The following is a 41,989-nucleotide window of genomic DNA, read 5'->3' on the forward strand; positions in this document are numbered from 1 at the left end:
TCACCGTACGTACCCTGGGTCACCACGCCAGCAAACTCAAAGCCCGTCGGAATCGTCACCAGCGCAAACTCACCACCTGCCTTCGGATCGCCATCGACCAGGCCCGACTCATTGACCGTCACAGCCTGGATCACACCACCCTCAGGACCTTGGGCCTTAGTGATCGTCACCGTCAACGTATCCGTCGCCGTATCACCATCAGCGTCCGTGATTACGAACACAAACTCTTCCGTGCCGCTCACATTGGGCTTGGCCTCATACGTGTAGCTGCCATCCACATTGATCGTCAGCGTGCCACGATCCGTGCTAATTACTGCCGGGGCTCCCTCAGTCGGTGCCGTGAAGGCTGCGCCATTCAGCGTGAAGCTCTTAGCACCACCGTCCGCATCCGCACCAAAGTCAAACGTAAAGCTGCCCGCCGCCGTCGCATCCGTGCTGTTGCCAGCCACCACCTCCAGCGCCTCGCCCACCGTCACCGTCGGGATATCGTCAACAATAGTGATTTCAATCGTACCGCTTGCAGTAGTGCCACCCACACCCGTGACTGTCACGGCAATCGGATCCTCATCCAAAGTATTCCGCTCTGCACCATCAGGGTGAGTCTGGGCTCCATTTAGCGTGTAACTATAAGTGAGTGTCGCAGTCGAGCTGTCACTACCGGGCGTGACAGCAGTAATCGTCAACGTGCCACGGCCTGTATCAACGCTTTTGCCTTGCCACTCAGACAGCGTAAACGTTTCATCATTAATCGTTATTGTCGCGATGCCGTCGGTCGAGGAGAGCGTTATGGTACCGCCAGTCGTCTCACTATGATCGCTATCGTCGCCCAAACCTTTTTCGTCGACAACACCCGTCTGGCCACCTGTATCTTGGCCAGGGATGACATCCACTTTGCTTGCATCTTCCGCACCCTGGATGCTAAAGCGCAGTGTCGCAGTCGCCTCGTCACCATCTGAGTCCGTTATCACATAATCAAACGCGAAGTCCAGCGTGTCAGCCTCCGTCAGGGCTTGCACCGCAGACAGACTGTTGTCCAGCTTGAACTCCCAGGTGCCGTCTGCCCTCAGCGCCAACGTGCCGTACTGCTCTGCCCGGGCAACCTCGGCAGCGTTGTCACCCCACGCCACCAGCGTAACCGGACCGTCAATCGCCGTATCGTTAGCCAGCACATTCCCAAACAGCCGCTCAACAGCCGCATCCTCAACCACCGTGCCGCCATCTTCATCATTGGCCACCGGATCCGTATCCGTGATCAACACACCCAGCTCGCCATCACTGGTTTGTTCCAGGGTGTCGACTGCGATGATTTCGAAGCGGTCAACGACGGATTCGTCGCCGGCCTGGTGATCTTGTGCGCCGGCGACGGTGTATTCGTAGCCGATGGCGCCGGTGTCAGGGTTGTAGCTGACCAGTTTCAGAGAGCCCTTGTCGGTACCAATGGTGACTGGGGTGGTGCCGAGGTTTTCCAGAGCCGACAGTGTGACGTCCTGACCTGCGATGACCAGTTTTTCCAAACCTGCAGGGGCGTCAACGATGAAGGTGCCGCCCACGGCGTCGGTGGCGTCTTCGGCAATAGAAACATTGCCGGGAACCACATCAGGGCCGTCATTTGTGTCGGGGATTTCGATGGAAGGCTTATCGAAGATGGACGCATCGCCCGTGGCTTCGCCATTAGAGGTCACACCGTTATTGTCGATCGCCTTCAACTGGAAGGTCTCTTCGCCTTCGTGCGTGTCATCGGCCACCGTAGGAACGCTGACGCGGATTTCGGTCACGCCGGCAGGCAGTGTCACCTTGCCATCTACGATGGTCAGGGTCTCGGTGTTGCCGCCCGCGTCAACGTAGGTGACAACGGGCTCGCCAACGTCGGCAGCGTCGGCGCTGTTGGTACCGCCGGTGAGCACGTCGAGTTGCAGCTCAACCTCTTGTGGGTCTTTGACCTCTCCAACCAGTTTGACAACAAACTCGGCGGGTTCTCCTTCGCGCACACGACCACCGCCTTCCACCACGATTTCGGGGCGGTCGTCGTCGGGCGTGTCTCCGGGGCCGCTACCATCGTCGACGATGGTGCCCGTGCCTTCACCGCGGATACCGCCTGGCAGTTCTGTGCCGTTAGCAGTCTCGCCTTCTTGGGTGACGATCAGCTTGAAGTCTTCTTCGCCTTCGAAGGTTTCGTCGTCGCCGCTCTGAACGGTGACAGTCACGCCATCAATGGTGTTGGGCGGCAGTTCGAAGCTGAAGGTGCCGTCGCCGTTATCGGTGACAGCTACCGGTACACCGCCAATTTCCACAACAGGAGGAACGCGGGAATCGACATCGTTGTCGTCGGTGTTGCCGTGTTCGATTTTGAGGGTCACCGTGGTGGCGTTGTCTACCGGTTTGTCGAAGGTAACTTCGAATGTGCCGGTGTCGCCTTCGTTGATGGTGACATCGCTGACAATGATTTTAGGTACGTCGTTATCAAGAACGGTAGTCGTAACGGAACCGCCATGCGTGGGGTTCTCGTAATTGCCGCCCTCGCTGGATTGAATGCCGATTTCTCTGGGGTCGTTGCCCTGCACCAGGTCGTCGTCGCCACGCGACTCAAACGTAACGGAACCTTCGGTTTCACCAACTGCAATGGTGATTTGCTCGCCATTGGTCAGAGTAATGACCAGTGGGGTGTCCTGAGGCGGCTGTTCAACACGCGCCGTGATGGTGATGGGCTCACCTTCAACAACAGTTTCAGGGCCTTCCAGCGTAATCTGAACAGGGTCATCGTCATCCATCACCACCGTCGTGGTCGTGCTGGATGTATCCAGGCTCTCGTAGTTACCGCCGGTCGTGTCTGCCACACCGACGGTTTCCGGAATATCGCCCTGGAGATACACATCGTCCGGGCGTGTGTCGACCACGACCGTACCGGTGGTTCCGCCAACGGGAATCGTAATGATCGCGCCGTTCGTCAGGGTGACTACCAGCGGCGACCCGGCCACGGGGTTGCTGACAACAGCGGTATACGTAATGGTGTTGCCTTCAACGACATTGGAAGCCGCGCTGATCACCAGGGTGCTGGGTGCAGTCAGACCATCAACCGGCGCTGCGGCGCCTTCACCACCCACACCACCGCCACCCAGGCGAACGTCTTCGATACCCGGCTGACTGGGGCGCGGGTATTCAAGACCCAGCGGCGTGGTGGTTTCGATAATGGCCGCAAGACGCGTGAACGAGCTGCCGCCGTCATCACCGCCACCACCGGTTGTTACCGCAGCAGTAGCATCAAGGACTTCGAAAGGATCTTCACCGGCTTGCAAGGCGGCCAACACGCGTGCGGCATCGCCATCGGGCAGCGCACCGGCTGCTGCAGCGGAAGGATCAACAGGCGCCTGCGCCATATCAGCACCCAACTGGACTTGGCGGTTTTCGCCAATGCTCACAGCCGGCATACCTTCGGGCTGCAGCTGTACGCTGGCACCGTCGGCGGTGACAATCTGTGCGTCTGCAGGCACGCTCATGCCTTCGCGCAAAGGCGTCAGAGAACCATCAGTACCACGAACCCATGCTTGACCAGTAACTTGCGTGATGAGAGAAACGGATGCCATGTTGAGCCTGCTCCAGGAAATTATCGACACACCAGCGGAATGCTGCGTGCTGTAAACGCGCAACGAAACTAATAGTCACCGATGTTACGAAAGGATGAGGGGCATCGCTATTGGCGTTGGCGACAGTATTTAGCAAGGAACTGTCAAATTTTGACAAATAACAAGAAAGGCGATGAAACAGGGCGTAGCTCTGACACCACATGGCGCCGGAACCAACCTGAAACCCAAAAGGCAAGCCCACGGCCCTGAATGGAGCCGTGGGCTTGTTGATGCCTGATTTCGACTACAGCTTACTGGTCAACGTTGATCTTGCCTTGATCGATGAGCTTGGTGATGATGTCGCTCTGGTCGCTCAGATTCGCTCCTTCAGCAAAGTCAGACAAAGCAACCCCTTTAAGGACAATCTGTTGATCACTGTTTGCCGCAACGCCGGCAAGCCCGCCCTGGGTATTGATGTTGATGATGGTGTCGCCACCCGCTTCGGACAGATGCAGGAAATTGGTGAGGTCCTGCCCTGCTTCCCCTACCAGAAGGTCAGCCAGGTCAAGCGTATCGCCATCGGTCGGGTCAGCACTACCCATCTCGAAGTCCATGACGGTATCAACCGCCCGGCCGTCTCCTACCGAGCCTTGGTCTCCGGCCACCCATTTGAAGGTGTCGTCGCCGTCACCGCCATACAGCGTGTCGTTGCCTTTACCACCGATCAAAGTGTCATTACCGCCGCCTCCAAAGAGGATGTCATTCCCGGCGCCGCCATCCAGTTCGTCACGATTATCAAGATCAGTAGAGCGATTGAAGTGTTCGTGATTGATCGTAATATAAGTCTGGACATCTTCATCCGTTACATCAGCCGCTTCCTTGGTTATCTGGGTTCCAACATATGCTTTAAGATCATTGATCGTGAAGATACCGGTATCTTGTCCAGGCAGAATAAGTGAATCCCCGAACAGAATGTCGTCTTGGTCGTCTCCGCGGATTATGTCTTGACCCATTTGAACAAGATCGATCCTGCCTAAAATAGCCTCGGCCAATTCACTCGTATCGATGCCTGTTTGTGGATTCCCATCAGAATCGTAAGGACTCAAATTAGAAAAAGTAATACCTGATCCGATTCCTATGGCTTCCACTGTAGAAACATCATCAAGAAACTCAAAAGCAGCTATCGATTGTGTTCTCTCTGTATTCCCGGTACTGCTTCCATTCCCGCCTCTTCTGGACCACTCATGCCCACCCTCTCCATTGGGTAGAACAGTATAAGTGTTACCACCAAAAACACGAGTTGTACCAATGGAATAATCATTGGCATTCCCTTGCCCTGGAAGAGTCTCCCTTTCATCATGTTGATAGTATGTGGGCATACCATCAGTAACAAAGTAAGTGAGATTTTCTCCTGTATTTGCCGCCACATCGGGAGAAAGAAACCAGTTAGCCGCGTCTTTGAAAGCTGCTTCGTAGTTGGTTCCCCCACCACTCGAAACAGTATTCATGAAGGCGTCCAGCTTACTGTCAAGCGAAGGGTCATCCAAGCTGAAAACCACTGTATTTCGTAAAGACGCGTCGAAATCAGAAATATAAATTTTTACAGTACCTGTTTCTTCCGAGGGATCGTTTTCCGCGCTAGCACGCAACGCCTGGATCACAGTGCGGATAGCTTGCTTGGCTTGGGTAACTCTGGTGGCTCCCATACTGCCAGAACTATCTACGATAAAGGCGATGTTGTAGTTTTTCCCGGGTTCAGTAACCGGGTCGGCCGGTATGTCTCCGACAATGATGGAATTGTGACCCACGCTACTGTTTATTGTGTCGCCACCAGCGGTCCCAATCTTGATTTCATAATCCTTCACCACATCAGCAACGTTAATGGTAAGTGTTGTGGAAACCAGATCTCCATCGGCATCCTTAACGGTGTACACGAAGGTATCGACTTGATCTGTGCTGATTGCATTCGCTTTCGCGACATAGGTGTAACTGCCATCCGCATTCAGCGTCAGCTTTCCATATAGCCCGTCGATCTGGGTACCGACTGTATTCGCATCATCCGTATGTACCGTTGTATTGGCTCCGGCAACCACACCCACGACACCACCATCCCCCCCATTCCAGCCATCCGCGCCAGCGTGGTCGTTGAACAATACGCCATCTTCAACAAGCACGGTCAATGTACCGCCCTCGGCTACATCCCCCGTATCTGCCGCCACCCTCGGTGCATCATCAACAATATTCACCGACAACTGCGAAGTGGCCGTCTCGCCTAAACGATTTTCAACGACCACCGCAAATGTTTCCAGGTAACCCGTACCTGTCGCATCCGGCTGGCTGTCGTTGTCCACATGCCCTGTCAGCGTGTACCGATAACTAATCGTGCCGCCATACTGGTCGCCGGTAAAGCCCATCAATGCCAACGTGCCGAACGCAGTATTAATAACCTGTGCTCCATTCAGATTAGCCAGTTGCGCCGCTGTGAACTCCAAGTCACCAATCTTTACCGTACCCGTATCGCCTAGACCATCCGGCGAAGTAAAACCGAACGACCCTATCTTCACCAGCGCACCCGGATTAGATGCGGTACCTTCTTCCAAGTTGGCCTCCAGCACCTGTTTATCGCCGCCGGTTGCACCAATATCACCCGACAGTTCTACGCCATCGTTGGTACCCGTGATCGTGATTGTCAGTGTGGACTCCGCACTGTCGCCATCCGCGTCCTGGAAACTGTACTTCAGCACAAATGGCACGCTATCGGTTGCCGCCAATTGCGCAAGCGCCAAGCTTTCAGGATTCAGCGTAAATACCCAATCACCATTGTCTTGTGGGGTGAATGTGCCGTAATCGCCTAGCGCTTCAAGCACAGCAGCATTGTCAGCATGGCTCCAGTCCACCACGCCTTCACGGCCGTCCTCGCCTTCGTCATCGTTAGCCAGTACGTTACCGTCGATAAAGCCAGCCTCATCTCCAGCGGTAATATCATCAGAATCCGCAACAGCAGTCGGCTCACTATCCGTAATATTCGCCACAAAGTCCGCAGACACGCTGCGACCTTGGTTATCCTGAACGGTAATGGTGACGGTATCAAATACCGACTCGCCATCATCGCCGTGGCGATGATCCTGGCGACCATCGGAAACATAGCGATAGCTGACTTCACCTGTTGCCGGGTCGTAGCCAGTCAGCAGCAGCAAACCACGATCCGTATCGATTTCAATGGGAGTCGCATCGGTCGCGGCTTGCAACTGAGCGAGCGTAACAACCAGCGAGGTTTCCACCGGGGCATCGCTGCCGCCGTCTGTACCCGATTCTTGGGAAAACTGGAAGGTCAGGGATTGCAGCCCACCCGGGGCCGTGAAATTGAAGGTGCCCGTGACGCCAGTTTCGGTGTCTCCTTCGAAAATCGACAAGGTCCCAGGGACGCTTTGGGGAGGTTGGCCATCGCCTCCAGGAATATCGTTACCGTCAGGGATATTGATGGTCGGGCCATCGGGAACGACCGCAGGCGGGACAACCGCCGAAACCGGGTCGCCGGCCCCGCCACTGATCCCGCCCAAACGAATATCTTCAATCCCCGGCACAACTGGACGCGGGTATTCCAGGCCCAGCGGTGTGGTGGTTTCCACAATCGCGGCAATACGCGTGAAGCTGCTGCCACCGTCGTCGCCACCTGTACCTGCCAGAACCGCAGCCGTGGGGTCGAGCGCGGCGAAGGGGTCTTCACCCGCCTGCAGGGCCGCCAGTACGCGCGCGGCTTCGGGGTCGGCGGGGACGCCGGCTACTGAAGAGGAAGGATCTGCTACCGGAGCAGCCACCGAGCTCAACTGAACATCGCGATTGCCGCCGATTGTCAGTGGCTGCATGCCGTCAGGCTGAAGCTGCACGCTGGCGCCTTCGGCGGTAACAATTGCGGCATCGGAGGGAACGCTCATGCCTTCGCGCAAAGGCGTAAGGGAACCATCTGCGCCACGGACCCATGCTTGTCCGGTGACTTGCGTGATAAGAGAACTGGTAGCCATGTTGCACCCCTTTACAGGTAGCGGGTTGGCACCTTACAGGCGGATACGTTTGCAAGGTGCAGACATACTTCCAAAAGCCTAAGGAAAGCTTACGCACCGATACAGGCGGAAACTATTGGCGTCGCCGCCAATCTTTGGAACCAGTTGTTTCAAGATTTAAATAGGGGACATCCCGTCTTGCTGGACAAATTTGTCCAATTTCCTGTTCTGACGGTATGACCTAGAGTGCTCTGATCACGGCAGATCAGACAAGCACCCACTGTCCTCTTCGCAATCCATATCCATATCAAACTATTATTAATATATCTTTTTTGATAAAATTTATATGCACGGTAAAGACGTCATCAAGAAACTCCACGCTCATGGACGTACTATGGATATTCGTTACCCGGCTTTAATCACCGAGGAGCCGGAAGGCGGTTTCTGCCTTCAATTCGTCGACCTCGACGAAGCGTTCACCGAGGGTGACACCCTGGAAGAAATATTTTTCAACGCCACCGAGGTGTTAACACTGACTCTGGAAGGCCGTCTTTCCGAAGGGTTGGCGATACCTGAGCCCAGCCAGGGGGTTAAAAAGGCGCATTACATCGCCCCGGACGCCAAAACACAGGGTGTTTTGTTATTGCGCGCAGCGCGCGGTGACCGTAGCTTGGCGGACTTGGCGCGAGCGCTGGAAACAAGCTGGCCACAGGCCAAGCGTCTGGAAGATCCGCATCATTGGCCCAGTCTGAGAACCCTCGACAAAGCCGCTCGCGTGTTAGGCAAGCGGCTAATACTCAGCATTGAGTAATGCCTTGAGGCCGGCTTACCTCGCCGTCAGCTGACGCCGTGTACCTTCAAGGCCAGCAGCAAGCGGTCGTTGACACCGAGCTTCTGGAACACCGCGGAAAGGTGGGCGCGCACGGTGCGTTCGGTAATATTCAATGCTTCGGCAATGGTCTGGTTGCTGTGACCAATCGCAGCGCGTTCGGCGACTTCGCGTTCGCGCTGGGTCAGGCCGTCGGCCCAATCGCCCTGCCGGGGCATGTTTTGATCAATCTGGCGCAGCAGGCGTGCCAGCAGGGTCGGGCCCATCCAGATACCGCCGGCATTCACTGTCTGCAGCACTGTGCCCAGGGCTTCGACGGGTGAATAGGCATGTACATAACCGCTGGCGCCGGCGGTAAGCACGCGCTTGCCTTCTTCATCGCTGGGCTGCATGGTGGCCACCACGACTTTCATGCCCTGGAACTGCGCCGCCCATGCAGGGTCGCCCCAGTCGGGCAGATGCGGCATGCCTGCGTCGAGCATGACCAGGCTGCGGCCTTGTTCGCGCCAACGGCTCAGGTCTTGCAGGCTCTTGCCGCGTGCGGGCATCCAGTCGGGCTGGGCCAGCTGGCGCCAGTGTTGCCACAGGAAGTCGTCGTGAGTAATCAACAAAACAGAAACGGCTTGCATAGCTGCTTTCTCTCTTATCAACGCTCGGTAAAGGCGTTGGATCTTGCCCGCAGAACCGGCTTGAGCAGGTACTGCATTACTGTGCGCTTGCCCGTCAGCACATGGACTTCAGCCATCATGCCGGGAAGAATGGGTAGCGCTTCGTCGCCTACGTGGGCACGTTCGGTACGTACTTTCACCACGTAGAAAGAATTGCCTTTTTCATCGGTAATGGTGTCGGCGCCAATCTGTTCAACTTCACCCGACAAGCCGCCGTATACCGCAAAGTCATACGCAGTGAATTTCACTTCGGCCTTCTGGCCGGGGTGAAGAAAGCCGATATCACGCGGGTTGATGCGCACTTCCAGCAGCAGCGTGTCGTCGGTAGGCACGATTTCCAGAATATCCTTGCCCGGTTGCACCACACCTCCAATGGTATTGGCCGACAAGGTATTGACGGTGCCGCGCACGGGGGAACGCACCTCGGCAAGTTTCACGCGGTCAACCAGCGCTGTCTGCCCTTCACGCAGCGTGGCAAGGCGGCCCCGGGTTTCAGAAAGATCGGCGCGGGCCTGATTGCGTGCGGTGAGTTCTGTTTCCTTGATTTTGATGGTGGCTTCATCAATCGACGCACGGATACGGTCGATCTGTGCCGTTGCCGCCTTCTGTTCACCACAGAATCGGGCAACATCGCGCTGCAGCCGTAACAAGTCGACTTCAGACACGGCTCCACTCTTGAGCAAAGGCCGTGTCACAGCAAGTTCGCGCGAGGTCAGGCTGCAACTGGATGCGGCCTGATCCCGATTCGCTTCGGTTTCGCGCAGCTCCTGTTGCCGCTGTTTAAGCTGCTCTTCCGCCTGCCTGACAGTGGTTTCAATTTCCAGTATGCGGTTTTCCCAGACTCGCCGCTCCATATCGATAATATGTGGAGCTTCCGCAGCAACTTCTTCTGGAGCAATAAACGGTTCGCCCGTGGCGATAGCTTCGAGCCGTGCCGCCTTGGCCAACAGAGAAAACATTTCAGCGCGATTTTCTCCCAGCGAAGAGGAGAAACGAGTCGGGTCGATGCGCAGTAAGACATCGCCCTGTTCGACCAACTGTCCGGGCCGTACCAGAATTTCCTCGACAACCCCGCCATCCAGACTTTGAATGACCTGAATCTGGCGCGACGGAACGACTTTACCGTCACCTCGCACGACTTCATCGATATACGCCAGGCTGGCCCAGACGATTAGGGAAACGATGACTAGCAGGCTTACCCAGATCAGCAAGCGAGAACCTCGTACCTCTTGCTGTTTGAGCGCCTTGATGGCGTCCTCATGGACGGCTTGAGCCTGGCTTGATGTTTCTGACTCGATAAAAGACAGTGGGCGGATGCCCGGCAAAAAGAAAATACGCGGAATCATGCGGGCCTCCGCGAACTGCCGATGCGCCCTTGCTTCAGCGCTTCGATCACTTGTTCTTTAGAGCCATCGGCCATGACGCGACCACCGTCGATAACAATCAGACGATCGACCAGATCCAGCAAGGAGGTGCGGTGGGTAATGAGTACCATCGTCTTGCTTTGGCTGGCTGCTTTCAGGCGCCGTTTGAGGGCCGCTTCGCTCTGGTTATCCATATTGCTGCTGGGTTCATCAAGCAGCAAAATTGGCGGGTTGTTAATGAGCGCACGCGCCACGGAAATAGATTGTCGCTGCCCACCAGACAGCGAGTCGCCGCGCTCGCTGATCATCATGTCGTAACCATCAGGGTGTTGGGCGACGAATTCATCAATGCCGGCAATCCGGGCGACTTCCAGCATTTGCTCATCTTCTGCAAACGGAGCGCCCATAGTGAGGTTGTATTTGAGGCTGCCGTAAAACAGCACCGGGTCTTGCGGCACATAGCCGACGGAACGGCGCAGATCAGCGGGGTCAATCTGTTTGATGTCAATGCCATCGATCAGCACCGAACCTTCGGTCGGAGCGTATAAGCCGAGAATGAGTTTTTCCAAGGTGCTCTTACCCGAGCCGATACGGCCGATGACACCCACCCGCTCGCCGGGTTGAATCTTGATGTTGATGTTGTTGAGCGCCGCTTGCCGGCTGCCGGGATAGGCAAACGAGACATTCCGAAACTCAATGCCGCCTTCCAAGCGGGGGCGCGGCACAAAGCTTTTTTGCTCAGGGCGTTCCACCGGCATCTTCATGTAAGTGTCGATAGAGCCCAAAGAACTGCGTGCGTTCTGCCATTGCATCATCAACCCGGCCACCTGTCCCAGTGGCGCCACGCAGCGCCCGGCGACCATGGAGGAGGCAATGATGCCCCCCAGGGAAAGTTCAGCCTGTTGAATCAGGAAGGTACCGATCACGATGACCGCTATCGTTACCAATTGCTGACACATCTGCACAAAAGCAATAGTCGTAGAAGAAATAAATTTGATGCGTGTGCCGAGGGTAGCCAGGAACTCGGTGGAGGCTTCCCATTTACGCTGCGCGGTACTTTGCGCATTCAACGTTTTCAGCGTTTCCAGGCCCGATAGAGATTCCACCAAGCCTGCATTACGCTGCGCACTGGCCTGAAAGGATTCCTGTACCAGACGCCCCATACGGGCCTGAGAGACAAAGGACACGGCCAAAATCAGAATAATCGCCACGAGCGGCGGTATCACCATATAGGGCGAGATCCACGCCATCACCCCCAAAAACAGCAGGACGAAGGGAAGATCAACCAGCGTTGTGAGGCTGGCCGATGCGATAAAATCGCGCACCGATTCAAAGGAACGCAAGTTGGCCGCAAACGAACCCACAGATTCAGGCCGGGCATCCATGCGCAAGTCGAGCACGCGCTCCATGATGCGGGCAGACAAGCGCATATCGACCCGCTTACTGGCCTGATCCACCACATACGCTCGTATGCTGGTGAGCACCATGTTGAACACTATGACCAGGCCAATGCCTAGTGTCATCACCCACAATGTTTCGATCGCATTATTGGGCACAACACGGTCGTACACGTTCAGGGTGTACAACGGCATGACGAGTGCAAAGATGTTGATCAGCACGGCCGCCACCAAGGCGTCCCTGTACAAGCGCCAGTTATTGAAAACGGCACTCCAGAACCAATGGCCGGCTCGATCTTTTTTGTCTTCACGAGCACGGCCTTCGAATCGGAACAGGGGCTTAATGAAATAAGCCAGGCCGGAATATTGCTGAAGCAGTTCCTTACGATCGACCTCTACAGCGCTGCTGCCGGTTTCCGGAAACAGCACTTGAAAGCCAGACTTGCTTTTGCCTAGCAACACGCAAGCACGACCATCCTTCATGATGAGAATGGCGGGCAGCACCGCAGCAGGCAAATCGTCTAATTTGCGACGCAGCAAACGCGCAGAGCAATGCGCCCGCGCTGCCGCTCGGGGCAGCAACGAAAGCGTCAGTTTGTCATCGACCAGAGGTAGGCCACTCGTGAGCGCTTGGGCAGAAACCGGGTTGCCATGCAGCTTGGAAATTTCCACCAGACAAGCCACAAGCGGGTCATCATGTGTCAGGTGGGGTGGCACATGGTCGGGGCTGTTCAACAAACCATCCATTAGAAAAGATTGTCCTCATCTTGAATCAGATCGAGTGAATCGCGTAAGCGGCGGCGAGCGCCCTTACGTCGATTCAGCTTAGCCAAGGCTTCAGGCGGAAGATCGGTCAAGCGCAAAGTGCCATTGGCAACCAAAGCGTCGATCAAGTCTTCCAGCACTCGTATGAACTCGGCGTCAAGCGCGGTAAGTTCTGACTTTTGAAGATCATCCTTTTCCAAAACTACTCCTTACGCATTGCGCTAACTGCTTACCAGCCGCTGGCCTGACCCGTTCCGGGTGTCTGTATGACTGGGGGTTGCATGCCATCGCGATATTCCATACGAACCGGCTGCAAATTGCTGGTATCGGGAGCGGGAGTCATGCAAGCGATCAGGCTTTCTTCGGGAAATTCGAGATCGGAGGCCTCATTGGGGGCTTCGTTATATGGCTGGCTAACCGTAACGGCGGGCAGAATCCGATTGGAAAGCGCCAACCACTGATATTCGGCCTTTTTGAGGTCGTAGATACCGTTGACCAAAGCGCGACGCGAATCGAAAAGCTCGTTTTCGGTGTCGAGCAAATCGAGCAGAGAACGCTCACCGATCTGGAACTGCTGCATGTAGGCGACCCTTACTCGAGAAGTTGCCATTTCGTGTTCGCGCAAGAACGGCAGTTGTTCGCGTAGCTTGACGATGTTGTTCCAGGCTACAGAGAGGTCTTGCTGCACATTGCGGCAGGTGTAGTCTCGCACATCGCGTGCGGCGTACGATTGAGCCTTGGTTTGGCGTACGCGCGCTGCATCTGAGCCGCCACGGAACAGGTTGTACGACAGCATCAGCTGCACGCTGGAATTTTGTGCATCGCGGTACGGTGTGCCGGGTTGGTCTTTGTCCTTACCTGTTTGGGCACGGAACTCAAGCGTGGGCGCGAATGCCCCTTTTGCAGAAGATACGCCGGCTTCGGCTGCCTGAACCAGGGCCTGCTTGGACAAAATAGCCGGGCTGCTGCGTAACGACGGCACAAAGTCTTCCGGGTTGGCAGGCAGGTAGGAGGCGGGATCCGGCACATCCAATAATGTGGCGGGGGGAGCCTCACCAACGATGCGGCGATAGCGCTGCGACACATCGTTAAGGTTGTTGGTTTCCGTCATGAGGTTGGCCTGGGCCAGAGCCAGACGACCATTCGCCTGCTCAAGGTCAACACCGCGCCCTACACCTGAGTTTGAGCGTTCACGAATGCGTTCCAATGTGCCTTCGTGCAAACGGTAGTTTTCCTGTGCAAGCCTTTCCATTTCACGGTAGCGCTGCACGTCCAGATAAGCATTGACGGCTTCCATCGCCAAGCTATCGACGGTCGCCAACAGCTCGTAGTAACCAGACAGTTTTTCAAACCCTAGTTGCTTAACGTTGTTAATGGTGGAAAAACCATCAAACAACAACTGCCGCAATTGCAGGCTATAGCCGTTGCGATTCCAGTTGGCAGAGCGGTAATCGCCGTCGCTGCCGCGCCACTCGCGACCGGTCCATCCTTGCAAATTGACTTCTGGCAACAGGCCCCCACGCGCCACATTCTGCCCTTCCAGAGTAGATTGAAAGTCCTGGAATCGCGCGCGGATCTCGGGGTTGGACAACACGGTTTTCTCGACTGCTTGCTCAAGCGTAGTGGCGGCCTGGGCCCACGTTGCAACAGGTACGCACGCTGCAATGACAGCGCTCGCGATTATGCTGCGATTACTTTTTGTTGTGACTTTCATCTTGATCTCCTTGAAACGTATGCACCCTCGGACCCTGAGGGCCGCAAGCTGGAGGGCTTGCTGATCGCAATCAACGGATACCGGGAAACAGGTTGAAAAGGGACAGCTGTACAGAGCAGTAGGCTGCGCACAAATAAGGCGCCACCGCCCAACGCACGCGTTAGGTGGAAAAAACTGAACTTCGGTGTAGACGGTTTGGGAATAGCCCGACCAAACAGGCCTCTGCGAGAAGCAAAGTCGACCGTCTGTTCAAAAAAACACCCCATGGCAGGAGTATCCACAATAGGCAAGGCGGAGCTATGGGTTTCTGGCCCATATTCTTGGGGCATAACCTTGCGTCGAAATCGAGCCAATATTTTTCTTAGTAAGGCTCATGAGTGAAATGTATCAAATAATTCGTTTTACATCGAGACTTTTCAGGTATCCCTTCAGTATTCTTCAACTTTATCTTGCCTGACCACTCGTTCGAAAGCCTACTTTACTTATACGCATCGTGATATAAGCAGTGGAGTACCACTCCATCAACCCGCTTCAACTTAAAACAACATGTACGAGACACCCACCCTGTATATAGATGGTGAATTTCTAAGCGGCGAAGGCCGTAAGACCGAAGAAATTATCAACCCGGCCACTCACGAAGTACTGGGCCATCTTCCCCACGCCACCCAAGCCGACCTGGATCGCGCCCTGAACGCCGCCGCCCGCGCCTTTGAAACCTGGCGCGATAGCTCTCCCATGCTGCGGTCGGAAATTCTGCGCAAGGTGGCTCAGCTGAGTCGCGATCGCGCGCAAGACATTGGCCGTTGCATGACGCTCGACCAAGGTAAGCCGCTGGCTGAAGCCGTAGGGGAAATCGTTAGCTGTGCCGACCATGCCGACTGGCACGCTGAAGAGTGCCGCCGCATTTACGGGCGCGTGATTACCCCCCGCGACCCTGCTGTTCACCAATATGTCGTGCGTGAGCCGGTAGGCGTCTGCGCCGCCTTCACTCCCTGGAATTTCCCTTACAACCAGGCAATCCGCAAAATTTGCGCAGCGATTGGCGCAGGCTGCACCATCATTCTGAAAGGCCCTGAAGACGCCCCCAGCGCCGTCATGGCTATTGCCCGCATGTTCCACGACGCGGGGCTGCCTCCAGGGGTTCTCAATATTGTGTGGGGGGTGCCGGCCGAAGTCTCTGACTACCTGATCCGCTCGCCCATCGTACGCAAGGTATCGTTCACCGGTTCGGTGCCGGTCGGCAAGCAACTGGCTGCATTGGCAGGCGCCCACATGAAACGCATCACCATGGAACTGGGCGGCCATTCGCCGGTTCTGGTGTTTGAAGATGCCGATGTTCAGAAAGCCGCCAAGCAATTGGCCAAGTTCAAGATCCGCAACGCAGGCCAGGTGTGTGTGTCGCCCACTCGCTTCTACGTACACAACAAGGTCTACGATTCCTTCCTCGAAACCTTTGTTGAAAGCCTGCGCGCCGTCAAGGTAGGCGATGGCTTGGAGGCGGACACAGAAATGGGGCCGTTGGCACACCAGCGCCGTGTTCCGGCCATGAGCCGTTTCGTGGAGGACTCCATAGCGCGTGGCGGTAAGGTGCTGCTGGGCGGCGAGCCACTCGACCGCAAGGGCAACTTCTTCCCTCCCACCGTGATCACCGAAATCCCCGAAGACGCCATGATTATGACCGAAGAGCCCTTCGGCCCGCTGGCTCCTGTCGTACCGTTCAGTGACACAGAAGAAGTGATCCGCCAAGCCAACGCCCTGCCCTTCGGCCTGTCTTCCTACGTGTTTACGACCTCTTTGCAAACCGCCAACCGCGTTTCTCGTGGGCTGGAAGCAGGCATGGTCAACATCAACCATTTCGGCAGCGCACTTCCCGAAACGCCTTTCGGCGGTGTGAAAGACAGTGGTATTGGCAGCGAAGGCGGCAGCGAGACCTTCGACGGCTATTTGGTTACGAAGTTCGTAACGTCCATCTAACGCACCTCATCCGCAATACAGGGCTATGACACAAGTCGTATGCCCTGTATCCTAGGCGGTGCATACCGCGCGCACCAATCTCTTCCGTTTCGTCCGGTCTAGATTCGCCTGGTTTAAGGCGTGGCTTGCTGCCACCCGTGCGCTGTTATGCTGCAGAAAGCTTGAGTCCGGAAAAGCTTGAAGGTGGGAACCATGGTTTTCAACCCGATTTACATTGTCGACGGCGCTAGAACACCTTTTCTGAAAGCGCGCAACACACCGGGGCCGTTTTCAGCTTCCGACCTGGCGGTACAGGCCGGGCGCGAACTCTTATTACGCCAACCTTTTCCGCCCGACGCCCTGGACGAAATGATCTTGGGATGCGTATCCCCCGCGTCTGACGAAACGAATATCGGCAGACTCGTAAGCTTGCGGCTGGGCTGCGGCCATTCCGTCCCGGGCTGGACAGTCTCGCGTAACTGCGCTTCCGGCATGCAGGCGTTGGATTCCGCCCTGCTGACGCTGCAAAGCGGTCGGGCCGACCTCGTTTTGGCAGGCGGCGTGGACGCCCTTTCACGCGCCCCGGTTCTCGTCAATGAAGAAATGGTCAGATGGCTAGGCGGGTGGGGTTCAGCTAAAAGCCTGAAGGCACGACTAGCACAGTTGGGCAAACTGCGGCCCGGCCATCTTGCGCCCGTTATTGGCCTGCTGCGCGGCCTCACCGACACTGTAGCGGGTTTGTCCATGGGGCAAACCGCCGAAAACCTCGCCCACCAGTTTGGCATCAGCCGCCGACAGATGGACGAATACGCCGCCCGCAGCCACGCCCGCACAGTGAGAGCGCAAGAAGACGGCTCTCTGGCGGAAATCATCCCGTTGGTAGACGGGCACGGCAAGCTCTACCCGCACGATGATGGGGTGCGCAACGACACTACACCTGAAAAGCTTGCGGCACTGAAACCCGTGTTTGATCGCCCGTGGGGCAACATCACAGCAGGCAATAGCTCGCAAGTCACGGATGGCGCCGCTGTGTTGCTTTTAGCCTCTGAAAAAGCGGTCGAGCGCTGGGATCTGCGGCCTTTAGGCCGGATTCTTGATGTGCAATGGGCCGGTCTTGATCCCGCATGCATGGGCCTGGGCCCGGTTCATGCCGCCACCCCCATCCTGGAACGTCACGGCATGGGTCTGAACACGCCCGATCTCTGGGAAATCAACGAAGCTTTTGCGGCTCAAGTATTGGCCTGCCTGGCCGCTTGGCAGGATGAGCACTGGTGTCGCACGCATCTGGGTCGCCCCGCCTTGGGCGTGCTGGACGAAGATCGCCTGAATGTAGACGGCGGCGCTATTGCGATCGGCCACCCTGTGGGCGCATCGGGCGCGCGTATTGTCTTGCACCTGCTGCATGCGCTGCGCACCCGCGGCTTGCAGCGCGGCATGGCCGCCATCTGCATTGGTGGCGGCCAGGGCGGCGCTATGCTGATTGAAACAACCCACGTGGCAGGAGGCACAGAATCATGAACTCGGTTCTCCAGCTCAATTTGCGCAACTTCAAAGCGGATCTCGGCGCTGATGGTCTGGTATGGCTGGGCATGGATTGCCCCGACGCTTCAGTGAACCGCCTCTCCAGCGAAGTTTTGGCTGAACTGATGACGGTGCTTGACCACTTCGAGCGCCAACCGCCTGCTGCGCTGATTATCCATTCGTTGAAACCATCGGGTTTTATCGCGGGGGCCGACATTGGGGAGTTCAAGGGGCTCGAGCATGCCGACACCATTGATAAACTGATTTCACTGGGCTGGAACACGTTTCAACGCTTGGCCGCCGCACGTTACCCCACGCTGGCGCTAGTTCGCGGCCATTGCCTGGGGGGTGGATTGGAACTGGCGCTAGCCTGCCGCTACAGGCTGGCCGTCGATCACCCTGATACCTCTTTCGCCCTGCCTGAAGTCATGCTGGGCATCTTTCCCGCCTGGGGCGGCATGAAACGCCTTCCTGCCTTGATCGGTGCCCCGGCGGCGCTCGACATGATGCTGTCCGGCCGGGCCATTGACGCACGCAAGGCACAAAGGCTGGGTCTGATAGATGCCCGGGTGCCGCTGCGCCTCGAAAAGCAGGCCGCCGCCCAGCACGTACGTTCCGGCAAACCCGCCGCGCGCGCGCGCGGTGTGGGTCGCCTGCTGAATCTCCAGCCACTGCGGCCCCTGGTCATGCGCCAGACAGCAAAGAAACTGAACGAGCGCGATCCTTACCAGCACTACTTGGCACCCCGCGCCATTCTGGAGATCTGGGGCCGCCATCAAGGCAACGCCATGGCCGCACCGGGCTGGGTGAAGGAAATTTCTCAGTCAGATACCGCCCGCAACCTGATACGCGTTTTCCATTTGCAGGAACAACTCAAGGCTTTTGGCAAACCGTCTGAAGCGGCGGCAGAAATCCGCCAAGTTCATGTTGTGGGTGCTGGCGCCATGGGCGGAGATATCGCTGCCTGGTGTGCGCTCAAGGGCTTCAAGGTCACCTTACAAGACCAGGATCGTGAACGCATAGCCGACGCTCAGGGCCGCGCACAGGCGTTGTATGCCAGGCGCTTCAAAGAAGCGCGGCTGCGCGTGGCGGCTCAGGACAGATTAATACCCGACCCTCTTGGCCATGGCGTCAGCCACGCAGATCTCGTCATAGAGGCCATCACGGAAAACCTTGAAGCCAAGCAAGCGCTTTATGCACGGATCGAACCTCGCATGAAAGCTGATGCCGTGCTCGCCACCAATACCTCCAGCCTGTCGCTGGCCTCTCTTGGCGCGCATCTACGCGACCCCAGTCGCCTGGTTGGCATCCATTTTTTCAACCCGGTTGCCAAAATGCCTTTGGTGGAAGTCGTGCGCACGGAACAACTCACCCCCACCGCACTCGCTACAGCTCTGGCGTTTGTTGGCAAGCTGGGCAAATTGCCACTACCGGTCAAAGACGCCCCCGGTTTCCTTGTTAATGCCGTACTGGCTCCCTACATGCTGGAGGCCATGCGCTGTGTCGACGAAGGCTTGTCGCCCGAAACCATTGACGAAGCCATGAAAGTGTTCGGCATGCCAATGGGGCCTTTGGAACTGGCCGATACCGTGGGGCTGGATATCGCCCACGCCGCCGGCCGGCAGCTCGCAGGTGAACAAGCGATTCCCCACTGCCTGGAAGACCACCTGTCCCGTAAGCAGCTCGGGCGTAAGACTGGCCGCGGCTTTTACGCTTGGAAGGAGGGCAAACCGGTTAAGCAGCAGCCCGGCACGCCGCCTGCCGACTTGGCGTTGCGGTTAATTTCCCCGCTGGTGAAGAGAACCCATGAACAAGTGGCGCATGGCATCGTCGCGAGCGCAGACCTAGCTGACGCCGGTGTGATTTTCGGAGCAGGCTTTGCGCCATTCTCGGGCGGGCCTTTGCACTGGGATCAGCACAAAGCACCAGAGGTGGTTCCTATTTGAATATCCCCCTGCCACCCATGACGCTTTTAACGCGGAATGCTGAAGCGGTGATACCATCAAAAAACGAATGAATAGGATGAGGGGGAGATATGGAACCCATCTGGCACCAGTACTACCCGCCGGGCGTCCCGACCGACATCAGCGACGAAGCCAAAAACTATCCGTCGCTTGTATCTCTCTTCGAGGAAAGTTGCGCCCGTTTTGTGCGCCACGACGCCTACATCAGTATGGGGGTCAAACTCAGCTATGGCGAACTTGATGAAGCGTCACGCTGTTTTGCCGCCTGGCTGCAATCCATCGGCGTAAAAAAGGGTGACCGCATCGCCCTCATGATGCCGAATCTCCTTCAGTACCCGGTATGCCTGTTCGGGGCCTGGCGCGCAGGCGCCGTGGTAGTGAATACCAACCCCCTGTATACGGCAGCCGAACTTGAACATCAGTTGGCAGATTCCGGCGCCGAAGTCATTGTCATTGCAGAGAACTTCGCCCATACGCTCGAAGATGCGTTGCCAAAAACCAAGATTGAGCACATTGTCATCACCGGGGTTGGCGACATGCTAGGCACACTGAAGGGCGCCCTGACCAACTTCGTCGCTGACAAAGTCAAAAAACTGGTCCCGCCTTATTCCTTGCCGAACGCCCGCCAATTCAACGATATTCTTGTCAGTGGCCGCCAATGCGGCTACCTGCGCCCGGCCTTGCATCCCGAAGACCTCGCCTGTCTGCAATACACTGGGGGCACGACCGGTGTGGCCAAAGGCGCCATGCTTACCCACGGCAACCTCGTGGCCAACGTCTGCCAAGCGCACGCCTGGATAAAGTCTCATGTGGTAGATGGCGAAGAATGCATCGTAACGGCTTTGCCGCTCTATCATATCTTCGCACTGATGGCGAACTGCCTCACCTTCCTGAAGCTGGGCGCCACCAACCTGCTGATTCTTAACCCTCGCGATATCCCGGCCTTTGTTAAAAACTTGGCGTCCGTAAAGTTCACCACCATCACCGGCGTCAACACCCTTTTCAACGGTCTGCTGAACAACGCGGATTTCGCCAACCTGGATTTTTCCCACCTCAAGCTCGCCCTGGGGGGCGGCATGGCGGTGCAGGAAGCTGTGGCCACGCGCTGGCTGGCAACCACGGGCACCCCGCTCACCCAGGCTTACGGCCTGACCGAAACCTCACCCGCCGTTACCATCAACCCATTGGATCGCCGTGATTTCACCGGCTCCATCGGCCTGCCAGTACCCTCGACTGAAATCGCCATTCGGGATCACACCGAAAATGATCTTGGCATTGGTGAAATTGGCGAAATCTGCGTACGCGGGCCGCAAGTCACCCCGGGCTACTGGAACCGCCCAGACGAAACCGCAAAGGTCTTTGATTCCGACGGGTTCCTACGTACAGGCGATATTGGCTTGGTCGACGACCAAGGCTACATTTTCATTAAAGACCGCAAGAAAGACATGATTGTGGTGTCGGGCTTCAATGTGTACCCCAACGAAGTCGAGGCCGTGATCGCCGAGCACCCAGACATCATCGAAACTGCTGCCATCGGCGTGCCGGATGAACATTCCGGGGAAAGCGTGAAGTTATTTGTTATTTCCCGCAATCCCGCGCTCACGGAGAACGAAGTCATCGAGTATTGCCGCAGTAAGCTGACCCGCTATAAATGCCCCAGGCATGTTGAGTTTCGTGATGACCTTCCACGTAGCAATGTCGGCAAAATTTTGCGGCGTAAGTTACGGGATGAGGCGAGGTAAACGGCTAGAGCTTGCTTGAAGTACGGCGCTTTTTAGAAGGTCCGCTATTTCCCGCGCTTGATTGTGAGGTATGCGCGCGCGCGGGGCAACGAAGCCTAGCGCCGCTTCGCCGTTGGTACCAAACCGGAAATACACTCCCACCCCTCGTATACCTTTAGCATAAATGTGGGCGAACCCCTGCATTTGTGTTTCTCTAACCCACTTATTCAGGCGCTGCAGCGTCATTCGGTTAGCTTGGTATTCAGCCTGATGGCGTAGATAGTGCTCAGTGACGGCATCCGAGTCAAAATTTGCCAGTAGCGCAAAACTAGGGATCCCCAGCCCAAGTAAACGGAGCGTGCCAACTGTTTCACCAAAATCCCGCACAGGCCGAGAGCCGATCTCCAAATGCAGGCAATGGCTGTAATCGGCCGAGCGAACCACTAGAAACAATGGCTGATCCAGCTTCCTGACCAGAGACTTCATCAGCGGCTGGTACTCCTGTACCAACGGGGGCCGCAGCAAAGAAGTCTGCCCTAATGAGAATGCTTCCGTTCCCAGACGGTAGCCTTTTGTGTTCTGTTCTCGATGAACAAGCCCCTTGTTCTCCAGAGCCTTAATCATTCTGTGCACGGTGGTGCGGTCCAGGCCTGTATTTTCAGCAAGCGCGGCGACGCTGATGCCCTCAACATGGTGAAGTGAAACCAAGGAGAGCAAATCAAGGGCTCGATCAATACTTTGTGTGCCTCGTGATTTCTGGCCGCGCAAGCGACTGTCGGCTGTTGTATTGCTCAATGACCTGGAAGACACTATGGAAAACCCTTGGTTGTGCACATTGTGAACAAAACAGAATATTCTGTTTGTACCATCTGGGCGCATCTTCTTCAATTGCAATCACTTTCCGAGTAATAGATTGCGAATGAATCATGATGCCGTTCCAGAGCCGTATTGAACCTACAAGTAAAGAGTTTCATCAGCAACGCGAGAGCATGCTGACGCTGGTTGAAGAGCTGCGGTGCCTTGAAAAACGAGCGACTGATGCTTCAGCGCAACGGGCGGCATATTTTGAAAAACGCGGTGCTTTGCTACCCCGAGAACGCCTGAACCGGCTGCTGGACCCGATGCGGCCCTTTCTTCCCATCTGCAATCTTGCTGGTTATGGAATGGGCCCAGAGCCACTCGAGGACACCATTCCAGGCGGCTCCCAATTAGCCGGAATCGGATTTATCAGTGGCGTGCGATGCATGATCGTGGTCAATGATTCCGGCATCAATGCAGGGGCTCTCACTGAAGCAGGCAACCAAAAAATCATGCGTTGCCAGGAAATAGCCCTGGAAAACCGTCTGCCTTTTGTGCAGTTGGTAGAGTCCGCCGGCTCAAACCTCCGTGAGTACCGTGTTGAGAAATTCATTCGCGGTGGAGGCATGTTCTACAACCTGGCTCGACTATCGGCAGCAGGTCTGCCCGTCATTACGGTCGTGCATGGCTCGTCTACCGCAGGCGGCGCATATATGCCTGGGCTGTCCGACTACGTTGTCATGGTGCGTAACCAAGCACAGGCTTTCCTTGCCGGCCCTCCCTTGCTGAAGGCGGCTACCGGAGAAATCGCCACAGCCGAAGAATTGGGTGGCACAAACATGCATGCAGCCGTCAGCGGGTTAGCCGAGTATGTCGCCGAAGACGATGCCCATGCGATTGCCATAGCCCGCGATATTGTTTCCACGTTGGGTTGGGTCAGCCCTCCCCATCAAGATATCGACCCTGCCCCGCCACGCTTATCGCCGGAGGAGCTGGCAGGCGTAATGGTGATGGAGCACAAAAAGCCCATCGATATGCGCGAGGTGATCGCCCGTCTGGTAGACGACTCGCGCTGGATGGATTTTAAACCCGACTACGGCCCGGCAACTGTTTGCGGCCACGGGCGCATAGCGGGCAATACGGTCGGCTTTATCAGCAACAACGGGCCGCTGGACCCAAACGGCGCTACCAAGGCCGCCCAATTCATACAGCTTTGCAACCAAAGCGCCGCACCCATTATTTTTTTACAGAACACCACGGGCTTTCTCGTGGGGCGGCAGACAGAAGAAGCAGGGATGATCAAGCACGGGGCGAAACTGATTCAAGCTCTTTCCAATTCGACCGTACCGAGAATCACTATTTATTGCGGTGCATCATTCGGCGCGGGTAACTACGGCATGTGCGGCCGCGCGTTCAAACCGCAGTTCTGCTTTTCCTGGCCCAATGCCCGTACTTCGGTAATGGGCGGAGAACAGGCCGCGGCAACCCTGGAAATTGTGGAACGCGCTAAAGCCCAGCGGCAGAACCGCCCGGTAGACGAGGCCGCCATTGCTCATCAAAAAGCTGAACTGGTGGCGCACTTCGAGAAACAGGCCAGTGCTTTTTACACCAGCGGGCACCTACTGGACGATGGAGTGATTGACCCACGCGCCACGCGCGATGTGCTGCGGTTTCTCCTAGCCACCGTGCAAGAAGCACAAAGCAGACGTCTACATCCCATCCAATTCGGCACCGCCCGTTTTTAACCCTTTCACACATCGCCTAGCAAGGAAAGCACAATGCTTTACACACCTGAGCATTTGGAACTGATCTCCAGCATACGTCGCTTTGTGACCAATGAGATAGACCCTTTCGTTGATGAATGGGAAGCCGCGGAGATATTCCCCGCCCATGAGCTATTCAAGAAAATGGGGCAACTCGGTTTTCTTGGAATTTCCAAGCCGGAAGCCTTTGGTGGACTGGGTCTGGATTTTTCCTACGCTCTGGCGGCTGCGGAAGCCATTGGGTATGCGCGGGCTCAAGGCGTCAGCATGGCGATCGGGGTTCAAACCAACATGGCAACGCCCGCCCTCGCGGCATTTGGTTCCGATGAGCTTCGTCGTGAATTTCTGGCACCCGCTATTTCTGGCGATATGGTGTGCTCCATCGGCGTCTCGGAACAGGGCGCAGGCTCTGATGTGTCGTCCATCAAAACAACGGCACGCAGAGATGGCGATGACTACGTGATCAACGGCTCGAAGATGTGGATTACCAATGGCACTCAGGCCGACTGGATTTGCCTGCTGGCAAACACATCGGACGGCACACCGCACAAGAACAAATCACTCATCATTGTTCCCCTCAAGCACGAAGGCAAGCGGGTCAAAGGGGTCGAGATACAGAAAATCAAGAAATTCGGTATGTGGTCTTCAGATACCGCACAGATATTCTTCGATGACGTCCGCGTACCCATACGCCACCGTATTGGTGAAGAAGGTATGGGTTTCATTTACCAGATGAAGCAGTTTCAGGAAGAACGACTGGACGGCGCCGCCCGCCGCCTGGCCTGCGGCGAACTGATCGAAGACACGGCCGATTACCTTCGCCAGCGTATCGCTTTCAACCGGCCGCTGTTGGACAACCAGTACATCCAATACAAGCTGGCTGAACTAAAAACCGAGCTTGAGTCACTACGCTCATTAATCTATCGGGCTGCTCAGGCTTACATCCAGGGCGAGGATGTCATAGAGCTTGCCTCAATGGCAAAACTCAAAGCCGGACGCCTTGGTCGTGAGATCGCCGACTGGTGCATGCAGTTCCAGGGAGGTATGGGATACACGTGGGAAAACCGCAGTTCCCGCGCCTATCGAGATTATCGCCTTGGTTCAATCGGCGGCGGAGCCGATGAAGTCATGCTGATGGTGATTGCCCGAAAAATGGGCTTGATGGATTTTAAATCTTGAATACAGGCCGTTTTCTGTATTGTTAGAACGAGACAACCCAATGCACAGCTACAACTTCCGGCATATTGTGGTCCGCGAGCACAACAATGTGCTATTCATCACTTTGCATATTCCTGAAACCCGTAACGCACTGGCGCCAGAAGTCGTCGCCGAGCTGACTCATGTCACAGCATTCGCTCACAACAATACGCATATTCGTGCGCTGGTGATCCGCGGCAGCCAAGGGTTTTTCTGTGCAGGCGGCAATATTGGTAGTTTCCAATCACGTCTGAATCAGCCTGCACCTCAGCAACACGTCAACCCCACAGAAGACCCAGTAGCCCGGCACAACAGACGATTCGGATATTTTCTCGAATCATTTTCCACACTGCCGATACCGGTTATTGCCGTTGTAGAAGGCGCAGCAATGGGAGGTGGCCTGGGTTTGGCCTGCTGCGCCGATGTGGTGTTGGCGACTAAGAATGCAAAGTTCGGGCTTGTCGAAACTACCCTGGGGATTATCCCGGCTCAGATCGCTCCCTTTGTACACGCTCGAATTGGCCGTCGAAATACGCTGCGCTTGGGGTTGTTTGGCGAGCGTGTCTCCGGCACACAAGCACAGGAGCTGGGCATAGTTGATGAACTGGCTGGGGACAGCGCCGGGCTGGACGCACTGTTAGCACAATGGCTGACCAGAATGAGTCGGTGCGCCCCAAATGCCAACCGGGCCTTGAAGAAACTGATCTCTACGAATAACGCTTGTCATCCAGATCACCTGAGCGCGCAACTGGATCACGCCGCCCACCTATTTTCCCACTGCATGAGCGACGAAGGCCCGGAAGGTATTTCAGCATTTCGCGAGAAACGTTCGTCATGCTGGAGCACCGCGTTCACCGCCGAACACGTCCAGGCACTGCAAGCGCCAGCACCTGCCGCCGCCTCAACTCAAAATAAAACACCATGAATGTGAACAAACAGATTCGTCCCTTTCACAGCGTGCTGATAGCCAATCGTGGAGAGATCGCTATGCGAATCATTCACACGGCACGAAAACAGGGCTATCGCACCGTCGCCATTTACTCGGAGGCCGACCGGGATAGTCTGCACGTGCAGGCTGCGGACACGGCCGTGTGGGTAGGCGGGCCTTTCCCCCAGGAAAGCTACCTCAACATTGAAGCCATTCTGCGCGCTGCACGACTTTCAGGTGCAGATGCGATTCACCCTGGCTATGGCTTCCTGGCAGAGAACGCCGATTTCGCTAACGCCGTTGACGCAGCCGGCCTCGTCTTCATCGGGCCATCCGGTGCCGCCATCGAGGCAATGGGAAATAAAGGACGAGCCAAACAGCTCATGCTTGAAGCCGGCATGCCATGCATACCCGGCTATCAGGCGCCCGATCAAACAGACCGTACTCTCACTCAAGTAGCAGAAAAGATCGGCTACCCGATCATGGTGAAAGCATCGGCGGGCGGAGGCGGGCGCGGCATGCGTCTGGTACACACACAGGAAGAGCTGCCTGCCGCACTCGCTTCGGCACGTTCCGAAGCGCAACAAGCCTTTGGCAGTGGTGAGCTGATTTTAGAAAAGGCCATCAGGAGACCTCGCCATATAGAGATACAGATTCTGGCGGACGCACATGGAAATTGTGTACACCTGGGTGAACGTGACTGCTCCATACAGCGGCGGCACCAGAAAATCATAGAAGAAGCCCCCTCTCCCGTCGTGACACCGGAGCTGCGTGAACGCATGGGGGCTGCGGCGATACGCGCCGCCCGTTCCATACAGTACATCGGCGCCGGCACCATGGAATTCCTGATCGACGAGCAGGAGCAGTTTTATTTCATGGAAATGAACACGCGACTGCAGGTGGAGCACGCCGTTACCGAAGCGATCACCGGCCTTGATCTCGTTGAATGGCAGCTACAAATCGCCGCCGGGAATCCCTTGCCGAGAAAGCAAGACGAAATAGATTTTCAAGGCCATGCCATTGAAGCCCGACTGACAGCAGAAGACACGGCAGCGGGTTTCTTGCCCCAAACCGGGACTATCGACTACTGGAGAGCCCCCGACAACCACCAAGAAACGAACGCCGGCGGCTCATTCTCGTCCTTGGGAGTCCGGGTGGATCACGCATTGTGTAGCGGGCAGCACATCAGCCCTTATTACGATTCGCTGCTTGCCAAAGTTGTCGCTCATGGAACCACTCGGGAAGAGGCACGCCGAAAACTGATCCTGGCGCTGGAGCGCTGCGTAGCGCTAGGCATATCGACCAACCAACATTTTCTGACGGAATGCCTCAAACACCCGGAATTCGTTGAAGGCCGAAATGTCCACACCGGATTCTTGCAAGATTATATGAACACCGTTTCTCAAGAATCCCTGAAGCCTTCAAAGCGGACGATTGCTCTGGCTGCTTTCAGCTTGCTGCGCCAGACTGCGACGTGTGACGCCGAACGAGTACCAAGCAGCCGCATACAGCAGGGGGTATCCGTAATCGAGCTTTCATACGATTCACAACACTGGTCCGTGCGCGTATGGCCGCAAGACGGTAGCTGGAATGTCACCGTTCAGGAAATGCCCGAACCCACTGAGAACACGAGCCCGTCCCACTTCCAGCTACGTGACTTTCGCAGGCAGAGCAAGGCCGACATGGCGTTCACGGTGGAGTGCAATGGAATGATGGAGACGATTTTCACCGCCCATCACGACCGCAATATTCACGTGTTTCACGATGGGCAGAGCTGGTCATTTGAAATCGCCAGCAGCCATAAATCCGGGCAAGCGCCACAAGGCGGAGGCCTGATCAGCGCGCCCCTCACCGGCCGGGTCGTAGATGTCGCCGTCAAAGAAGGAGATGTCGTCTCCTATAACCAGCCTTTGGTCGTTCTGGAATCTATGAAGATGGAACACACGCTGCATGCTGAGTTATCGGGCCGTGTGCTGGCCGTGCATGTTGCACCAGGTACTCAGGCCGCTAAAGGAGCGCTCTTGCTGCAAATTGAGGAGCAACTCTGATGTCAAAGGCGATCGATCCATTAAAAGAGAATTGCACTGTACGAATTGGCGGCGCCAGTGGTTTCTGGGGAGACTCCAGCATCGCCACCCCCCAGCTCCTGAAAGTGCCGGGCCTGCAATATCTGGTGTACGACTATCTGGCCGAAACCACGATGGCGATTCTGGCGCGCGCACGTACAAAGAACCCCGGCCTGGGTTATGCCACAGACTTTGTCACCAGCGCAATGGCGCCTCATCTAGCCGTCATTCAAGCTAAAGGCGTGCGGGTCGTATCCAATGCCGGCGGGCTGAACCCCCAGGCCTGCGCCGAGGCTCTGATGCAAGAAGCTGACGAGCAAGGGTTGGAGATAAAAGTTGCAGTCGTGACCGGAGACGATGTCAGCGACCTCTTCCCTGAGCTACGAGAAGCGGGTCTGAAAGACATGTACAGCGGCGATACACCGCCGGCGACGCTGAGCTCTGCCAACGCTTACACCGGCGCTCAAGGAATCGCTCGCGCTTTGGATATGGGCGCAGACATCGTCATCACGGGCCGTTGTGTAGACAGTGCCGTGGTTTTGGGTGTCCTGGCTCACGAGTTCCAGTGGTCATGGAACGACTGGGATCGTCTCGCCGCGGGAACGCTGGCCGGTCATGTCATAGAGTGCGGCGCTCAAGCCACCGGTGGTCTGTTTACTGATTGGCACCTTGTACCTGACTGGGCCAACATGGGGTATCCGGTCATCGACTGTGAAGCATCAGGGGCTTTTACCCTGAGCAAGCCGGAACATACCGGGGGGTTGATCCACCCCGGTGCAGTCGCGGAACAGATTCTCTATGAGGTAGGTGACCCGAGCCGTTATCTGATGCCGGATGTTTGTTGCGATTTTCGTTACATCACCGTCGAACGTGTCGGTGCAGAGAAAGTTCGCGTCAGTGGTGCCCGTGGGACACCTCCCTCCGATAGCTACAAAGCTAATGGAACCTATATTGAAGGCTTCCAGATCCAAACCATGATGGCTATACGCGGTATTAACGCAAAAGCCAAGGCGCAGAAAACCGCCGAGGCCCTGTTAGCGCGGACGAGAACACAGCTGCGAGAAAACGGCTTTGCAGATTACTCAGAAGTCTGTATCGAACTGCTTGGCACTGAATCACTGTATGGCCCCAACGCTCAGGAGCTTCCCACCCGCGAAGTCATTCTGCGAATTGCGGCAAGGCACCCTCACGCCAAAGGTTTGTCATTTCTTAGGCGAGAATGCGCATCGGCAGGCACCTCCATGGGGCCGGGGACGCGCACATCGTTTACCGGGCGCGCCGATATTCAACCGGTATTCAGAGTGTTTTCATTCCTGGTCCCTAAAAACAGAGTGACTCTCCGTATTTCTCTGAATGAAGAGAATCTGGAGATTGCGCCGGCTGCTGTCATTCCAAATATTGAGTGTCCGCCCCCTAGCGAAGAGATTGAAGCAGCAGCTCTTCTTCCAAGCACAACATCAAAAAACACTGTCACGGTTCCTTTAATCAGACTGGCATGGGCGCGTAGCGGGGATAAAGGAGACAACGAGAATATTGGTGTGATAGCCCGTCGGCCGGAGTTTTACCCCGTCATTCTCAAACAACTGACTGCACAGCGGGTCCACAAGTACTTCTCACACCTCGTTCTGGGCGACGTATACCGCTACGAAGTACCCGGCCTCAATGCCGTCAACTTCCTCCTGCTTAATGCGCTGGATGGAGGAGGGGTCTGCAGTCTACGTTCCGACCCATTAGGGAAGTCGTTTGCACAAATGCTGCTTGATCTTCAAATCGAAGTACCTCCAGAAACACTGGAGCTCTGATTCCTTAGCCACCAACTGAGTATTTCAAACCAAGGAGACAATCATGACGACACGACACACCGCGCACACCCCGACGCAGATATCTATTACGAGCACACTGCGACGTTGGTTCTACCGCCACCCTATGCATCGCTGGGCAACGCATGCTCTGTTAGCAGTCGGAGTGCTTGGCAGCGCACCGGCGGCGGCTCAAGATAATTATCCTGATCGACCCATTCGGGTTGTCGTACCGTACACGCCTGGTGGGGTTTCTGATACGGTCACACGCCTGATTACAAAGGGTTTGGCGGACAACCTGAAGACACCTGTTGTGGTTGAGAATCTGCCCGGCGCAAACGGCCGAATCGGATCCCAAGCAGTCGTGCGTTCGGCAGCAGACGGCTACAACTTCTTGGTCGTTGTGGCAGGCCACGTAGTGAATCCCAGTCTGCATAAAGACATGACTTTTTCGCCGCTTGAAGACTTGAAGGGGGTCAGCTTATTTGGACACATCCCCCTTCTCATGGTTTCCAGCGCACAACTGCCTCCCACCAACCTGGCCCAGTACATAGAATGGGCGAAAAGCAATCCCAACAATGCCACTTTCGCTTCCAGCGGCATCGGCTCCGGTGCCCATTTGGTCGCAGAGCAATTTGGTAAGACCGCAAACCTGAATCTCACCCACGTACCGTACAAAGGAATGGCTCCTGCGCTAATTGATTTGTTCTCGGGGCAGGTTTCGATGGCTTTCGATTCGGTGCAAACGATGATGCCGCAAGTCGACGCCGGCAAACTTCGTGCGTTGGCCATAACAAGCGCCCAACGCTGGCCCAGTAGCCCGGATGTCCCGACCATGGCTGAACTGGGCTACCCGACCATGACCGGAGGAAGCTGGATAGGCTTACTTGCTCCAGCCGGCGTACCCGCAGACCGCCTGGAAAAAATTTCTAACGCGGTACAGGCCACAATCGATTCGCCTGAAGTGCATGCCCGGTTGATCGAGTACGGCATTGATCCGGTCGGCGGGACGCCGGAAAAATTTGATCTATTCATGCGCTCTGAATCAGACCGCTGGGCTCAGGTAATTCAACAAGCCAAGATCAGTCTGGAGTGAGTTCAATGAGTGGCATACTGCATGGCGTCAAAGTACTGGATCTCACCCGTGTGATAGCGGGCCCCTTATGTACGCAACACTTAGCTGATATGGGCGCGACCGTCATTAAAATCGAGAAGCCAGGAGAAGGCGACGATACACGACGTATGGGCCCGTTTTTGAAGAATGCGTCCACCCAGAGCGACAGTAATGATTCAGCGCTTTACCTCGCGTACAACCGGGGCAAGCAGTCTGTCACCATTGATTTCACGAAACCCGCCGGAGCCAAACTGATACAAGAGCTCGCCAGACAATGTGACGTCGTTGTAGAGAATTTCAAAACGGGTAGCCTGAAAAAATATGGTCTGGATTACGACAGCTTGAGACAACTCAAGCCCGATCTCATCTACTGCTCGGTTACGGGGTTCGGGCAGTCAGGCCCAAAAGCAGGCTTACCCGCTTACGACTTTATTCTGCAAGGCATGGCGGGAGTCATGAGTACGTGCGGGGTGCCCGATGCCAACCCGGGAGGCGGCCCCATGCGTACCGCCATCCCCATTACCGACGTTGTTACTGGCCTGAATGGCGCAATCGCTATCATGGGTGCACTTTTTCACCATTCTCGTACAGGTGAAGGGCAATTCATCGATTGCGCTATGTTGGATTCTGCCGTGGCTTTAAACGGCCATCTGGCCATCGGCTACCTGATGTCCGGCAAGGTTCCGCAACGAGTGGGGAATACCAACCCAATTGCCGCTCCATCTGAGGTATTCGACTGCAGCGATGGCAGCATCATCATTGCAGCCGGGAATAACAGGCAATTTGAAGCGTGCTGTGGTGTTCTGGGCCTGGCTGACCTCCCTGCCCGCGCCGAGTTCGCCACCAATGTCCAACGAGTAGCGAATCGGAATGCACTACGGGAAATCATGCAGAGCAAAGCGGCGGGAATCAGCCGTGCAACATTGCTGGCGGATCTGGAAGCCGCTGGCGTACCATGCGGGCCCATTAATAACATGGCGGATGTGTTCGGCGACCCTCAAGTGCAACACCGGGAGCTCGCTTTTTCCCTGCCCCATCAGCGCGGTATGTCGGCTCCGACTTTGCGTAGTCCATTAAGCTTTTCTGAAACACCTGTGCGTTACCAAAGCCCGCCGCAACTGGGACAGCACACGCAAGACGTGTTGAGGAATCTGCTCAAAATGGAAGAACCCATGATCGAATCACTGAAACGAGAACAAGTGATCTAAATTACAGTAGCGCATCCATAAAAAAATCCGAAGCCTCTTTTGAAGAGCTTCGGATTTTTTTTAGCCGGTACGAGCGGGACGAAAAAATTCGGCCCGCCCAAAGGCTTTAGATGACGCGTGCTGCTTCCAGCAGGCGCACGACTGTCCAGGACTTGTCGCGGGAGATCGGACGACCTTCTGCGATTTCCACGAGGTCGCCCTCGTTGTACTGGTTGGTTTCGTCGTGGGCCTTGTACTTGGCGGAACGCACAACGATCTTGCCAAGCATGGGGTGCTTGACGCGACGTTCTACGTTCACAACCACGGTCTTGTCCATCTTGTTGCTGACGACACGACCGATCAGGGTACGCTGGCGCTTGGCCGGTGCAGTAGTTTGGGTTTCGCTCATTTTACTTTCCTGCCTTCTCAGCCATGACGGTACGAACGCGCGCGATGTCGCGACGCACTTTGCCAATCTGGCTGGTATTGGAAAGCTGCTGGGTCGCACGCTGCATGCGCAGGTTGAATTGTGCCTTCAGCAGGCTTTCGAGCTCTTTGGAGAGTTCGGTGGCATCTTTGGAACGGAGTTCACTGGCTTTCATGATATCTCCTTAAGCACCGGGTTGGCGTGACACGAAGGTCGTGCGCAGCGGCAGCTTAGCGGCGGCCAGGCGGAACGCTTCGCGAGCCACTTCTTCGCTGACGCCCTCCATTTCATAGATCACCTTGCCGGGTTGGATTTCGGCGACCCAGAATTCGGGGCTACCCTTACCACTACCCATCCGGACTTCAGCCGGTTTCTGGGAAATTGGCTTATCGGGGAACACACGGATCCAAATACGGCCACCGCGCTTGATGTGGCGGTTGATTGCACGACGGGCGGCTTCGATCTGACGAGCGGTCAGGCGGCCACGATCCGTAGCCTTGAGACCGTACTCGCCGAAAGATACTTGCGCGCCGCGAGTCGCCAGACCGGTATTCCGGCCTTTATGCTCTTTGCGGTATTTTCTGCGTGATGGTTGCAGCATGATTATTCTCCTTCAGGCGCCGGAGCAGCCTCGGACCGGCGTCCACCACGGCCACGGCCACCTGGGCGACGGCTGTCAGGACGATCGCCACGAGGACCACGACGCGAACGACGCTCTTCATCGCGGGGAGCTGCTGCCTCAGGCGGCATTTCGCCGTTAGGCAGCATGTCGCCCTTGTAGACCCACACCTTGATACCGATGATCCCGTATGTGGTGTGCGCTTCAGCAGTGCCGTAGTCGATATTGGCACGCAGGGTGTGCAGGGGCACACGGCCTTCGCGATACCATTCGGTACGGGCGATCTCGATGCCGTTCAGACGGCCGGAGCTCATGATCTTGATGCCCTGGGCGCCCAGACGCATGGCGTTCTGCATGGCGCGCTTCATGGCACGACGGAACATGATCCGCTTTTCGAGCTGTTGCGCGATGGAATCGGCAACGAGCTGAGCGTCAGTTTCAGGTTTGCGAATTTCTTCGATGTTGACGTGCACAGGCACGCCCAACAGGCGCTGCAGATCAGCCTTGAGGTTTTCGATGTCCTCGCCGCGCTTGCCGATCACCACGCCCGGACGAGCCGAGTAAATAGTGATGCGTGCGTTCTTGGCAGGACGCTCGATGACCACACGGCCCACCGAAGCGTTCTTCAGCTTCTTCTTGAGATATTCGCGAACGCGGATATCTTCACCAAGCATGCCACCGAAAGCCTTGTCGTCCGCATACCAGCGCGAACTCCAGTTACGGTTGACCGCGAGGCGGAAGCCAATTGGATGAATTTTCTGTCCCATTGTGACTCCTTAAGCCCCGACCTTGACCACGATGTGGCAGGTCTGCTTCTCGATACGGTTACCGCGACCCTTGGCTCGGGCGGAAAAGCGCTTCAGCGATTGACCCTTGTCGACATAGATTGTCTTGACACGGAGTTCATCGATGTCTGCGCCATCGTTGTGCTCGGCGTTGGCGATGGCAGACTCAAGTGCTTTCTTGATAATGCTGGCCGCCTTCTTGGGCGAGAAGTTCAGGATGTTCAAAGCGTGCTCAACGCTCTTGCCGCGGATGAGATCCGCTACCAGACGCGCTTTCTGAGCCGAGATGCGAACACCACGGATAGTTGCTGTAGTTTCCATCTCTTACCTCCGGGCCTTCTTGTCCGCAGCGTGGCCCTTGAACGTACGGGTCAGTGCGAACTCGCCCAGCTTGTGGCCAACCATGTTCTCGTTGATGTAAACGGGAATGTGCTGGCGACCGTTGTGGACGGCGATGGTCAACCCGATAAACTCGGGCAGGATGGTGGAACGGCGCGACCAGGTTTTGATCGGCCTTTTGTCTTTGCCCGCGACAGCTGCATCGACCTTTTTGATCAGATGCGCGTCGACGAATGGGCCTTTCTTGATCGAACGTGACATATGTTCGCCCCTTACTTGCGCTTGCGACGCGAAACAATCATATTGTTCGTGCGCTTGTTTCGACGTGTGCGGTAACCCTTGGTAGGTGTACCCCACGGGCTGACAGGCTCACGGCCTTCGCCAGTACGGCCTTCACCACCACCGTGCGGGTGATCCACCGGGTTCATGGCAACGCCACGAACGGTTGGACGAACACCGCGCCAGCGCATTGCACCGGCTTTACCGATTTGACGCAGGCTGTGTTCTTCGTTACCGACTTCACCAATGGTGGCACGGCAATCGATATGTACACGGCGGACTTCACCGGAGCGCAGACGAACCTGGGCGTAAGTGCCTTCGCGTGCCAGCAGCACAGCGGAAGCGCCTGCGGAACGGGCCATTTGCGCGCCCTTGCCGGGCTGCATTTCGATGCAGTGGATGGTGGCGCCAACCGGGATGTTGCGAATCGGCAGCGTGTTGCCTGCGCGAATCGGAGCATCCTGACCGGACATCAGCGTAGCGCCGACTTCCAGACCACGAGGAGCGATGATGTAACGACGCTCACCGTCGGCGTAGCACAGCAAAGCAATGTGCGCGGTACGGTTAGGGTCGTATTCAAGGCGCTCGACCTTGGCGGGAATGCCGTCCTTGTTGCGACGGAAATCCACGATACGATACTGTTGCTTGTGACCACCGCCACGATGGCGCACAGTGATGTGGCCGTTGTGGTTACGGCCGGAGCCACGAGTCTTCTTTTCAAGAAGCGGTGCGTATGGGTCGCCCTTGTGCAGATTGGTGGCAACCACCTTGATCATGCCACGGCGGCCGGACGACGTTGGTTTGACTTTTACGAGTGCCATTAGTTCACCTCAGTAAAGTCGAGTTCCTGACCGTTTTTGAGCGTGACATATGCCTTACGCTCGTTACGGCGGCGACCAATGAATCGGCCAAAACGCTTTTCCTTGCCCTTGCGGTTCAGGACCTGTACGGACTCAACCTCAACCTTGAAAAGGAGCTCGACAGCGGCCTTGATTTCAGGCTTGGTGGCGTCGGGTGCGACGCGGAAAGCGATTTGCTGGTTGTTTTCGGCGACAAGTGTGGCCTTTTCGGTCACGACGGGCGCCAGGATGACTTGCATCAAACGTTCGGCGTTCATCCCAACATCTCCTCGAGTTGAGCGATAGCCGGCTTGGTGATCAGCACTTTTTTGTAGTGGATCAGCGAAAGCGGATCGGCGTAGCGCGGTTCGACCACAGCAACGTGCGGCAGGTTGCGAGTGGCGAGGTAAACGTTCTCGTCGAGCGCATCGGTGATGATCAGCACGGACTCCATGCCCATATCCTTAAGCTTGGCAGCTGCCAGCTTGGTCTTGGGGGCTTCGAGCGTGAAGGAATCAACCACAGCGATACGGTCTTCGCGAGCCAACTGGGAGAAAATCGCACGAAGACCAGCACGATACATCTTCTTGTTGATCTTCTGTGTGAAGTTTTCGTCGGGCGAGCTCGGGAAAGCGCGACCACCCCCACGCCACAACGGCGAGGAAGTCATACCAGCGCGAGCACGGCCTGTGCCCTTCTGGCGCCACGGCTTCTTGGTAGAGTGCTTGACAGTGCCACGGCTCTTTTGAGCGCGGTTGCCGCCACGGGCGTTGGCCTGGAAAGCGACCACGATCTGATGCACCAGCGCTTCGTTGAATTCGCGGCCGAATACGGTATCGGGAGCAGCAACGGTAGAAGCGGCTTGACCTTGATCGTTCAGGAGCTTGAGTTCCATGATTTAGGCTCCTTTCTTGATAGGTGTTTTGACAGCGGGACGAACAACGATGCTGCCGTTTTTGTGGCCGGGGACTGCGCCCTTGACCAACAGCAGACCGCGCTCGGCGTCGACGCGCACGATATCCAGATTCTGGGTGGTACGGGTAACGTCACCCATGTGACCAGCCATCTTCTTGCCCGGGAATACGCGACCCGGATCCTGCGCCATACCGGTGGAACCGGGTGCGCGGTGCGAGATCGAGTTACCGTGGGAGTTGCGCTGGCCGGAAAAGTGGTGGCGCTTGATGGTGCCGGCGTAGCCTTTACCGATCGTGGTGCCAGTCACGTCAACCTTCTGACCTGCTTCAAACACGCTATCGACGGCCAATACTGCACCAGCCGTGAATTCGGCGGCTTTGGCGGGGTCGAGGCGGAATTCTTTCAGGATGCTGCCGGCTTCAGTACCAGCTTTAGCAAAGTGGCCAGCCTGCGGCTTAGTAACGCGCGATGCGCGACGTGTGCCGTAGGTGACTTGCACTGCTGCGTAACCATCAACTTCTGGCGACTTGACCTGGGTGATGCGGTTGTTCGACACGTCCAGCACAGTCACGGGGATGGATTCACCATCTTCCGTGAAAATGCGGGTCATGCCGACCTTACGCCCCACAAGCCCAAGCCGGTAAGCGGCAGGCGTAGGTGTCGAGTTCGACATTGTTTTCTCCATTCCCGACTACGATTGGTCGGGGCTAACAGATTTGCGTTTCTCCGCCCAAAAATTTATAGGGCGAAGCCCGGTACTGTAGCATGACCCTGGCCCATAGCGCAAGCGGTTGATTTGATCAAGTCCATAGGGCGTGAAATACCCAAGGGAATACCCCTAAACCCGCCGCACGAGAAAACGCTGCACGTATTCGTTGGCCGGGTGCAGTCTGATTTCTTCAGGGCCGCCCGCCTGCTCAACCTTGCCTTCACGCAATATGATGATGTGCTGGCCCAACCGCAGGGCTTCTTCAATATCATGGGTAATGAACACGATGGTTTTATTCAAACGCTGCTGCAGTTCTAGCAGTTGATCCTGCATGTCGTAGCGAATGAGGGGGTCGAGCGCCGAAAAGGCTTCGTCCATGAGTAGCACGTCGGCGTCGGTCGCCAGGGCGCGTGCCAGTCCGACACGCTGGCGCATGCCGCCTGATAATTCATCGGGGTAATTGTGTTCGTACTCGGTAAGGCCAACGCGTTCCAACCATAGCCTGGCAGTTTCACTGGCACGGGCTCTCGGCTCGCCTCGTACGCGCAGACCAAACGCCACGTTTTCCACCACATTGATATGTGGCAACAACCCGAAACTCTGAAACACCATGCTGACGCGGTGGCGGCGCAACTGGCGCAATTGCGCCATGCTGAGTTGCAAAATGTCTTCGCCATCGAAAAGAATGCGGCCTGCGGAAGGGTCGATGAGACGGTTGAGGTGGCGCACCAAGGTGGACTTGCCCGACCCGGACAATCCCATGATGCAGGTGATGACTCCTGTCGGTATATCGGCGTCCACGCCTGCCAACCCCACGTTGGTTCCGGTGGCCTGTTGCACTTCAGATTTGTCAGCACCTTCATGCAACAAGCGCAGGGCTTCAGCCTCGCGGCGTCCAAAAACCTTGTAAACGCCGCGTATCTGTATTTTCACAGCGGCACGGCCGCCTGAAAGCTGCAAACTGTCTTGTTTCATGGCACGTCCGTCCGGTTGATGGGTTTACGTTTGCGCACCGGTTCGCCATACGCCTGAGTGATGCGGTCGATCACAATGGCGAGGATGACGATGGCCACCCCGGCCTGCAGCCCCCTGCCAATATCTAGTGTCTGGATACCGGCCAGGACATCCTCCCCCAGACCACGTGCGCCAATCATGGATGCCACCACCACCATAGAAAGCGCCATCATGGTGGTCTGATTGATGCCCGCCATGATGCTGGGGCGCGCCAAAGGCAGAGTCACCTTCAACAACATTTGTCCGCGCGTCACGCCAAATGATTGCGCGGCCTCCTTGGCTGCGGGGTCCACCTGCAACAAGCCTAGAACGGTGAGCCGGATGAGAGGCGGCACCGCGTAGATGACGGTTGCAAACAGTGCGGGCACCTTGCCTAGGCCAAACAGCATCAGCACGGGAATCAAGTACACGAAACTTGGCAAGGTCTGCATGACATCCATCACCGGAACCAGTACCCGCCGTAGCCAGCGGCTGCCAGCTGCCAGAATGCCGGTTGGAATGCCGATGACGATGGAAAACAAGGTGGATACCAGCACCAGGGAAAAGGTCTGCATGAGTTTGTCCCACAAACCCACCACGCCAATGAGATAAAGGCCCACTACATAGAAGACAGTGGCAATGGGCTTGCGTGTGGCATGCCAGGACAGCAGAGCGACAAAAGCCAGCAAAGCCCAGGCGGGTATCGCCAGCAGCGCGGTTTCAACTGGCAACAGCACCATCACAAGCAGAAAGTCGCCCGCCTGCCGGAAACTGTCACCCCAAGCCTTAACTGCCTGGGCAAGATGCCGGTTCACGAATTCGGCGCCCGACCAGTGAAAGAAGATGTCGCGGCGCGCCGTCGGGGCTTCTGCTTTCAGGGATGCTTCCAGTTCCGAGGCCTGGGCGGCATCCAGCCACGCCTGCCATGTCTGAGGGTGTTCTTTCAAGAAGCGCTCAGCCATGACCTGGCCCGGAATGCGCTGTTCCGTCATTTCCAGTATGGCCTGATTCAGTTGTGCAGGCTGAAAGTTCACACGACTCAGAAATGCAGTGATAGGCGGGTTCGCCTGAGCAAAGGGCGTGGAAACCGCCACCGCTAGCCGCGCTTTGAGGAAGTCGGTGGGGCAAGGCTGACCTTCGCCGCTTACGATGGTATCCCAACATGCCTGGTTGAATGGCGGCAACTCAATGCGATGAAACCGGTACTTGGCCATCAGCCCGGCCGGTTGCCAGTAATAGAACAGCAGCGGTTCGCCCCGTTCATGGGCGGCACTGATCTCGGCATCCAGCGCAGCACCCGTTCCTGCTCGAAAATTCGTGTAGTGTTCGTCCAACCCATACAGAGATAGCAGGCGTGAATTGGTGCCTTCGCACACCCAGCCAGTGGGACAGTTCAGAAAGCGGCCTTTTGCCGGCTGCTCAGGGTCGCGGAACAAATCCTTGTAACGGGGAAGGTCCTGCCAAGACTGTAGCCCAGGCGCCATAGGCTCAATGCCTCGCTTGGCATCACCGTTAACAACGAACTCCGGCACATACCAGCCCTGTTCTGCGCCGCCCTCCAGCGTATCGCCCACCACCCTGACCTGATCGGCATTGATGGCATTTTCTATGATGGCAGAGCGGCCGGACCAGATTTCAGCGATGATCTGTAAATCGTCATTAGCCAACGCGGCTTCCGCCGCTGCCGGCGTACCGGGCACAATTTCGGTGTCGCAGCCAAAAGCATCTTCAAGAATGCGAGCCAATAGATGCGTGGTAAATGCTGCGCTCTCCCAGTTCTGGTCGGCAAGCCGAACTTTCTGGCCGTTGTTGCAGGTCGTACTTGTCTGAGCCTGCGCCTGCTCTGCGAGCCACGTCGTCAGCATGACGCACACTATAAACAGCCCCAACAGACGATAAATGGGGCGAACGTGCTTCCGCCGCATAGCCAAAGACTCAAGTGACATTGGTATCTGCTCCCGTTCCATGCGGCAGGGCTTGCCAATGTCTACACCTTAATCGTCCTCCCGAGAGAGCGTCAACGTGCGGCGTCGCGTCTTGATGTCTGAATACAAAACAGGCTGGCCTTTTTGTCGGCCAGCCTGTTTAGGGTGAAACGCTGCAAAGCAACTACAGATTAGTCGAGCTTAAAGCCGGGCTGTGCAACCACTTTGGCGGCGTTTTCCTGCCAGATACGGATTTCTTCGGCAAACTCTTCAGGCGTGTTGCCCGAAGGAGTGGCGCCTTGCTGCCTGAGTGATTCCATTACCTTTGGGTCTTGCAACGCAACGACTGCCGCATCGCGCAGTTTCTTAACGATATCCGCAGGCGTACCGGCTGGTGCGAGCAAACCATACCAGGCGGGCTCGTTCAGCTCAGGGTGCCCAAGTTCGGCAAGCGTGGGGATATCCGGCAGCGCCTCGGCACGCTTAGGGCCGGCGATGGCGATGGGGCGCAGATTACCTGCTTGGATCTGATTCATGGAAGAAGGCAGGTTGTCGAACAGAACTTCGACCTGACCACCGACCGTATCCACCACGGCAGGGCCGGAGCCCTTGTAGGGAACGTGAATCATATCTGTGCCCGTGGAATGCTTGAACGCTTCGCCGAACAGGTGGTTAATGGAGCAGGTGCCGGAGCTGCCGTAGGAATACTTCTCGGGATTCGCCTTAAGTTCTTTCACCATTTCTTCAAAGTTATTGGCGGGGAACTTAGGGTTCACAACGATGACGTTGGGCAGATTCGCGAAGTTTGTGACCGGCATGAAATCCCTGGAGGGATCGTAGGGAAGATCGCTACGGCATGCAGGGTTGACAGCCATGGTAGACACTGTGGCTACGGATACCGTATAGCCATCGGGCTGAGCGCGGGCGGCTTCCGCTGCGCCAATTGCGCCACCAGCACCGGCCTTGTTCTCGACGATGACTGTCTGACCCAGCTCCTGCCCCATGCGCTGGCTCACGATGCGCGCCACGATATCGGTGGAACCGCCAGGAGCGAACGGCACAATCATGCGAATGGGTTGGTTAGGGAAGTCTGAAGCGGCGGCTGCCGGGCTCATTGTTACTGCCGCGCCCGCCAGTGCGATGGACAACAGGGTGTTCTGAAGCATTTTGGCCATGCATGTCTCCGTTAAGCATGATTATCAATTCGCGAAAACGTTGATTCTATTCTTTATTGTTACGAATAGATACCCACATTAGAGAATGCTGTTATAGAGACTTTCCCTGATACCACAAATAAAAAACGCCATGCAATGCATGGCGCTTCTTATTTCTGCTTTACCGCTTTTGCACTATTACTGCAGTGCGATTTCGACGTCCACACCGGCCGGCAGGTCGAGGCGCATGAGTGCATCGACTGTCTTGTCGGTGGGGTCGACGATATCCATGAGACGCTGGTGCGTGCGCATTTCCATCTGGTCGCGCGAAGTCTTGTTGACGTGCGGCGAACGCAGGAGGTCATAGCGACGAATCCGCGTGGGCAGCGGTACCGGGCCGCGAACAACAGCGCCGGTGCGCTTGGCAGTGTCCACGATTTCAGCGGCCGACTGATCGATGAGCTTGTAGTCGAACGCTTTCAGACGGATGCGGATTTTCTGGTTTTTCATGGGTATTCCTAAAGAACGAAAGAACCGGGGCGGGGCTCGCCCCGGTCAAAGCAAGCGGTTTTTTTACTCGATGATTTTTGCCACAACGCCGGCGCCGACGGTACGACCGCCTTCACGGATGGCGAAGCGCAGACCTTCTTCCATGGCGATAGGAGCGATCAGGGTCACTTCCATCGACACGTTATC

34 protein-coding genes and 2 pseudogenes are annotated in these 41,989 nt (G+C 56.4%); 12 read left to right on the forward strand and 24 right to left on the reverse strand.

The genetic code is table 11. The features are described 5' to 3' along the window. Positions 1–3,581 (reverse strand): retention module-containing protein (locus tag VRY85_RS03485; protein WP_414597207.1); only part of this gene is annotated, 3,581 nt, incomplete at its 3' end. Positions 3,582–3,871: 290 nt separating this feature from the next. Further along, a complete protein-coding gene (locus VRY85_RS03490; RefSeq protein WP_414597208.1) occupies positions 3,872–7,582 on the reverse strand; it encodes a retention module-containing protein in 3,711 nt (1,236 codons plus the stop codon). Positions 7,583–7,907: 325 nt separating this feature from the next. On the opposite strand from VRY85_RS03490, the gene VRY85_RS03495 reads away from it, so the two are divergent. After that, the gene (locus tag VRY85_RS03495; protein ID WP_414597209.1) at positions 7,908–8,372 is read left to right on the forward strand and encodes a type II toxin-antitoxin system HicB family antitoxin; all 465 of its coding nucleotides are present in this window, start codon (positions 7,908–7,910) and stop codon (positions 8,370–8,372) included. Positions 8,373–8,398: 26 nt separating this feature from the next. Here VRY85_RS03495 and VRY85_RS03500 read toward each other — a convergent pair whose 3' ends face one another. The 5 genes from VRY85_RS03500 to VRY85_RS03520 are packed head-to-tail and all read right to left on the reverse strand — an operon-like array spanning position 8,399 to position 14,298. Beyond that, on the reverse strand, positions 8,399–9,019 hold the full coding sequence (locus VRY85_RS03500; protein WP_414597210.1) for a LuxR C-terminal-related transcriptional regulator: 621 nt from the start codon (positions 9,017–9,019) through the stop codon (positions 8,399–8,401). A 17-nt stretch (positions 9,020–9,036) separates the two neighbouring features. Continuing rightward, a complete protein-coding gene (locus tag VRY85_RS03505) occupies positions 9,037–10,404 on the reverse strand; it encodes an HlyD family type I secretion periplasmic adaptor subunit (protein WP_414597211.1) in 1,368 nt (455 codons plus the stop codon). Further along, positions 10,401–12,566 carry a type I secretion system permease/ATPase gene (locus VRY85_RS03510; protein WP_414597212.1) on the reverse strand — a complete coding sequence of 722 codons (2,166 nt, stop codon included), beginning with the start codon at positions 12,564–12,566 and terminating at the stop codon, positions 10,401–10,403. Before VRY85_RS03510 ends, VRY85_RS03505 begins: the two co-directional genes overlap by 4 nt. Then, entirely contained in the window at positions 12,566–12,784 is a 219-nt protein-coding gene (locus tag VRY85_RS03515) for a hypothetical protein (RefSeq protein ID WP_414597213.1), read from the reverse strand. The genes VRY85_RS03510 and VRY85_RS03515 overlap by 1 nt, the downstream gene beginning before the upstream one ends. Before the next feature lie 29 nt (positions 12,785–12,813). Next, positions 12,814–14,298, reverse strand: a complete 1,485-nt coding sequence (locus VRY85_RS03520) for a TolC family outer membrane protein (protein ID WP_414597214.1) — start codon at positions 14,296–14,298, stop codon at positions 12,814–12,816. Positions 14,299–14,844: 546 nt separating this feature from the next. Between VRY85_RS03520 and VRY85_RS03525 the strand changes: the two genes are divergently transcribed. From VRY85_RS03525 to VRY85_RS03540, 4 genes are all read left to right on the forward strand, one after another. Further along, a complete protein-coding gene (locus VRY85_RS03525; protein ID WP_414597215.1) occupies positions 14,845–16,272 on the forward strand; it encodes an NAD-dependent succinate-semialdehyde dehydrogenase in 1,428 nt (475 codons plus the stop codon). Positions 16,273–16,464: 192 nt separating this feature from the next. After that, entirely contained in the window at positions 16,465–17,769 is a 1,305-nt protein-coding gene (locus VRY85_RS03530) for an acetyl-CoA C-acetyltransferase (RefSeq protein ID WP_414597216.1), read from the forward strand. Next, entirely contained in the window at positions 17,766–19,718 is a 1,953-nt protein-coding gene (locus VRY85_RS03535; protein WP_414597217.1) for a 3-hydroxyacyl-CoA dehydrogenase NAD-binding domain-containing protein, read from the forward strand. The genes VRY85_RS03530 and VRY85_RS03535 overlap by 4 nt, the downstream gene beginning before the upstream one ends. Positions 19,719–19,807: 89 nt before the next feature. Next, on the forward strand, positions 19,808–21,478 hold the full coding sequence (locus tag VRY85_RS03540) for an AMP-binding protein (protein WP_414597218.1): 1,671 nt from the start codon (positions 19,808–19,810) through the stop codon (positions 21,476–21,478). On the opposite strand, the gene VRY85_RS03545 is transcribed toward VRY85_RS03540, so the two are convergent. Then, positions 21,458–22,351 carry an IclR family transcriptional regulator gene (locus VRY85_RS03545; RefSeq protein ID WP_414597219.1) on the reverse strand — a complete coding sequence of 298 codons (894 nt, stop codon included), beginning with the start codon at positions 22,349–22,351 and terminating at the stop codon, positions 21,458–21,460. The genes VRY85_RS03540 and VRY85_RS03545 overlap by 21 nt on opposite strands. 32 nt (positions 22,352–22,383) lie before the next feature. On the opposite strand from VRY85_RS03545, the gene VRY85_RS03550 reads away from it, so the two are divergent. From VRY85_RS03550 to VRY85_RS03580, 7 genes are all read left to right on the forward strand, one after another. Continuing rightward, a complete protein-coding gene (locus VRY85_RS03550; protein ID WP_414597220.1) occupies positions 22,384–24,000 on the forward strand; it encodes an acyl-CoA carboxylase subunit beta in 1,617 nt (538 codons plus the stop codon). 33 nt (positions 24,001–24,033) lie between these two features. Further along, positions 24,034–25,197 carry an acyl-CoA dehydrogenase family protein gene (locus tag VRY85_RS03555; protein WP_414597221.1) on the forward strand — a complete coding sequence of 388 codons (1,164 nt, stop codon included), beginning with the start codon at positions 24,034–24,036 and terminating at the stop codon, positions 25,195–25,197. A gap of 40 nt (positions 25,198–25,237) precedes the next feature. Beyond that, positions 25,238–26,140, forward strand: coding sequence for an enoyl-CoA hydratase/isomerase family protein (locus tag VRY85_RS03560; protein WP_414597222.1), 903 nt, complete (start codon positions 25,238–25,240; stop codon positions 26,138–26,140). A 62-nt stretch (positions 26,141–26,202) separates the two neighbouring features. Next, entirely contained in the window at positions 26,203–28,191 is a 1,989-nt protein-coding gene (locus tag VRY85_RS03565; protein ID WP_414597223.1) for an acetyl/propionyl/methylcrotonyl-CoA carboxylase subunit alpha, read from the forward strand. Beyond that, entirely contained in the window at positions 28,191–30,011 is a 1,821-nt protein-coding gene (locus VRY85_RS03570) for an acyclic terpene utilization AtuA family protein (RefSeq protein WP_414597224.1), read from the forward strand. Before VRY85_RS03565 ends, VRY85_RS03570 begins: the two co-directional genes overlap by 1 nt. 43 nt (positions 30,012–30,054) lie before the next feature. Beyond that, entirely contained in the window at positions 30,055–31,104 is a 1,050-nt protein-coding gene (locus VRY85_RS03575; protein WP_414597225.1) for a Bug family tripartite tricarboxylate transporter substrate binding protein, read from the forward strand. A 5-nt stretch (positions 31,105–31,109) separates the two neighbouring features. Next, positions 31,110–32,330, forward strand: coding sequence for a CaiB/BaiF CoA transferase family protein (locus tag VRY85_RS03580; protein WP_414597226.1), 1,221 nt, complete (start codon positions 31,110–31,112; stop codon positions 32,328–32,330). 106 nt (positions 32,331–32,436) lie between these two features. On the opposite strand, the gene rpsQ is transcribed toward VRY85_RS03580, so the two are convergent. The 16 genes and pseudogenes from rpsQ to VRY85_RS03660 all read right to left on the reverse strand — a co-directional run. Next, positions 32,437–32,718, reverse strand: a complete 282-nt coding sequence (rpsQ, locus tag VRY85_RS03585) for a 30S ribosomal protein S17 (protein ID WP_414597227.1) — start codon at positions 32,716–32,718, stop codon at positions 32,437–32,439. Position 32,719: 1 nt separating this feature from the next. After that, a complete protein-coding gene (gene rpmC, locus VRY85_RS03590; RefSeq protein ID WP_414597228.1) occupies positions 32,720–32,911 on the reverse strand; it encodes a 50S ribosomal protein L29 in 192 nt (63 codons plus the stop codon). A gap of 9 nt (positions 32,912–32,920) precedes the next feature. Further along, positions 32,921–33,337 (reverse strand): 50S ribosomal protein L16, encoded by a 417-nt coding sequence (gene rplP, locus VRY85_RS03595; RefSeq protein WP_414597229.1) that lies wholly within the window; start codon positions 33,335–33,337, stop codon positions 32,921–32,923. Between the two features lie 2 nt (positions 33,338–33,339). After that, entirely contained in the window at positions 33,340–34,122 is a 783-nt protein-coding gene (gene rpsC / locus VRY85_RS03600) for a 30S ribosomal protein S3 (RefSeq protein ID WP_414597230.1), read from the reverse strand. Positions 34,123–34,131: 9 nt separating this feature from the next. Then, a complete protein-coding gene (rplV, locus tag VRY85_RS03605) occupies positions 34,132–34,461 on the reverse strand; it encodes a 50S ribosomal protein L22 (protein WP_414597231.1) in 330 nt (109 codons plus the stop codon). 3 nt (positions 34,462–34,464) lie between these two features. Further along, positions 34,465–34,740 carry a 30S ribosomal protein S19 gene (gene rpsS / locus VRY85_RS03610; protein WP_414597232.1) on the reverse strand — a complete coding sequence of 92 codons (276 nt, stop codon included), beginning with the start codon at positions 34,738–34,740 and terminating at the stop codon, positions 34,465–34,467. Between the two features lie 11 nt (positions 34,741–34,751). Further along, the gene (gene rplB / locus VRY85_RS03615; RefSeq protein ID WP_414597233.1) at positions 34,752–35,579 is read right to left on the reverse strand and encodes a 50S ribosomal protein L2; all 828 of its coding nucleotides are present in this window, start codon (positions 35,577–35,579) and stop codon (positions 34,752–34,754) included. Beyond that, complete coding sequence (rplW, locus tag VRY85_RS03620) at positions 35,579–35,875, reverse strand: 50S ribosomal protein L23 (protein ID WP_414597234.1); 297 nt, start codon at positions 35,873–35,875, stop codon at positions 35,579–35,581. The genes rplB and rplW overlap by 1 nt, the downstream gene beginning before the upstream one ends. Next, the gene (gene rplD, locus VRY85_RS03625) at positions 35,872–36,492 is read right to left on the reverse strand and encodes a 50S ribosomal protein L4 (RefSeq protein WP_414597235.1); all 621 of its coding nucleotides are present in this window, start codon (positions 36,490–36,492) and stop codon (positions 35,872–35,874) included. Before rplD ends, rplW begins: the two co-directional genes overlap by 4 nt. A gap of 3 nt (positions 36,493–36,495) precedes the next feature. Then, positions 36,496–37,185: a 50S ribosomal protein L3 gene (gene rplC, locus VRY85_RS03630; RefSeq protein ID WP_414597236.1), complete on the reverse strand. Its 690-nt coding sequence runs from the start codon at positions 37,183–37,185 to the stop codon at positions 36,496–36,498. A 165-nt stretch (positions 37,186–37,350) separates the two neighbouring features. Beyond that, entirely contained in the window at positions 37,351–38,196 is an 846-nt protein-coding gene (locus VRY85_RS03635; protein WP_414597237.1) for an ATP-binding cassette domain-containing protein, read from the reverse strand. Continuing rightward, positions 38,193–39,059, reverse strand: a complete 867-nt coding sequence (locus tag VRY85_RS03640; protein WP_414597254.1) for an ABC transporter permease — start codon at positions 39,057–39,059, stop codon at positions 38,193–38,195. Before VRY85_RS03640 ends, VRY85_RS03635 begins: the two co-directional genes overlap by 4 nt. Before the next feature lie 105 nt (positions 39,060–39,164). Next, positions 39,165–40,181: pseudogene (locus VRY85_RS03645) on the reverse strand (glycine betaine ABC transporter substrate-binding protein); the annotation flags it as partial. Positions 40,182–40,330: 149 nt separating this feature from the next. Then, a complete protein-coding gene (locus VRY85_RS03650; protein ID WP_414597255.1) occupies positions 40,331–41,305 on the reverse strand; it encodes a tripartite tricarboxylate transporter substrate binding protein BugE in 975 nt (324 codons plus the stop codon). Positions 41,306–41,491: 186 nt separating this feature from the next. Next, on the reverse strand, positions 41,492–41,803 hold the full coding sequence (rpsJ, locus tag VRY85_RS03655; RefSeq protein WP_414597238.1) for a 30S ribosomal protein S10: 312 nt from the start codon (positions 41,801–41,803) through the stop codon (positions 41,492–41,494). 63 nt (positions 41,804–41,866) lie between these two features. Next, a pseudogene (locus VRY85_RS03660) lies at positions 41,867–41,989 on the reverse strand (elongation factor Tu); the annotation flags it as partial.

Source organism: Achromobacter sp. F4_2707, assembly GCF_047501535.1.
GTDB lineage: Bacteria > Pseudomonadota > Gammaproteobacteria > Burkholderiales > Burkholderiaceae_B > Yanghanlia.

Excerpts from the sequence above, each read along its gene's own strand:
- VRY85_RS03490 (WP_414597208.1), bottom strand. The coding sequence starts at position 7,582 with ATGGCTACCAGTTCTCTTATCACGCAAGTCACCGGACAAGCATGGGTC.
- VRY85_RS03495 (WP_414597209.1), top strand. The coding sequence starts at position 7,908 with ATGCACGGTAAAGACGTCATCAAGAAACTCCACGCTCATGGACGTACT.
- VRY85_RS03500 (WP_414597210.1), bottom strand. The coding sequence starts at position 9,019 with ATGCAAGCCGTTTCTGTTTTGTTGATTACTCACGACGACTTCCTGTGG.
- VRY85_RS03505 (WP_414597211.1), bottom strand. The coding sequence starts at position 10,404 with ATGATTCCGCGTATTTTCTTTTTGCCGGGCATCCGCCCACTGTCTTTT.
- VRY85_RS03510 (WP_414597212.1), bottom strand. The coding sequence starts at position 12,566 with ATGGATGGTTTGTTGAACAGCCCCGACCATGTGCCACCCCACCTGACA.
- VRY85_RS03520 (WP_414597214.1), bottom strand. The coding sequence starts at position 14,298 with ATGAAAGTCACAACAAAAAGTAATCGCAGCATAATCGCGAGCGCTGTC.
- VRY85_RS03525 (WP_414597215.1), top strand. The coding sequence starts at position 14,845 with ATGTACGAGACACCCACCCTGTATATAGATGGTGAATTTCTAAGCGGC.
- VRY85_RS03530 (WP_414597216.1), top strand. The coding sequence starts at position 16,465 with ATGGTTTTCAACCCGATTTACATTGTCGACGGCGCTAGAACACCTTTT.
- VRY85_RS03535 (WP_414597217.1), top strand. The coding sequence starts at position 17,766 with ATGAACTCGGTTCTCCAGCTCAATTTGCGCAACTTCAAAGCGGATCTC.
- VRY85_RS03540 (WP_414597218.1), top strand. The coding sequence starts at position 19,808 with ATGGAACCCATCTGGCACCAGTACTACCCGCCGGGCGTCCCGACCGAC.
- VRY85_RS03550 (WP_414597220.1), top strand. The coding sequence starts at position 22,384 with ATGATGCCGTTCCAGAGCCGTATTGAACCTACAAGTAAAGAGTTTCAT.
- VRY85_RS03555 (WP_414597221.1), top strand. The coding sequence starts at position 24,034 with ATGCTTTACACACCTGAGCATTTGGAACTGATCTCCAGCATACGTCGC.
- VRY85_RS03560 (WP_414597222.1), top strand. The coding sequence starts at position 25,238 with ATGCACAGCTACAACTTCCGGCATATTGTGGTCCGCGAGCACAACAAT.
- VRY85_RS03565 (WP_414597223.1), top strand. The coding sequence starts at position 26,203 with ATGCGAATCATTCACACGGCACGAAAACAGGGCTATCGCACCGTCGCC.
- VRY85_RS03570 (WP_414597224.1), top strand. The coding sequence starts at position 28,191 with ATGTCAAAGGCGATCGATCCATTAAAAGAGAATTGCACTGTACGAATT.
- VRY85_RS03575 (WP_414597225.1), top strand. The coding sequence starts at position 30,055 with ATGACGACACGACACACCGCGCACACCCCGACGCAGATATCTATTACG.
- VRY85_RS03580 (WP_414597226.1), top strand. The coding sequence starts at position 31,110 with ATGAGTGGCATACTGCATGGCGTCAAAGTACTGGATCTCACCCGTGTG.
- rpsQ (WP_414597227.1), bottom strand. The coding sequence starts at position 32,718 with ATGAGCGAAACCCAAACTACTGCACCGGCCAAGCGCCAGCGTACCCTG.
- rpmC (WP_414597228.1), bottom strand. The coding sequence starts at position 32,911 with ATGAAAGCCAGTGAACTCCGTTCCAAAGATGCCACCGAACTCTCCAAA.
- rplP (WP_414597229.1), bottom strand. The coding sequence starts at position 33,337 with ATGCTGCAACCATCACGCAGAAAATACCGCAAAGAGCATAAAGGCCGG.
- rpsC (WP_414597230.1), bottom strand. The coding sequence starts at position 34,122 with ATGGGACAGAAAATTCATCCAATTGGCTTCCGCCTCGCGGTCAACCGT.
- rplV (WP_414597231.1), bottom strand. The coding sequence starts at position 34,461 with ATGGAAACTACAGCAACTATCCGTGGTGTTCGCATCTCGGCTCAGAAA.
- rpsS (WP_414597232.1), bottom strand. The coding sequence starts at position 34,740 with ATGTCACGTTCGATCAAGAAAGGCCCATTCGTCGACGCGCATCTGATC.
- rplB (WP_414597233.1), bottom strand. The coding sequence starts at position 35,579 with ATGGCACTCGTAAAAGTCAAACCAACGTCGTCCGGCCGCCGTGGCATG.
- rplW (WP_414597234.1), bottom strand. The coding sequence starts at position 35,875 with ATGAACGCCGAACGTTTGATGCAAGTCATCCTGGCGCCCGTCGTGACC.
- rplD (WP_414597235.1), bottom strand. The coding sequence starts at position 36,492 with ATGGAACTCAAGCTCCTGAACGATCAAGGTCAAGCCGCTTCTACCGTT.
- rplC (WP_414597236.1), bottom strand. The coding sequence starts at position 37,185 with ATGTCGAACTCGACACCTACGCCTGCCGCTTACCGGCTTGGGCTTGTG.
- VRY85_RS03635 (WP_414597237.1), bottom strand. The coding sequence starts at position 38,196 with ATGAAACAAGACAGTTTGCAGCTTTCAGGCGGCCGTGCCGCTGTGAAA.
- VRY85_RS03650 (WP_414597255.1), bottom strand. The coding sequence starts at position 41,305 with ATGCTTCAGAACACCCTGTTGTCCATCGCACTGGCGGGCGCGGCAGTA.
- rpsJ (WP_414597238.1), bottom strand. The coding sequence starts at position 41,803 with ATGAAAAACCAGAAAATCCGCATCCGTCTGAAAGCGTTCGACTACAAG.